The following is a 56,200-nucleotide window of genomic DNA, read 5'->3' as shown; positions in this document are numbered from 1 at the left end:
TTCACCGGCGCCGTGATCGTCACCGCCGTCCTGCTCAACAGCTTCAAATACGGCCGCCGCTGAGGACGCGGCGGCTGACTGGAACCGACCGCGACCGGGAGAGGTGGATCGATGATCGGCCTGGCAGCGGAAAGTATTGCCGATAATCGGCGCAACCGGGCTCAACAATGGGCCGGCCTCAACAAAGGGAGTGAGACCATGTTCAAAAAAGGTATGCGTGTACTCTTCGCAGCGACTGCCGCTCTGCCGCTGCTGTTCAGCACCGCCTGGGCCGAAGGCCTGATCACCGTCATCGTCAACGATCCGTCGAACCCCTACTGGTTCACGGAAGGCGAAGTCGCCAAGGCGACTGCCGAGAAGCTGGGCTACACGGCCAATGTCGGTGCCCACAAGGGTGACACCAACACGGAAAGCAACCTGATCGACACCGCGATCACCAACAAGTCGGTCGCGATCATCCTCGACCCGGCCAATGCCGATGGTTCGGTCGGTGCGGTCAAGAAGGCCGTTGCGGCCGGCATCCCGGTCATCCTCGTCAATGCCGAGATCAACCAGGAAGGCCTTGCCAAGGCGCAGCTCGTTTCGAACAATGCCCAGGGTGCCGCTCTCGGTGCGCAGCAGTGGGTCGAAGCGGTCGGCGACAAGGGCAAGTATGTCGAACTCTTCGGCGCACCGGCCGACAACAATGCGGCGACCCGTTCGAACGGCTACGAAACCGTCCTGACACAGTATCCGGATCTGGAAAAGGCCGGCCGCGAAGTGGCCGACTGGGACCGCACCAAGGGCCATGCCAAGATGCAGTCGCTGCTTCAGGCAAACCCGGACATCATCGGCGTGATCAGCGGCAACGACGAAATGGCGCTGGGCGCCATCGCCGCTCTCAAGGAAGCCGGCAAGCTGGAACAGGTGAAGGTCGGCGGTTTCGACGGTTCGCCGGACGCAGTCGCCGCCATCAAGGCTGGTGAACTGCAGTACACCGTGCTCCAGCCGGTCGCCATCTTCTCGGAAGAGGCCGTCAAGCAGGCCGACAACGTCATCAAGAACGGCAGCACGGGCGCTGCCAGTGAAAAGCAGCTCTTCGATTGCCTGCTGATCACCAAGGACAATGTCGACAAGTACACCGCTCCCTTCGTGCTCAGCGAATAATCAAGACCGGGGGGCGCCTTTCGGGGCGCTCCCATTTCGCACCCGGCCAATCCGGGGTCAGCTTGGCATTTTCCTTGCCGCCAGATACGAGATACGAAACGCTATCCTCGAAGCATGGCAGGGGTCTTCCCGTGAACAAGAAAGTCGACGTCAAGGATTTGCTTTCGGAGGAGCTGCCGAGCGACAGCCGCCATGCGCGCCAGCTCGTGCGCCGCCAGATGATCGCCGAGACGGTGATCGCCGAAGGCTCCATCCGCATCGAGGACCTGACCGAGCGTTTCGGCATCAGCCTGATGACGGCGCACCGCGATGTCGACGAGCTCGTCAGCCGCGGCCTTTTCCGCAAGACGCGCGGCATCGTTTCCGCAGCACCGACCAGCCTGATCGAATCCTCCGACGTCTACCGCGCGACCCGGCAGGGCAAGGAGAAGAAGGCGATCGCCAAGGCCGCCATGAGCTTCGTCGAGCCCGGCCAGGCGATCTTTCTCGACGACGCGACCACCGTGCATGAGATGACGGCGTTCCTGCCCGCAAAAGTGCCGCTGACGGTCATCACCAATTCGCTCGTGCTGATCAACGAATTGAAGGACGTCAACGACGTCAACCTGATCTGTCTCGGTGGCCAGTTCTACAATTGGTGCAACGCCTTCATGGGCCATATCACCACCAACGAAATCCGCCGCCTGCGGGCGGACACCGTCTTCATGTCGCTCTCGGCCATCGTCGACGATGTGGTCTATCACCAGTCGCCGGAGACGGTGGCGACCAAGCGGGCGATGTTCGAAAGCTCCGCCCGGCGCGTGCTGCTTGCCGATCACACCAAGTTCGAGCGGCGCGCGCTCCACCACTTCTCGACGCTTGAAGAGTTCGACGCGGTCATCGTCGACGAGGATATCCCGATTTCCCACCTGTCGCGCATGCGCGCCAAGGGCATCAACGTCATCGTGGCGGACGGCGAACGCTCCAACTGACACATCGCGGGTTTGCCCTTTTCTCCATGCGGCCGATGTTGCATCTTCGCGGCTCAATGGCAGGCAAGGAGCAGACCCATGACCAAGATCGTCGATGATCCGGAGACCTTCGCGTCCGCGGCCTTGGCAGGGTTTTCGCGCGTTTACGGGCGCTATGTCCGGCTGGTGAAGGGTGGTGTCGTGCGCTCCACCGCGGTGCCGCGCGGCAAGGTTTCGGTCATCGTCGGCGGCGGTTCCGGGCACTATCCGGCCTTTGCCGGTTATGTCGGCCCGGGCATGGCGGATGCGGCGGTGGCCGGCGAAATCTTCGCCTCGCCCTCCACGGCGGCGGTCGCGCGGGTCTGCCGCAACGCGGACTATGGCGGCGGCATCCTCCTCGGCTTCGGCAACTATGCCGGCGACGTGCTGAATTTCGGCGTTGCGGCGGAGCGTCTCAGGGCGGAAGGCATCGACGTGCGCATCGTCACGGTGACGGACGACGTGGCGAGCGCGCCGGCGGACAGCCATTTGCAGCGCCGCGGCATTGCCGGCGATTTCGTCGTCTTCAAGGTGGCAGGGGCGGCGGCCGAGGCGGGCCTCGCCATCGATGACGTGGAACGCGTGACGCGGCTTGCCAACGCCCGCACCTTCTCCTTTGGCGTCGCCTTCGGCGGCTGCACGCTGCCAGGCGCTACCGAGCCGCTCTTCACCGTGCCGAAGGGCATGATGGCGCTCGGCCTCGGCATCCACGGCGAGCCCGGCATCCGCGATGCGCGCATCGTGCCCGCGGGGGAACTGGCGAAACTGCTGGTGGAGACGGTGCTTGCCGAGCGACCCGCCGGTGCCCACCGCGCTGCCGTGCTTCTCAACGGCCTCGGCGCCACCAAATATGAGGAACTCTTCGTTCTCTGGGGCGCAGTGGAAAACCAGTTGCAGGCCGCCGATGTGGATCTCGTCGCGCCGGAGGCCGGCGAATATGTGACGAGCCTCGACATGCAGGGCTGCTCGCTCACCGTGATGTGGCTCGATGAGGAGCTGGAGCGCTACTGGCTGGCGCCCTGCGATACGCCCGTCTTCCGCCGCGGCGAGACGTTTGCGACCGAGCCTGCTGCGTTCAAGGCGGGGGTGGAGCACGAGGCGCCGACCTTCGGCCCGGCCTCCGGCGCCTCGCGCGACAGCGCCCGCTGCCTTGCCGGCATTCTCGATACGATGCTTTCCGTGCTCAGCGAGGCTGAGGCGGAATTGGGGCGGATCGACGCCTTTGCTGGCGATGGCGACCATGGACAGGGCATGCGGCGCGGGGCGAATGCTGCGCGCGACGTCATCAACCAGGCCGTCGCGAGTGGTGCCGGCGCGAAAAGCGCGCTCGCCGCGGCGGGTGATGCCTGGGCGGACCGTGCCGGCGGGACGTCGGGTGCGATCTGGGGCCTGCTGCTGCGGTCCTGGAGCTCCGCCTTCTCCGATGACAAGGCCGTCGGGGATGCGGATGTCGTGCGCGGCGCGCGTCTTGCGCTGGACGATGTCATGCGGCTCGGCGGCGCGCGGCCGGGCGACAAGACGCTCGTCGATGCCTTCGTTCCCTTCGTCGCGGCGCTGGAAACCGCGCGGAAGGATGGCCTCTCCCTGAAGGGGGCTTGGCAAAAGGCGAGCGACACCTGTGACGAGGCCGCTCAGGCAACCGCGCCGCTGACGCCGCGGCTCGGCCGCGCGCGCCCGCTCGCCGAGCGCAGCATCGGCCATCCCGATGCCGGCGCCGTCTCGCTGGCGCTCATCGCAAGGGCGATTGCCGCGCGCCTTTAAGCGCTTCCATCGATTGGTTGTGAAGGTGAGCCGAACGTTCCTGTAACGTTCGGCATCGCTTTCCCGTGGCTTGAATGTCACTTATTTTGAGATACAGTTATTGACATGTTATACCAGCTGAGAAATATAGGCTCACACCGGGCGACCGGGGAAGGAAATGCATTCAGGGAGGTCTTCGATGACATCGATCGCGCTGTTCGGTGCCGGTGGCAAAATGGGCTATCGGCTCGCCAAGAATCTGAAGGGTTCGCGCTTCGATGTTCGCCACATCGAGGTGAGCGACGCCGGCAAGGCGCGGCTTTCCGACGATCTCGGCCTCTCCTGCGTTTCCGCGGATGAAGGCCTTGCAGGCGCCGATGTCGTCATCCTCGCGGTTCCGGATACGGCGATCGGCAAGGTCGCGGCCGGCATCGCCGACAAGTTGAAGCCGGGCACGATGGTCGTGGCGCTCGACGCCGCCGCACCCTTTGCCGGCCATCTGCCGGAGCGCGCCGACCTCACCTATTTCGTCACGCATCCCTGCCATCCGCCGATCTTCAACGACGAGACGGACCCGTCCGCCAAGCGCGACTTCTTCGGCGGTGTTGCCGCCAAGCAGCACATCGTTTCCGCGCTGATGCAGGGGCCGGAAGAGGCCTATGCGCTCGGCGAGGAGATCGCCAAGGTCATCTGGGCGCCGGTCATGCGCTCGCACCGCGTTACCGTCGAGCAGATGGCGCTGCTGGAGCCGGGCCTGTCCGAAACGGTCTGCGCCTCGCTGCTCGTCGTGATGCGCGAGGCCATGGATGAATGCGTGCGCCGCGGCGTTGCCAAGGAGGCCGCCCGCGACTTCCTGCTCGGCCATATGAACGTGCTCGGCGCCGTGATCTTCGAGGAGACGCCGGGCGTGTTCTCCGATGCCTGCAACAAGGCGATCGAATTCGGCAAGCCGGTGCTGATGAAGGACGACTGGAAGCGGGTCTTCGAGCCCGCGGAAATCGCCGCCAGCATCCAGCGCATCACCTGATTTCCGGCGGGTTTTGCCCGCCGACGAAGACTTGCACCGGGGCGGCCATTTTCAATGGAGGGATGGCCGCTCGAGACCGGTGCCTAACCGGGAGGAGAAACATGAACATTACCCGCAGACTGATCACCGTCGGCTTTGCCGCCGTCATGGCCGCAAGCGTCGCCATGCCGTCCTTCGCCGCCGATCTCATCGCCATCATCACGCCGAGCCACGACAATCCGTTCTTCAAGGCGGAAGCGGTCGGTGCCGAAGCCAAGGCCAAGGAACTCGGCTACGAGACGCTGGTTCTGGTGCACGATGACGATGCCAACAAGCAGTCGCAGCTCATCGACACGGCGATCGGCCGCGGCGCCAAGGCGATCATCCTCGACAATGCCGGCTCGGAAGCATCGATCGCTGCCGTGCAGAAGGCGAAGGATGCGGGCATTCCCTCCTTCCTGATCGACCGCGAAATCAACGCCACGGGCGTTGCCGTTTCGCAGATCGTTTCGAACAACTACCAGGGCGCGCAGCTCGGTGCCGAAGAGTTCGTCAAGCTGATGGGCGAGAAGGGCAATTACGTCGAGCTGCTCGGCCGCGAAGCCGATCTCAACGCCGGCATCCGCTCCAAGGGCTATCACGACGTCATCGACGAATATCCGGACATGAAGATGGTCGCCCAGCAGTCGGCCAACTGGAGCCAGACGGAAGGCTACTCCAAGATGGAGACCATCCTTCAGGCGAACCCGGATATCCAGGGCGTGATCGCCGGCAATGACACGATGGCCATGGGCGCAATTGCAGCGCTTCAGGCTGCCGGTCGCAAGGATGTCATCGTCGTCGGCTTCGACGGCTCGAATGACGTTCGCGACTCGATCAAGGCAGGCGGCATCAAGGCGACCGTCATGCAGCCGGCCTATGCCCAGGCCCAGCTCGCCGTCACCCAGGCGCATGAATATATCACGACCGGCAAGGCGCCGGCCGAGGAAAAGCAGCTCATGGACTGCGTGCTCATCACCGCGGACAATGCCGGCAAGCTCGAAACCTTCGCGCTCACCGAATAATCCTCCCGCGATAGCGCGAGGCAGGGCGCGGTCCTGCCTCGCGTTTGCTGTTCATGACGGAGAATGGGAATGCCGAAATTTCAGGCTGCCTGTACGGTTCTGCTTGCCGGCGCGCTGGCGCTCGGCGGCTGCAAGTTCGTCAAGACGGAGGACGAGCAGAAGCAGGCGGCAGCCGGCGCCTTCAATCCGGACAAGCTGGTCGCCGACATCTGGGACACCAAGGTCGTTCCCTATCTCGAAGAACGCGCCGGGCCGTTCCAGGAGGTTTCCGCGCTCGCGGCAAGCGACCTGAATGCGGCGGCGGAAAAATATGGCCACAAGGAAAAGCAGGGCAATGCGCCCTGGACTTTTGCCGCCAAAATCGATGGTGTGATCGTCGGCGAGGAGACGAAGTCGCGTGCGGCTTACGTCGATGTGGACGTCGATGGCGACGCCAAGGCGGATGTGCGCGTCTCGATCGGCCCGGCCATCCGCGGCACGGCGCTGCGCGACAGCCTGACATTCGTGAATTTCAACGAGTTCAAGAACCAGATCGAATGGGCGCAGTACGGCAAGTCGTTCAACACCCATGTGAACGGCACGCTGCTGGAAAAGCTGTCGCGGGACGGCCTGACCGGCAAGACGATCAAGGCGACCGGCGCCTATCCGCTGCCGGCCAAGGGCCAGCTGCCGCAATTCGTGCCCGCCACCATCACGGTCGGAGGCTGAGCATGGCCGAACCCGATGACGCCATTCTTGAACTGAAGGACATCACCAAGGCCTATTCCGGCATCGTGGCGCTGAAGAAGGCGGACCTGAAGCTTCGCCGTGGCGCAGTGAATGTGCTCGTCGGCGAAAACGGCGCCGGCAAATCGACGATGATGCGCATCATCGCCGGCGTCGAGCGGCCGACGCTCGGCGAGATATGGATGGATGGTGAGCGCATCCATCTCAACAGCCCAGCGGACGCGGTGCGCCACGGCATCGGCATCGTGTTCCAGGAGCTGAACCTCTTCGGCAATCTCTCCGTCGCCGAAAACATCTTTGCCACCCGCGAGATCACCCGGGGCCTGCGCGGCATCGATCACAAGGCGCAGGTGGAAAAGGCCAACGAATTTTTGAACCGGCTCGAAGCCGGCATTTCTGCCGATACGCTTGCCGAAGACCTGCCGATCGGCCAGCAGCAGCTTGTCGAGATTGCCCGCGCGGTCTCGCTCGACACGCGCATCCTCATCATGGACGAACCGACATCTGCGCTCAGCGCCGCCGAGGTCGACGTGCTCTTCCGCGTCATCGCCGATCTCAAGGCGCGCGGTGTTGCCATCGTCTACATCTCGCACCGGCTGGAAGAGCTGATGCGCATCGGCGATTATATTACCGTCTTGAAGGACGGCCAGATCACCGGGCATGCCATGGTCAAGGACATCGACACACGCTGGATCGTGCGCTCGATGATCGGTTCGGATGCCAAGGATTTTGCCAAGCAGGTCGAGCATGAACCGGGCGAGGAAGTGTTTCGCACGGAAAACATCTGCCTGCCGCGCGCGCAGGGCGGCTATGCGGTAGACCATGTCTCGATCGGCGTGCGCAAGGGCGAGATCCTCGGCATCTACGGCCTGATGGGTGCGGGGCGCTCCGAGCTTTTCGAATGCATCATGGGCCGCCACGAGCACTCTACCGGCAAGATTTTCGTCGAGGGCGAGGAACTGAAGGGGCGTGACACGACCCGGCGTATCCGTGAAGGCCTGGCGCTGATCCCGGAGGATCGCCAGCGCGAAGGGCTGGTGCAGTCCATGTCGATTGCCGACAACCTGTCCATGGCGAGCCTCGGCCAGTTCCTGAAGGCCGGTTTTCACATCGATCTGAAGCTTGAGAAGCGCGCCATCATGGAGGCGATCCGCAATCTTTCGATCAAGGCGAAGAACCCGGATTTCGACGTGACCTCCATGTCCGGCGGCAACCAGCAGAAGGTGGTCATCGGCAAGGCACTGATGACGGGGCCGAAGGTGTTGCTGATGGACGAGCCGAGCCGCGGCATCGATGTCGGCGCCAAGGCGGATGTTTTTCGCACGATGCGGCGGTTGGCGGGCGAGGGGCTCGCCATCCTGTTCTCCACTTCAGACCTCGAAGAGGTCATGGCGCTGTCCGATCGCATCGCGGTGATGAGCAACGGCCGCCTCGTGACACTGGTGGATCGCAGGCAAGCCACCGAGGAGATGATCGTCTCGGCCTCCGCAGAGGGACATAAAACCAAAAGGATGCATGCGTGATGACGACAGCAACACAAACTGCCGCCACCGGCAACCATCTCTCGACCGGCGCAGCGCTGCTCACGCTGATGAAGCTCCGGACCTTCATCGCGCTCTTCGCAGTTATCGTCTTCTTCTCCATCTTCGCGCCGAACTTTTTGTCGACCGCGAACATGATCCTGATGTCGAAGCACGCCACGCAGAACGCGTTTCTCGCCATCGGCATGACCTTCGTCATCATCACCGGCGGCATCGACCTGTCCGTCGGCTCGATCGTCGGCCTCTGCGGCATGATCGCTGGCGGGCTCATCATGTATGGCGTAGCGCTGCCGCTCGGCTACACGGTCTATTTCAACGTGGTCGAAGTCGCGGTCATCGTCATGGTGGTCGGCATCCTGATCGGCGCGATCAATGGCCTGCTGATCACCCGCCTCAACGTCGCGCCCTTCATCGCGACGCTTGGCACGCTCTACGTCGCGCGCGGCATGGCGCTGCTCTATTCCGACGGCCAGACGCTACCCAATCTCACGGGCCGCGAAGACCTCGGCAACCAGGGTTTTTCCTATCTCGGCTCCGGCTCGATCCTCGGCCTGCCGGTCTCCGTCTGGATCCTCATCGTCGTCGCGCTGGGGGCCGCCTATTTCGCCCGCTTCGTGCCGCTTGGCCGGCATATCTTTGCGGTTGGGGGCAATGAGCGCGCGTCGCGCATGTCCGGCATCCGCGTCAACCGCGTCAAAATGTTCGTCTACATGTTCTCCGGCTTCTGCGCGGCGATCGTCGGCCTCGTCATTTCGTCGGAACTGATGGCCTCGCATCCCGCGACCGGCACCAACCTTGAGCTCAATGCCATTGCCGCGGCCGTTCTGGGTGGTACATCCATGTCGGGCGGGCGCGGTACGATCGGCGGCACGATCATCGGCGCCTTCGTGATCGGCATTCTCTCCGACGGATTGGTGATGATGGGCGTGAGTTCGTTCTGGCAGATGGTGATCAAGGGGCTGGTGATCATCGTCGCTGTGGTGGTCGATCAGGCGCAACGACGGTTGCAGCAGCGCGTGACCCTGATGCAGATGGCAAAGGCAGGCTGAGCATGGCGGCATACAAGGGTGCATTGATCGGCTGCGGCTTCTTCGCCGTCAACCAGATGCATGGCTGGCAGGACTTGGCCGACGTCGAGATCGTGGCGATCTGCGATCGTGATCCGGAGCGGCTGAAAATCGTCGGCGACCAGTTCGGCGTGACGCGGCGCTACCAGTCGGCGGATGCGATGTTTGCCGCTGGCGGTTTCGATTTCGTCGATATCGCCACGACGGTCGGCAGCCACCGGGCGCTGGTCGAGCTTGCCGCCAGCCACAAGGTGCCGGCGATCTGCCAAAAGCCCTTTGCGCCGACGCTGGAGGATGCCAAGGCCATGGTGGCGGCCACCGAAAGAGCCGGCATCCCGCTGATGATCCACGAGAATTTCCGCTGGCAGACGCCGATCCTCGCCGTCAAGGCGGTGCTGGAGAGCGGCGCGATCGGCACGCCCTTCTGGGGTCGCGTCTCCTTCCGCTCCGGCTTCGATGTATTCTCCGGCCAGCCCTATCTCGCGAAGGGCAAGCGTTTCATCATCGAGGATCTCGGCATCCATTCGCTGGATATCGCCCGTTTCCTCTTCGGTGATGCCAGCCGCATGACGGCGCGCACACGGCGCATCAATCCGGCCATTGCCGGCGAGGACGTGGCGACCATGCTGCTCGACCACGACAATGGCATCAACTCGATCGTCGATGTCAGCTATGCGACGAAACTGCCGGAGGAGCCATTTCCGCAAACCCTTGTCGAGATCGACGGCAGCGTGGGTACGCTGCGGCTCGGGAAGGATTACAGGCTTACCGTACACGGGCCGGGAGGCACGACGGAAAGCATCGTCGCACCGAACCTGCTGCCCTGGGCCTCGCGGCCGTGGCACAATATCCAGGAAAGCGTCGCCCTCATCCAGAAGCACTGGATCGAGCGGCTGGCTCTGGGGCAGGAGCCGGATACCTCCGGCCGAGACAATCTCAAGACGTTCGCGCTTGTCGAGGCCGCCTATCTCAGCGCTGCGCGTGGCGAGACGGTGACGCTGGCGGGCCTGCTTCGATGAGCGAGGACGTGCTGCATCTCTATGGCACGGACGAGCGTGAGCCGGAAAGCTGGTCTCTTGCCGCGGGCGCGCTCGGCGTCGTGCTTCAGGACGGCAATCTTCGCACCTTGCGTTTTCGCGGCCATGAGGTCCTGCGCGCCATCGCCTTTCTGGTGCGCGACAAGGATTGGGGCACATGCAGCGCGGCGATCGCCGACCTTTCCATCGAGGAGACCGAAGGCGGCTTTTCGGTCAGCTATCGCGCCCGCTTTACCGCGCCCTCCGGCGCGCATCTTGATTGCGATATTGGTATCTCGGGCACTGCCGAGGGGGTGAGCTTTTCGGCGGATTGCGTGAGCGATGCCGATTTCGAGACGGCGCGGGCCGGCTTCGTGGTGCTGCATCCGGTCGTCGGCCTGGCGGGACAGCCAGTCCAGGTTCAGCATGGCGATGGCAGCCTTGAACTGGCGCGCTGGCCCGAAGAGATCGAGCCCTGGCAGCCGTTCAAGGATATCGCCGCGATCACGCACGGCGTCGCGCCCGGCATCGAGGCGACGACGGAATTTGGCGGCGATACCTTCGAGATGGAAGACCAGCGCAACTGGACCGACGGGTCCTACAAGACCTATGTACGTCCGCTGGCGCTGCCTTGGCCCTATTTCGTGCCGGCGAACCAGCCGTTCGGCCAGCGGATATCCGTCGCAATCCATGCGGAGGAGGGCGCGGCCACCACCGTCGGCACGGAGGAGGTGATTTCGGTCGAGCTGAGGCCGACTTCGCTGCGTTTTCCCGAGCTCGGCATCGGTCTTCGGCCGGAATGTTTTGCGGAGGAGGTGGCCGCGCTCGGTCTCCTCGGGATGCTCGGCGCGCGGCACCTGATTGCGCATTTCGACCCCGGCGCGGGCCATGGCGAGGCGGCGCTGAAGGGCTACGCGGAGATTGCCGCTCGGTCCGGCCTCAAGGTGACGCTGGAACTCGCCGTGCCCTGCCTGCGGCCGCTCGACGAGGAGATGGCGGAATTTGCCGCTCTCGTTGGTAACTGCAATCTTACGCTCGACACGCTGTTCGTCTGCCCCTCGGTCGATCGCCAATCGACGCCGCCGGGGAGCGTCTGGCCGGACTGCCCGCCGCTGGAGGACCTTCATGCCGCCGCGCGCGCGGCCTTTCCCGGTATCCGGCTTGGCGGCGGCATGATGAGCTACTTCACGGAGCTGAACCGCAAGCGCGTGCCGGGCGATAACATCGATTATATCAGCCATTGCACGAACCCGATCGTGCATGCGGCCGACGATCTCTCGGTCATGCAGACCTTCGAGGCGCTGCGGCATGTGGTGCGCTCCGCCCGCGCCCTCTACGGCGACAAGCCCTACCGCATCGGCCCCTCAACGATCGCCATGCGGCAGAACCCCTATGGCAGCGCGACGAAGGAAAACCCGGCAGGCGCCCGTATCGCCATGGCCAATGTCGATCCGCGGCACAATGGCCAGTTCGGCGCGGCATGGACGCTGGCCTATGCCGCGACGGTGGCGTCTGCGGGGCTGGAGGTCCTGACGCTTTCGACGCTGGCAGGCCCTTTCGGGCTGGTGGCCGGCGATGGCGAGCCAACGACGAAGGACGCGCCGCGACCGCTCGCGCATGTGCTGGCGCGACTGGGCACTCTGGCGGGCGAGGCGCTGGTCGCCGTCGAGACGTCGCGGCCGGATGCGGTGCTGGGGTTGGCCTCCAAGGACCGGCTGCTTCTGGCCAACATCACGCCGGAAGCGAAGGCGATCGAACTCGCCGCGAAGCCGCGCAAGGTTCTGCAGATTGGCGCCGAAGCGACGGAACTGCCGGCAGAGGCGCAGATCACGCTGCCGCCCTATGGCTGCGTCGAGATCGTGCTGTGAGGCTTACGTTCGAGCCTTGAGGGCATAGAGCGCGCGGGACCGTTCCAGGTGCTTGATCATCGCCTTTTCCGCAAAATCGGCGTCGCCCTTCTCGATCGCGCGGATGATTTCCTCATGTTCGGCGAGCGTAAAATTCTCGCGGCCTGTCCAGATGAGCATTTCCGTATGATAGGATTTCAGCCATCCCAGCATGGCGCCGCTGACGGCGACGAAGATCGGATTGCCGGAAATCTGCGCGATCGCCTGGTGGAACTCCATGTCGGCATCGATGAAGGCGTTGGCATCGCCCAGGCTCTGTTTCTGCTTGTCGAGCAGCGCGCGCAGTTCGGCGATCTGCGCCGGGCTAGCCTTGGCGGCGGCCTCGCGGATCATGCCGCGCTCGAAGAAGATGCGCGCGCTCTTCAGATGCTCCAACGAATCGGAGGAGCCGGAGAGCATCAGCTTGGCCGGCAGGTCGACCTGGCGGATGATGGATTCGGCGGTGATGCGCAGCACCTTGGCGCGCTCGCCCTGCGAAATCTCGACGAGGCCCTTGCCGGCGAGCGCCTGCATCGCCTCTCGGATAGCCGGGCGGCCGACGCCGTAGCGTTCCATAAGTTCGCGCTCGGAGGGCATGTCGTCGCCGGCCTTCAGCTCGCCGGTCTCGATCATCAGCTTCAGGCGCGCGAAAACCTCGTCGGAGAGTTTTTTGCGGTGGATCGGTTCGGAAACGACGTTCATGAGTCACCTGGTTTCGACAGGTTTGAATATGCACCAAGTTCCATCGCTGCAACAGGTTTCGCAATGGTCGGCTTGCAATAACATAAATACTCATTATACCAGCTGATGGGTTTTAACAAGCAGGCCATGGGAGGAGAAAGCGTGATCCGTCTGACCTATCGGATAGAGACGCCCGGTTCGGTGGAGGCGATGGCCACAAAAATCGCCAGCGACCAGTCGACCGGCACCTTCGTGGCGCTGCCGGGGGAGACGGAAGAGCTGAAGGCACGCGTGGCTGCCCGCGTCGTGGCCATCCGCCCCCTGCCGCCCACCGACCGTGCGTCCTTTCCCGACGAGGCCGGCGGCGCGACGCTCTTCAACCGGGCGGATGTCGATATCGATTTCCCGATGGATGCGATCGGCACCGATCTTTCCGCGCTGATGACCATCGCGATTGGCGGCGTGTTCTCCATCAAGGGCATGACGGGTATCCGCATCGTCGGCATGCGGCTGCCGCAGGAATTTGCCGTCGCGCATCCGGGGCCGCAGTTCGGCGTGGCGGGCAGTTTCGCGCTGACCGGCGTGAAGGACCGCCCGATCATCGGCACCATCGTCAAGCCGGCGCTCGGTCTCAGGCCGCATGAGACGGCGGAGATGGTCGGCGAGCTGATCGCGGCCGATGTCGATTTCATCAAGGACGATGAGAAGCTGATGAGCCCGGCCTATTCGCCGCTTAAGGATCGCGTGGCGGCGATCATGCCGAAAATCCTCGATCACGAGCAGAAGACCGGCAAGAAGGTGATGTATGCCTTCGGCATCAGCCATGCCGATCCCGACGAGATGATGCGCAACCACGATCTGGTGCTTGCGGCCGGCGGCAATTGCGCCGTCGTCAACATCAATTCGATCGGCTTCGGCGGCATCAGCTTCCTGCGCAAGCGCTCCGGCCTCGTGCTGCATGCCCACCGCAACGGCTGGGATATTTTCACGCGCCATGCGGGCCTCGGCTTCGAGTTTTCCGTCTGGCAGCAATTCTGGCGCCTCCTCGGCATCGACCAGTTCCAGATCAACGGTATCCGCGTCAAATACTGGGAGCCGGACGAGAGCTTCGTGCGCTCCTACAAGGCGGTCACGACACCGCTGTTTTTCGAAGGCGATGTGGCGCTGCCGGTTATCGGCTCCGGCCAGTGGGGCGGGCAGGCGCCGGATACGATCGCGGCGACGGGCGGATCGACGGACCTGCTCTATCTCTGCGGCGGCGGCATCGTCAGCCATCCGGGCGGGCCGGGCGCCGGCGTGAAGGCGGTCCGGCAGGCCTGGGAGGCGGCGGTCGCGGGCGTGCCGCTCGAAACCTATGCGAAGGACCACCCGGAACTCGCACAATCCATCGCAAAATTTGCCGATGGAAAGGCAGCCTGACCCATGACGCGACCGCTGATCAGCTATTATGGCGATGACTTTACCGGCTCGACCGATGTCATGGAGGCGCTCGCCTCGAACGGCATCGAAACCGTGCTGTTCCTGAAAGTGCCGGATGCGGACCTGCTATCACGCTTTGCCAGTGCGCGCGCTTTCGGGCTTGCCGGCACCAGCCGCAGCGAGACGCCGGACTGGATGGACGTGCATCTGCGCGAAGCCTTCCACTGGCTGAAGACGCTCGACGCCGAACTCTGCCACTACAAGGTCTGCTCGACCTTCGATTCCGCGCCGCAGGTCGGCAGCATCGGTCGGGCGATCGAGATCGGCCGCGGGGTTTTTGGCGAAGCGACGGTGCCGCTCATCGTCGGCGCGCCGCAGATCCGGCGCTATACCGCGTTCGGCGAGCTCTTCGCCGCCTATCAGGGCCGCAACTACCGCATCGACCGCCACCCGGTCATGTCGCGCCACCCCGTCACGCCGATGGATGAGGCCAATCTGCTGATGCATCTCGCCCGACAGACGACGCTGTCGTCAGCGCTCGTCGACAATGTCGCGCTTCTTGCAGCGTCCGCGCCGGAAGCGGCCGATATCCTGCTCATCGACGTGCTCGATGTGGCGACACAGGCCGCCGCTGGCGCGTTGCTCTGGAGCCTGCGCCAGAAAAGCCGCTTCGCCTGTGGCTCCTCCGGCGTCGAATATGCCCTGATTCCGGCCTGGCGGACCGAGGGTCTGATCGGGGAGAAACCGGTCTTTGCCGATGCCGGTCCGGTGGATCGCATCGCCGTCGTCTCCGGCAGCGTTTCGCCCACCACCGAGCGGCAGATCCGCCATGCGCTGGCAAACGGTTTTGCGGGCGTCACGCTCGATCCGCTCGCCCTTGCCGGCGATGATGGCGGGCCGGCGATTGCCGCGGCGATCGAGGCCGGGCTTAAGGTGCTGGAAAGCGGAAACAGCGTGGTGCTCTACACGGCGCTCGGGCCTGCGGCGGACCGCGGCGGTGACCTCGACGGCGGTGCGCGCCAGCGTCTCGGCCGCGCGCTCGGCCGCGTCCAGTCGGCGCTCGTCGCGCGTGCCGGGCTTTCCCGTGCGGTGGTGGCGGGCGGTGACACGTCGAGCCATGCGCTCGGCGAAATGGGCATTTCGGCGCTGACGCTGAAGATGCCGCTGCCGCAGACGCCGGGCTCGCCGCTCTGCATCGTCCATGGCGGCGCGGCGGATGGCTTGCAGATTGCACTGAAAGGCGGTCAGGTCGGCGGCGACGACTATTTTTCCATGATCCGCGCCGGCCGGGCGTAAGCTGTCTTCTAGCTCGGGAACTGGCGGTAACATTCCTCGGCGATCTTCTGGAGCAGGTCGCGGGAAATGTCGCCGGTCACGGCGTAGCCGAGGTCGCCGTCGATCCAGTAGAAGGTCTCGATGCCGTTGGCGGAGGCGAAACGGAAGCTTGTCGTCTTGTTCTCGCCGTTGCGGCCGACAAGCACCGTGACGCGCCGGCCGGCATCGTCCTCGTACATGAACATCGCGCCCGGTTTGTCCGCCACGGGCAGCAGGCGGCCGCCGACCAGCTTGAAGCCGATGGTTTGCAGGTTCGGCACCTTCAAGTCGGTGATGGCGAGGCGTTTGCCGAGCCAGGTCGCCAGATGCGCCTCCTGGTCGGCAAAGACCTCGACGGGATGGCGCACCTCGCTGGCATAGATCAGATAGGCGTTGCGCGCCTCGTTCGGCAGCGCATCCATGGCCGTCATCACCGGGGTCTTTTCGAAGAGCATCGGCCCGAAATGGCCGGCGAGACCGCCGAGCATGAAGACGACGGCTGCCGCCGCGGCCATGGTTAGACGGGATGGTGCCGTCGCCCTGGATGCGGTCGAGCCCGCCGAGAGCAGCGCGAGATCGGCCGGCCGCGACGTCGCATAGGGCGCGAAGGCGCCCCGGAGTTCGTCGTTCTGGGCCTGCCAGTCGGCCACCATCTGGGCGGCTTCCGGGTTTTCGGCAAGGTGGCTTTCCACGCGCTGGCGCTCGGCCTCGCCGAGGAAGCCGTCGGCATAGGCGTGCAGGTCCGTTTCGGAGACGGGGCGGCTCTCGCTCATCTGGGGCTCCGCAAGTGAATGACGTTTTCCTCCTGCAATTTCTGCCGCAGCATCTGCCGCGCACGCGACAGGCGCGACATGACGGTGCCGACCGGGATCGCCAGCATGTCGGCGACCTCCTGGTAGGAATGACCCTCGACGGCGACCAGCATCAGCACGGCGCGCGCCTCCTTCGGCAGGATTTCCAGCGCCTGGACGAGCCGGTTGCGCGCCAGCGGATCCGAGGGCAGGGCGCTTGCGGCCACGGTTTCTGCCTCCTCGATGCTGACGGAGGGACGCCGCGCGATGGCCCGGCGCGCGTTGAGGTGCAGGTTGGTCATGATCTTGTAGGCCCAGGCGCGGATATTGGCGCCCTGCCATTGCGCGCGATGCGTCAGCGCCTTCTCGACGCAATCCTGCAACAGGTCCTCGCTCTCCGCATCCGAGCGCGTCAGGCTGCGCGAATAGCGCCGAAGCTGCGGCAGGAGGGCCAGAATTTGGGCGTCGAAGGACGGGGGCGGGGAGGCTATGCCCTCCCGCCCACTATCGCCCGGAGCGTCGTTCGGGTCAGGGCTTTGCGACATCCCAGACTTCGTTCACGCCGTCGCCGGTGGTGTCGCCTTCCTTGGTGTCCTTGATCCAGTAGTAGAGCGGCATGCCGTCCTTGGCCCATTGTTTGGCCCCGTCCTTGCGGGTGACGAGCGAATATGCACCCTCCGCCACCGCATCGGAAGCGGCGATCGCCGGCGGCCAGTTGGTCGCGCATTTGTCGTAGCAGTAGGATTCGCCGGCCGTGTCCTTCTTGAAGGTGTAGAGCGTCATGCCCTTGTCGCCGGCAAGGACGTCGCCCTTGTCGGTCTTCACGGTCTTGAAGGGTTCGGCGGCGAAGGCGCTGCCCGCCAGGGCGGCAACGGCGAAAGGCACGAGGATTAAGAGCTTCATGGTCGTCTCCCATCGTTAAGCGACTTTCATGAGCCGCCAATGCCAAGACACCGGCCCCCGCGGGATTATTCCATCGAGGCTGAAAAATTCTGGCGCCTTTATCTTTTCCTTACGTCGCGCTCGCGCCTTCCCAATCGAAACCTGACCCGCTCCGCGCCTATTTTGCGCTTCTCATAAACAGGAGAACGGACATGTCCGATTTCATCTTTCTCGCGCTTGGCTGCGGCACCTTCATCGTCTTTGCCGCCTATGCCCGCGCGCTCGACCGACTGTGAGGAGAGACCCGTGCTCGAACCTCTTTTCGGCCTTTTCGTTGCGCTTGCGCTTGGCGCCTATCTCGTGGTCACGCTTCTGCGGCCCGAACGCTTCTGAGCCTCCAGGAGAATCTTGATGACTGCTATCGGGTGGCTACAGATCGCCCTCTTCTTCCTTGCGGTGCTTGTCACCATCAAGCCGCTCGGACTTTACATGGCCCGCGTCTTTGCCGGCGAGCGCACCGCGCTTTCGCCGGTTCTGGGACGTCTCGAGGCCGATCTCTATCGCGTCTCGGGCATTTCGCCGCAAAAAGAGCAGGGATGGCTCGCCTATACGGTGTCGATGCTGGCCTTTTCCGTCGCCGGCTTCGTCCTGCTCTACGCGATGCTGCGATTTCAAGCTTATTTGCCGCTCAACCCGCAGGGTTTTGCCGGTATGGCGCCGGACCTCGCCTTCAACACTGCGGTCTCCTTCGTGACCAACACCAACTGGCAGAACTATGGCGGCGAGACCACGCTCAGCCATTTCAGCCAGATGGCTGGCCTGACGGTGCAGAACTTCCTCTCCGCCGCAACCGGCATGGCGCTGGCCGTCGCGCTGACCCGGGCGCTTGCCCGCTCCAAGGTCTCGACGCTCGGCAACTTTTGGGTCGACATGACGCGGGCGACGCTCCACGTGCTCCTGCCGATGGCGCTCGTGATCGCGCTCGCCTTCGTCGCCATGGGCCTGCCGCAGACGCTGGACGGCTCCATCACGGCCACCACGCTTGAAGGCGCCAGCCAGACGATCTCGCTTGGCCCCGTCGCGAGCCAGGAAGCCATCAAGCAGCTCGGCACCAATGGCGGCGGTTTCTTCAACGTCAATGCCGCGCACCCCTTCGAGAACCCGACGGCTTTCGCCAACTATCTCAACATCTTCGCCATGCTGTCGATCTCGGCGGCCCTGGTCTACTCATTCGGCCAGCTCGTCGGCAATCGCCGGCAGGGCCGGGCGCTGATCAGCGCCATGGCCATCCTTCTGATCGCCGGCGTCGCCGTCGTCTACTGGGCGGAAGCGCAGGGCAACCCGATCCTGACCGCGCTTGGCGTCGATGCGTCTGCCGGCAACATGGAGGGCAAGGAAGTCCGCTTCGGCCAGGCGATGACGGCGCTTTATGCCGCCGTCACCACCGGCCTTTCGGATGGCGGCGTCAACGGCATGCACGGTTCCTTCACCGGGCTCGGCGGCCTCGTGCCGATGTTCCTGATGCAGCTTGGCGAAGTTCTGCCGGGCGGTGTCGGCTCCGGGCTTTACGGCATGCTGGTCTTCGCGCTGCTCGCCGTCTTCGTCTCCGGCCTGATGGTCGGGCGCACGCCGGAATTCCTCGGCAAGAAGATCGAGGGCCGCGAGATGAAATATGCCATGCTCGCCGTGCTCGTCCTGCCGCTCGCCATTCTCGGCTTCACCGCGGTCTCCGCCGTGCTGCCCTTCGCGGTGGCCAGCGTCGGCACCGCCGGTCCGCACGGGCTTTCGGAAATCCTCTATGCCTATACGTCGGCGGCCGCCAACAACGGCTCGGCCTTCGGCGGGCTGACGGGCAATACCGCCTGGTACAACACGACGCTCGGTATCGCGATGCTGCTCGGCCGCTTCGCCTATGTCGTGCCGGTCATGGCGATTGCCGGTTCGCTGGCCGCGAAGGTCAAGGTTCCGCCGTCGCCGGGCACCATGCCCACGGATGGACCGCTCTTCGTCGGCCTTCTCGTCGGCATCATCCTCATCCTCGGCGGCCTGCAGTTCTTTCCAGCGCTCGCCCTTGGCCCCATCGTCGAACATTTCGCGATGCTCGCCGGCCAGACCTTCTAAAGGAACATTCCATGTCAAAGGACCACCAAGCGCCGGGCCTTTTCGACCCCGCCATCGTGCTGCCGGCCGCCCGCGACGCCTTCGTGAAACTCGATCCGCGCCAATTGCTGCGCAATCCGGTCATCTTCGTCACCGAAGTCGTCGCCGCCGTCGTGACGATCCTCTTCCTGCGTGACCTCGTCGCCGGCAACGGTCAGGCCGGCTTTTCCGGCCAGATCGCTGCCTGGCTCTGGTTCACCGTGCTCTTCGCGACCTTCGCGGAGGCCGTCGCCGAAGGCCGCGGCCGCGCCCAGGCCGATAGCCTGAAGCGCACCAAGTCCGAGCTCGTCGCCCGGCGCCTGACGGCGTCCGGCGCGACCGAGACGGTTCCCGCCACCAGTCTCACCGTCGGCGATGTCGTGCTCGTCGCGGCCGGCGAGTTGATCCCCGGCGACGGCGAGGTGATCGAAGGCGTCGCCTCGGTCAACGAAAGCGCCATCACCGGCGAATCCGCCCCAGTGATCCGCGAATCCGGCGGCGACCGCTCGGCCGTCACCGGCGGCACGCAGGTGCTGTCCGACGAGATCAGGGTGAAGATCACGGTGGCGCCCGGCTCCTCCTTCGTCGATCGCATGATCGCGCTGATCGAGGGCGCGCAGCGGCAGAAGACGCCGAACGAGATCGCCCTGTCGATCCTGCTTTCCGGCCTGACGCTGATCTTCCTCTTCGTCTGCGTCGCCATCTGGGGCCTTGCCGGCTATTCCGGCACGGTGCTGACCGTCACGGTTCTCGCAGCCCTGCTCGTCACGCTCATCCCGACGACGATCGGCGGCCTGTTGTCGGCCATCGGCATTGCCGGCATGGACCGCCTCGTGCGCTTCAACGTCATCGCCACCTCGGGCCGCGCGGTGGAGGCAGCCGGCGACGTCGATACGCTGCTGCTCGACAAGACCGGCACCATCACCTTCGGCAACCGCATGGCGAGCGATTTCGCGCCGGCGCCGGGCGTGACGCAGTCGGAGCTTGCGGAAGCCGCGCTGGTCGCCAGCCTCTCCGACGAAACGCCGGAAGGCCGTTCCGTGGTGGCGCTTGCCACCGGCGAGTTCGGCGTGGCCATGCCGCAGGCGCACTTCGATGCGATCATCGAGTTCACCGCCGAGACCCGCCTGTCCGGCGTGGATATCGGCGGCCGGCGGCTGCGCAAGGGGGCGGTCGACGCCGTGCTGCGGTTTGCCGGCCTCGAGGAGGGCGATGCGCCGGCCGAATTCCGCAGCGCCGTCGAGACGATCGCGCGCAGCGGCGGCACGCCGCTGGCCGTTGCCGATGGTGAGCGCCTGCTCGGCGTCATCCACCTCAAGGACATCGTCAAGCCCGGTATCAAGGAGCGTTTTGCGGCCCTTCGTGCCATGGGCATCCGCACCGTCATGGTGACGGGCGACAATCCGGTCACCGCCGCGGCCATCGCGTCCGAAGCCGGTGTCGACGATTTCCTCGCCCAGGCGACGCCGGAGGACAAGCTCGCCTATATCCGCCGCGAGCAGCAGGGCGGCCGCCTCATCGCCATGTGCGGCGACGGCACCAATGACGCGCCGGCGCTCGCCCAGGCCGATGTCGGCGTGGCGATGCAGACCGGCACGCAGGCGGCGCGCGAGGCGGCCAACATGGTGGACCTCGATTCGAGCCCGACGAAACTCATCGAGATCGTCGAGATCGGCAAGCAGCTCCTGATGACGCGCGGCTCGCTGACCACCTTCTCCATCGCCAACGACGTGGCAAAATACTTTGCCATCATCCCGGCGCTCTTCGTCGCGACCTATCCGGCGCTGAACGCGCTCAACATCATGGACCTCGCCTCGCCGCAGTCGGCCATCCTCTCGGCGGTCATCTTCAATGCGCTGATCATCGTGGCGCTGATCCCGCTCGCACTGCGCGGCGTCGCCTATCGTCCGGCCGGTGCCGCCGCCCTGCTTCGTCGCAACCTTCTCGTCTATGGCGTCGGCGGTCTCCTTCTGCCTTTTGCAGGCATCAAGGCTATCGACCTTGCCGTCAGCGCCCTACATCTGGTGTAATCATGCTGAACCATCTTCGCCCGGCCCTCACGCTTCTCTTCGCCCTGACCCTTTTAACGGGGCTTGCCTATCCGCTTGCCGTCACCGGCCTCGCGCAGGCCGTCATGCCGGCCGCCGCCAACGGCTCGCTGATCGAAAGGAACGGCGCCGTCGTCGGCTCCGCCCTGATCGGCCAGGCCTTCGCCACGGACCGTTATTTCTGGCCGCGGCCCTCGGCGACCGGTCCGGAGGCCTATAATGCGGCCGCCTCGTCGGGCTCGAACCTCGGCACGACGTCGATCAAGCTCCGGGATCGCGTGCAGGCGGATATAGATCGGCTGAAGGCGACGGGGATCGTCACGCCCATTCCCGGCGATGCCGTGACGACGTCGGGCTCCGGTCTCGACCCGCACATTTCCCCCGAATTCGCCCGTGCGCAGGTCGCCCGTGTCGCGAAGGCGAGGGGGGTGCCGGAAACGGCCATTGCGGACCTCGTCGCGCAGCAGATAGAAGACCGTCTTTTCGGTGTCATCGGTGAGCCGCGGGTGAACGTGTTACAGCTTAATCTGGCGCTCGACGCGCGGGGATCATGAGAGGACGAATGGCGGACGACGACCGCGGCGATAATCGCAGGCCCGATCCCGATGCATTGCTTGCCCTGGCGGAGAAAGACCGCCGGGGCAAATTGACTGTTTTCCTGGGGGCCGCACCCGGCGTGGGAAAGACCTATGCGATGCTCGCGCGCGCCGGGCGGCTGAAGGCGGAGGGTGCCGATATCGTCGTCGGCCTCGCCGAAACCCATGGGCGGAGTGAAACGGCGGCCTTGCTCGATGGCCTGGAGGTGCTGCCGCGCACGCGCGTCGCCCATCGCGGCCGCGTGCTCGAGGAATTCGACCTCGACGGCGCGCTTGCCCGCCGCCCGCGCATCGTGCTGGTCGACGAGCTTGCCCATTCCAATCCCGAGGGCAGCCGGCATCCGAAGCGTCACCAGGATATCGAGGAACTGATCGCGGCCGGCATCGACGTCTGGACGGCGCTCAACATCCAGCATCTCGAAAGCCTGGCCGACCTCGTCGCGCAGATCACCGGCGTGACCGTGCGCGAGCGCGTGCCGGATGTCGTCCTCAAGAAAGCCGACGAGGTGGTGCTCGTCGACCTGCCGCCGACGGAGCTGATCGAGCGGCTGAAGGAGGGCAAGGTCTACCTGCCGGAAAGCGCCAGCCGCGCCGTCGACCGCTTCTTCCGCCTCGGCAACCTGACGGCCTTGCGCGAACTCGCGTTGCGCCGCACCGCCGACCGCGTCGACGACCAGATGGTCGATTATCTCAAGCAGCACGCCATCGAAGGCCCCTGGGCGACCGGCGAGCGCCTGCTCGTCTGCATCGGGCCGGACGATCTGTCCGAAAAGGTCGTGCGCGTGGCGGGGCGCCTCGCATCCGGTCTCAACGCGCCGTGGATCGTCGTGTCGATCGAGCGGGCAGACCGCGACATGGAGACGACGGAGCGCCTGCAGCGCATGGAGGCGCTGTTCCGCCTCGCCGAACAGCTTGGCGCTGAAACGCGCCGGGTGGTCGGCAACGATTTCGTCGAGGAGATCCTGAAGCTGGCGCGGCGCGAGCACGCGACGCAGATCGTCATCGGCGCAAGGCGGCGTCGCGGTTGGCAGCGGTTCGTCTCGCCGTCCCTGCCGGATGCGCTGTCGCGCAATGCGGCGGGTCTCGGCGTCTATTTCGTCACGCCGGACAGGAAAGAGAAACTGCCGGCGCCGCCGCGGCTTTCGCTGCCCCGTGCCGCCTCGCTCCGGCAATCGGCGCTGATTGCGGCCGCCTTCGTCGCCGTCACGGCGGCGGTGGGCAAGGTCGTCTATCTTTTCGCGGAACTGCCCAATATCTCGCTGCTCTTCCTGCTTGCCGTGCTGGGTGCTGCCGTTCTGGGCGGGTACGCCTCTGCCTTCATCGCGGCGCTGCTGTCGGCGCTCGCCTACAATTTCCTCTTCATCGATCCCCTGCACACCTTCACGATAACGGCGCCGCACGAGGTTTTTGCGTTGATCGTCTTCCTGTCGGTGGCGATGATCGCCGGCGGTTTTGCCTCGCGCATCAAGGAACAGGCGGAGGTCGCCCGTGTGCGTGCGACGGCGCTGCAATCGCTCTATGATTTCTCGCGCAAACTCTCGACGACGGCGAAGGCCGACGATGCGATCTGGGTGGCGGTCTCGCATCTCCAGGCGAGTTTGAAGCGCAACATCGTGCTGCTCCTGCCCGACAAGAGCGACCTCAAGGTCGCCGCCGTCTGGCCGCCGGATACGGAGCTGGACGTCACCGATTTCACGGCGGCGCGCTGGACGCGCGACAAGCAGGAACAGGCGGGCTTCGGCACGGGCACCTTGCCGAACAGCCGCTTCGAGTTCCGTCCGCTGATGGGCCCGCACGGCCTCGTCGGCGTCTGCGGCATCCAGCAGACGGATCTGCGCCTCGACATCAACGCGGAACGGGCGGTGAGCGCCATCCTCGACCAGACGGCGATCGCGCTCGACCGGGCGCGGCTTTCGGAGGCGAGCGTGGAGCAGGCGGCGCGGCTGGAGGGCGAACGCTACCGCGAGGCGCTGCTCTCGTCGATCTCGCACGACCTCAGGACCCCGCTCGCCACCATCATGGGCGCCGTCACCAGCCTTCGCCAACTCGGCGACAAGATGACGCCCGAGAGCCGCGACGACCTGCTCCAGTCGATCGAGGAGGAGGGCAGCCGCATGAGCCGCTTCGTTGCCAACCTGCTCGACATGACGCGCATCGAGGCCGGCACGCTGAAGCCGAAGAGCGACTGGGTCGCTGTCTCGGATGTCGTGCAGTCCGCGGTCGAGCGGACGCGGAAATACTTCCCCGGCCGGCTGATCGAGACCGGCATCGCGCCCGACCTGCCGCTCATCGAAGGCGACAGCGTGCTGCTCGGCCAGGTGCTGTTCAACCTGCTCGACAATGCGGTGAAATATGGCGGCGACGAGCCGGTCAACGTCTATGCCCGGCGCGACGGGGCGGATGTGCTGATCTCCGTTACCGATCTCGGCAAGGGCATTCCGCCCGCCGAGATCGATCGCGTCTTCGAAAAATTCTATCGCCGGGGCAAGCCGGACGGGCGTTCGCCCGGCACGGGGCTCGGCCTGTCCATCGCCCGCGGCTTCGTCGAGGCGATGGGCGGGAAGATCCACGCGGAAAGCCCGGCGGTGAAGAAGAAGGGCACGCGCATCGTCATCCGCTTCCCCGCGGCGGACAAAACGAGGGCTGAAAAGACGCCATGATGAACGAACGCATTCTCGTGGTTGATGACGAGCCGCAGATCCAGCGGTTCCTGCGGCCGGCCCTCAAGGCGGCCGGCTACGACGTCGTCGAGGCGACGACCGGCGGCGAGGCGCTGAAGGCGGTGGCGACCGCCGCGCCCGATCTCGTCATTCTCGATCTCGGCCTGCCGGATATGGACGGCAAGGACGTCATCACCAGCCTGCGCGGCTGGACGGCGATCCCGATCATCATCCTGTCGGCCCGCGAGCGGGAAAGCGAGAAAATCGCGGCCCTCGATCTCGGTGCCGACGACTATATCGAAAAACCCTTCGGCATCGGCGAGCTGACGGCCCGCATCCGCAACGCACTGCGCCATCGCGAGCGGTCGGAGGCGGCACCCGCAACCCTTTCCACCGACGGGCTGGTGATCGATACCGTGCGGCGGCTGGTGTCGCGCGATGACGAGCCGGTGCGTCTGACCCCGAAGGAATACGACCTCCTGACGCTGCTTGCCCGCCATGCCGGCCGGGTCGTCACGCACAAGACGCTGCTCACCTCCGTCTGGGGGCCGGCACATGGCGAGGACCTGCACTACCTGCGTGTCTTCATCGGCCAGCTCCGCCAGAAGATCGAGCGCGATCCGACGCATCCCGCCATCGTGCGCACCGAACCCGGCGTCGGATACCGGATCGTCGTCGATCAGGAATGATGCCTCTTCGTCCGCCGCAGGTAAAAAAAGCCGCTTGACATGGATCTTGGGTCAAAGGTATTGGGTAATCGATCACCCAAGGAGGTTGGCGACGATCGTGGCCATATCGCTTTCTGACATTGCGGAACGGGCAGGCGTCTCGGTGAAGACGGTTTCCGGCGCGTTGCATGGCGGCTCCGCCCGCATGTCGGACGATACGCGGCAGAAGATCAAGGGCATCGCCGAGGAACTCGGCTACGTGACCAATCTTGCGGCGCGCGGCGTGCGCCAGGGCTGGCTGCCGCTGGTCGGCGTCGTGTCGGACGGCCTCATCACCTCGCCCTTTGCGACCGAAATCGTGCGCGGGCTGGATGGCGCGGCGCGCGCTGCCGGCATGGCGGTCTTCGCGGTCAACCATAGCAGCGGGCAGGCGATCGGCTCGGTGCTCGACGAGGTCCAGCAGTTTCGGCCGCGCGCCATCGCCTACGCCGCGATGTACCACAAAGAGGTCGCCGTGCCGGACAGGCTTGTCGGCACCGTCGGCGTCATGATCAATTGCCGCGAAGCGACAGGTCGCGTCACCTCGCTGGTGCCGGACGAAGAAGGTGGCGCGTGGGAGATCGTGCGCTATCTGCTGGCTGCCGGCCGCCGCCGCATCGCCTTCATCAACCTGCCGGGCATCATGGCCGGCCGGTTGCGCGAGAAGGGGTTTCGTGAGGCACTGGGCGACGCCGGCGTTGCGCCGCTCGGCATCTTTCCGGCGGTGCGCCGCAGCGTCTACAGCGACCGCGCGCCGAGCCTCGTGGCGTCCCATGTGGAGAATCTCCTGAATTCCGGCGATCGGCCGGATGCCGTCCTGTGCGGCAACGACCGCGTGGCGATGGAAGTCTATGCAGCACTTGCCCGCGCCGGGCTTTGCATACCGGACGATATTGCGGTGGCGAGTTTCGACAACCAAGTCGAAATCGCCTCGCGGCTGGATCCGCCATTGACCACGATGGCCCTGCCGCACCGCGCGATGGGCCGTCTTGCCATGGAGATCCTCCTGGCGGTCGAGCCGCAACAGCCGCATCTGCGGAAACTGCCGTTCCATCTGGTCGAACGCGCATCGGTCTGAAAATTATCGCGTTACAATCGCATCCAACAGGAGGAGAACTGACATGAGACTGTTAATGGGTAATCGATTACTTTCCCTGCTTCTGGCCACGGTCGCCGTTGCAGCCACCGCCGGCCTGGCGGAAGCGAAAACCGTCATCCACGTCATGCACCAGGGCGATCCCGGCTGGGTGAAGGCCTATGGCGATGTCGCGCGGCGCTTCAAGGAGGCCAATCCCGATGTCGATATCGAATTGATCCACACGCCGCACGACGCCTACAACGAAAAGTTCAGCGCCGCCGTCATGTCCAAGCGATTGCCTGACGTCATGGAGCTCGACGCGCCGTTCCTGGCGAACTACGTCTGGTCCGGCTACCTGCAGCCGATCAAGCCGCTCGTCGACGCGGACCTCATCGCCGACATGACGGAATCGAACATTTCGCAGGGCACCTATCCGATCGACAAGGAGCTCTACGCCCTCGGCCTCACCGATTCCTCGGTCGTGCTCTACGGCAACAAGAAATATCTCGAAGCGATCGGCGCGCGCATCCCGACATCCGTCGACGATGCCTGGACGCGCGAGGAATTCGAGGACTATCTCGAAAAGCTCTCCAAGCTGGAAGGCGTGAAGTGGCCGATCGACACGTTCCGCGGCTACGGCATCAAGACCGAGTGGATCACTTATGCCTATGGCCCGCTGCTCGAAAGCGCCGGCTGCGACCTGATCGACCGCAAGACCTGGACGGCCAGCGGCACGCTCGACGGCGAGGCCTGCGTCAAGGCGCTGAGCATGATGCAGGCCTGGGTGAACAATGGCTGGGTCGTGCCGACCTCGTCGGGCACCAACCAGTTCTACGCCGAAGGCCAGCCGGCGGCGCTCGCCATGGGCGGCCACTGGTTCTATGCGGAAGCGGCGGCCGCGATGAAGGACAATATCGTCGTCCTGCCGCTGCCGAAGATCGGCGAGAAGGGCGTCAGCCCGAACGGCACCTGGATCTGGGCGATCTCCGCGACGTCGGAAAACCCTGAAATCGCCGGCAAATTCCTGAGCTTCCTGCTGAAGGACCAGGGCTACCGCGACTATGCCAAGACGCAGTCGGCTTATCCGGGGCTGAAGAGCTTTGCCGCCGATTCTCCGCTCTATGCGGAAGGGGGCCCGCTCGCGGTCGCCTTCGAGCAGGCGTCGAAGACGGCGATGGCCCGCCCGCCGCATCCCGCCTATCCGACGATCACCTCGGCCTTCATGCAGGCCGTCGACAAGATCTTCAATGGCGGCGACGTGCAGGGGGCGCTGACGGCGGCGGCCAAGAAGATCGACGAGGATATCGAGGACAATGCCGGCTACCCGCCCTTCGACGAGCAGCAGTAAGGCGTTTTCGCGGGGCCGGTTCGTCTGCCGGCCCTGCCCATCCCGGGAGGATGACCGATGAGGAGGAGATCATGACTTTGCAACAGACTGCACCCGGCCTGCCGCGTCCCGGCCGCCGGCGCGATCGGCAGAGGCTCGTGCAGGAAATCGCGATGATCGCGCCCGCCGTGCTGCTTCTTGCCGCGTTCCTGATCACGCCGTTCCTGCTGTCCTTCTGGACGGCGATGACCAACCAGCCGCTGGTGCCGCGCCCGACGCCGGTGCGCTTCGTCGGCCTGTTGAATTTTCAGCGCGTTTTCAGCGATCCGCTGTTCTGGACGTCGCTGTGGAATGTCACGCGCTTCACCATCTGGGTGCTGCCGGTGCAGTGCGGCCTCGCCTTCCTGACGGCGCTGCTGCTGCATCAGAAACTGCCGATGCAGAACCTGCTGCGCGGCCTGTTCTTCCTGCCGGCGATCACGTCCATGGTGGTGGTCTGCGTGATCTGGGGCACGCTGTTCCAGTATCCGAGCGGGCCGCTCAACCAGATCGTCGGCTTCCTGTCCGGCGGCATGATCCAGCCGATCGACTGGCTCGGCAATCCCGACTGGGCGATGTTTTCCATCGTGCTGCTGTCGGCCTGGCAGGCCTATGGCTTCCAGATGATCATCTACCTCGCCGGCCTGCAGGGCATTCCGGACGAACTTTACGACGCCGCCCGCATCGACGGGGCAAGTGCGCTGCGCCGCTTCTGGCACGTCACCATGCCGGGCTTGCGTCCCACCCACGTCTTCGTGCTGGTCATCACGACGATCCAGGCCTTCAAGCTCTACACGCAGGTGGCGATCCTCACCCAGGGCGGTCCGCGGGAAAGCACGGAAACCGTGGTGCACTATATGGTGCGGGCCGGGTTCGAGGAACAGAAGCTCGGTTACGCCTCGGCCGTTTCCGTCATCCTCTTCGTCATCGTACTCCTGATCGCGCTGCTCCAGCGCAAACTCCTGAGGCGCTTCGATGTCTGATCTCGTCTTGAGCCAGGCCGCCCCGCTGGCAATATCCCGGGGCAACAGCAAGACGGGCCTGCGCATCGTCCAGTCCGTCTGCATCCTCATCATCGCGCTGGTGATGATCTCGCCACTCTTCATGCTGTTGATCGCGAGCCTGAAGGACGACCGCTTCCGCATCCTTGCCGACATGGGCAGTTTCCGCGCCTTCTGGGTCAGCGAGCCGACGCTTTCCAACTATAGGGAGATCGCCAATTTCTCCGGCGAACTCGCCTATGGTCGTTACCTCTTCAATTCGCTGGTGATCCTCGCCGTCACGGTGATCTCCGGCCTCGTCGTCAATTCCATGGCGGGTTTCGTTCTGGCCTGGGGGTCGCTGCGCGGCAAGGCCATCCTGCTTGCGCTTGTCGTGGCGCTCTACGTCATCCCGCAGGAAAGCATCATCATGCCGCTCGTCGTCATGATGTCGCGGGCGGGGCTGACGGATACGTTTGCCGTGCAGATCCTGCCCTGGGTGGCAAGCCCGCTCTATGTCTTCCTGTTCTACCAGTTCTTCGCGCAGTTGCCGAAGGAACTCTATGAAGCGGCGGAAATGGACGGGGCATCCGCCTTCCGCATCTACCGGTCGATCTATATGCCGCTCAGCCTGCCGGCGCTCGCCACGGTCTCCATCCTCATGGGCATCGAGAGCTGGAACCAGTATCTCTGGCCGACGCTCGTCACCCAGACCGATTATGCAAGGCCGATCGCCGTCGCCATCGCCACCTTCTTCGGACAGGACAGCATCTACTGGGACCGCGCCATGGCCGCCTCCGTCCTGATGATGATCCCCGTCCTCATCCTCTACCTCGCCTTCCAGCGCTGGTTCGTAAGCTCGTTCGTCGGCTCCGCCGTGAAAGGTTGACTATGACATTGCATGCACAATCCGCAGCCCCCACGCTCCAGACCATCGAGGCCGATCTTCCCGCCGGCACGGTGCTGCATCTCTGGCTGAAGGCGCGCACCAGCGGCGAGGAGGCACGGCTCTTCGTCACCGTCGACCGCAGCGACGTGGCGGACCCGTCCACCCGCCGGTCGGAAGAGTTCGCGTTCTTTGCGGTGACGCTTGCGGCCGGCGGGCGCACGGTGCTCGCCTATGACGCCGCCACGACGGCGCTCTCCATCGCCTATGCCTTCCAGCCGGAGACAGTGCTGGGGGAGGGCATCCATGTGCTCCACCACGGCGCCCGCACCGCGCCGCCGCAGACGCCGGCCGGCTACCATTTCCGCCCGCCCTTCGGCTGGATGAACGATCCGAACGGTTTCGGCCGCTTCGGCGGCAATGCCCATCTGTTCTACCAGCACTATCCGCACGGTCTGCGCTGGAACACCATGCATTGGGGCCATGCCGTCTCGAAGGATTTGATCCGCTGGACGCACCTGCCGATGTTCCTCTTTCCGGCAGATCATCTCTCGGAAAGCGACGACGGCCGCGGTGGCGCCTTCTCAGGCTCGGCCATTCCGGTTTCCGGTCTCGAGGGTGAGGAAATCCGCGTCTTCTACACCGAGCATGTTCGCGACCGGCAGCCGGAAGAGCAGATCCAGCTCTCTGCCGTCAGCCGAGACGGCATCGTCGCCGGCTCATCCGAGACCGTGCTGCCGCTGCGCCCGGACGGGCTGAACCTCACCGTCGACTTCCGCGATCCCTATGTCTTCAAGGGGCCGGACGGGCTGTGGAAGATGCTGCTCGGCAGCCGTGACAGGACGGGCGGCGTGGTGCTGCTCTACGAGACGGCCGATCCGCTGGGTGCGGACGGCTGGACCTTCCTTGGCATCGTCCACCGCGAGGACGGTTTCGGCATGACGGCGGCGGAGTGCCCCTGCATGGTCCCGCTCGGCGGCAAAGTGGACGACCCGAACACCCGCTGGGCGCTGATCTTCGGCCTGTTGACGAGCCGCGACGTCGCCACCGGTCGGCGCAACCTCACCTCCGTTACCGTCGGTCGCTTCGATGGCCGGCGCTTCGAGCCGGAATTCGAGCAGGAGCTGGATTTCGGCTCCGACGCCTATGCCTTCCAGGCCTTCGTCGACGGCGATGAGCCGGTGGGTATTGCCTGGCTTGCCAACTGGACGGACTTCTCCAGGAAGGACGATTTCCCGACCGCCATGACCCTGCCGCGCCGCGTGCTGCTCGATGGCGATGCCGTGCTGACGCCGCCGGTCGCGGCCGCCGAAAGCCTGCGCCAGACACTCCTCGACGACACTGCGCTCGCCGCCGGCGAGAGGGTGGCGCTTGGCAACGGGGCGGTCGAAATCCTTCTCGACCTGTCCGCGGCGGGCGCCGCGTTCGACCTCGTCTTCGATCATCCCGACGTCACGCTCGGCGTGCGGCTCGATGGTGAGGGGCTGGCGATCGTCTTCGACGACGGCACCGGCAAGGTGCCGCCGCGTTATCTCGCCTCCGGCGCGCGTCCGTCGGAGCTGCGCATCTTCCTCGATGCCGGCTCCATCGAGGTGTTTGCCGACAACGGTCGCTGGACCGGCACGAAACGCATTCCGGGTTTTTCGGCTGCGCGTTCGGCCGTGCTGACCGGCGATATCGCCGCTGCAAAAATCTGGCAGCTGAAGCTTTGAGGGAGGACGAATAATGGCATCGGTAGCGATCGACAGGGTACTCAAACGCTATGGCGCGGCATCGGTGATCCACGGCGTCTCCGTGGATATCGAGGATGGCGAGTTCGTCACGCTCGTTGGCCCGTCCGGCTGCGGCAAGTCCACGCTTTTGCGCATGCTGGCGGGGCTGGAGGATATCAGTGGCGGCGAGATCCGCATCGACGGGCGCGCCGTCAACGACGTGGCGCCGAAGGAGCGGGACATCGCCATGGTGTTCCAGAGCTACGCGCTCTACCCGCATATGACGGTCAAGGAGAACATGGGTTTTGCGCTCAAACTCCAGGGCCGCGACAGGACGACGATCGACAGGCTCGTCGGTGAAGCCGCGGGCATTCTCGCCCTCGAGCCGCTGCTCGACCGCCTGCCAAAGCAACTTTCAGGCGGTCAGCGCCAGCGTGTTGCGATGGGCAGGGCGATCGTGCGTCATCCGAAGGTGTTCCTCTTCGACGAGCCGCTTTCCAACCTCGACGCGAAACTCCGCGTCACCATGCGCAGCGAGATCAAGGAGCTGCACCAGCGCCTCGGCACCACCATCGTCTATGTCACGCACGATCAGATCGAGGCGATGACCATGGCGGACAAGATCGTCGTCATGCGCGCCGGCCGCATCGAGCAGATCGGCAAGCCGCTCGACCTCTACGACCGCCCGGACAATACCTTCGTCGCAACCTTCATCGGTTCGCCGTCGATGAACCTCTTCGAGGGCAAGGTCGGTGACGGCGGCTTCCGCATCGAGGGCGACGTCGCCCTGCCGATGCCGGCCGGCGCGGCCAAGGGCGAGGCGCACACCTGCGGCATCCGCCCGGAGGATTTGGACCTCGCCGAGGCGGGCATCCCGGCGACGGTGCTGACCGTCGAGCCGACGGGCGCGGAAACCCACCTCTCGGTGCGGGTCGGTACGCAGACGGCGGTGATCGTGCTGCACCGGCGGGTGGACCTCAAACCCGACCAGCCGATCCATCTCGCCCCGAAGCGAGACAAGATTCATCTCTTTTCCGTGGAGGGGACGCGGGTCAACTGACGAGCAGCGCGACAGGCTCGCTGTGGAAAAGCTCCGAGAGCGCCATCGTCCGGTCGAGGATTACCGTGCGGCCGTCGAGGACGGACCGGACGGTGCGGCCTTCGAAACCCGTGGGAACCGCCAGCGTAAGCCCGCGCATCGCGTCCTCCGTGAGGCGCAGGACGTCGGGCTGCGTCTTGCCGAAGGTCAGGCGCGGGACGATGGTCAGAGCAAAGGCCTGCGGCGTGCCGCGCAGGAAGGTCATCGCCTGCTTTCCGCCGTCGGACAGGTCCAGCGGAACGTAAGGTCCCGCGAATGTATCCGGTCTCTGCGCCCGCTCTGCAAGCACGGTCGCGACCAGCCATTGTTTGTAGTCCATGAAATGGGCGCGCGCGGGATGCGGTCTTTCCGGCACGGTGAGGGATGCGACGTCGAGCAGGGGCCGGTTGTCGGGGTCGACAAGCGAAAAGTCGGCGCGCTCGCTGCCTTGATAAATGTCCGGAATGCCGGGCGCCGTCAGCTTGAGCAGCGTCTGCGCCAGTGAATTCATCAGTCCCGCATCGATGAAGGGGGAAAGCGTCTCGTCGAAATCCTTGAGGAACGGCTCGTGTCCGAGCAGGTCGGTGACGAAACCCGCGACCTTTTCCTCATAGGCGACATCCGGTTCGCTCCAGTCGGAAGCGAGTTTTGCCTCGCGAAGCGCCTTTTCGATATAGCGGGTCATGCGCGCGCCAAGCGTCTGCATGGCGCCGCGATCCTTGAGGCCGCCGATCGGCCAGGCGCCGGCAAGCGCCTGATAGATCAGCCATTCCACATCTGGTTCCGGCACCGCCCTGCCATGCGTCCGGCGGAAGCGGGCGTTGAGCGTGACCCAGCGCTTCGTCGCCTCGATCCAGCAGTCCGGGGCTTCGCTCAGCGTGTAGAGCCGCGCCCTCGCATCTTCGCCGCGTTTCGTATCGTGCGTCGAGGTCGTCGACAGGCCGTGCGGCATGTTCTGTGCGCGGGCCGACATGGCGGCGTGGAATCCTTCGGGACCGCCGGTCGGCCCGCCGGGATCGCCGCCGACCTCGTTCAAGGCGACGAAGGCGTTTTCCCGGTAGAACAGTGTGTCTTCCAGCGCCTTCGCCATGATCGGGCCGCTCAGTTGCTGGAGGCGGGTGCGGAATTCGACGCAATCCGGCAGCACCTTGCATGTCTCGTCGTCGACGAGCAGTTCAAAGATGAAATCGATCGCCTCGCGAACCTCCGGGCGCGCCGTGTCCAGCGCCTGCTGGCGGGCGGTCGACAGGAGAAGACGGTCGCGCTCGTCTCCGCCGGCGGCCGTCGTGTAGGTTCGATAGACGGGTAGCGCGATGATCAGGCCGCGGATCGCTTCGACGAGGGTCGTGCGCGAGAGGTCCGCGTGGGACCTGTCGGCCAGCGTCTTCGCCAGCATGGCGGTGCGCTTGACCTCGCCCTCGAAGTTCTCCGAAAGCATCTGCCGCTTGCTCGCCTGCATTTCCTCGGCATAGCTGCCGGCATGGCCCTCACGCCGGAGCGGCGCGAAGGTTTTTGCAAGCGCGCCAACCCCCCGCTCGTCGACCAGCGCATCCGCAAGCGAGGCGATGAATTCGTAGCCTGTCGTGCCCTCGACGGGCCAGGTCGTGGCGAAGGGCTCGTGCTTTTCCAGGATCTTTTCGACGAAGACGGGGAGGTCCGGGCCGACGGCGCTGCGCAACCGTTCCAGATAGGCGGCCGGATCGGCAAGCCCGTCGATATGGTCGATGCGCAGGCCATCGACGGTGCCGTCGCGCACGAGATCGAGGACGAGGTGGTGGCTGTCGTCGAAGACCTGCGGATCTTCGACGCGCAGTCCCACGAGGCCGGCAATCTCGAAGAAGCGACGGTAGCTGAGATGTCGGCCCGCCGTCTTCCAGTCCGTCAGCTGCCAGGGCTGCGCCGCGTGAATGGCCGCGATCCGCGCCGGATTCCTGGAAACCTGCTCCAGGTCATCGAATCCCTCCAGCGCCTGACTGTGGGTTCCTGGATGCAGGGGATAGAAACTGTCGTGGTAGCGCAGCGCCAGCGTCTCGTGTGCGGGGTCGAAGGCGAGGCGGATGGTGCCGTCGGAAACCTCCTCCTCGAAAGCCTTGCCAAGGAAGGGAAGGGTCAGTCTTTCCGTCCAGTCGATATCGAAATGCCGGGAAAACGGGCTTTCCGCCCCGAAGGTCACGACGCTGCGCCACCAAGGGTTTTCGAGGTGCGCGGCCATGTGATTGGGCACGATGTCGAGGATGAGCCCGAGGCCGCGGGCATGCAGGTCATCGGCCAGACGGCGCAGGCCGTCGAGGCCGCCGAGTGCCGGGTCGATCTCGTTGGCGTCCGTGACGTCATAGCCGTGGGTCGATCCACCGACCGCCGTCATCACGGGCGAAGCGTAGAGGTGGCTGATGCCCAGTCGCTCCAGATAGGGCACAAGCCGTCGCGCGCCCGCGAAGTCCATGCCGTTGCGGAACTGGAGGCGATAGGTCGAGTGGGGGAGTGTCATGAGGCCCTGGGAGTGCGGTTTCAGCCGCCCAACAATGCATATCCTCCCGATTTGTTCCATCGCTCCTGTCAGACAGTGCGGCGGCGCTTGAAATCCGTTTGCGAAACGACGCCCACCAGACGCTCCTGACGGTCGAGCACGGCGAGGCGGCGCAGGTGGAGCGATTGCATATTGGCCAGCACGCCCTCCGGCGCCTCGTCGTCGTAACAATAGGTGATGTTGGTCGTCATGATGTCGCCGACCTTGGTGGTTTCCGCGTTGAGCCCGGGGGCGACGGCACGCAGGATGATGTCGCGGTCGGTCAGCGTGCCGACGAGGCCGCTCGAATCCGCCACGGGCAGGAAGGCGATGTCCCATTCGGCCATCTGGCTTGCGGCATATTGCAGGGTCTCCTCCGGCCGGACGAGATGGACATTGCGGGTCATGATATCGCCGATGGGCATGGGGACCTCTTGTGAACACTTTCTCTAAGAACAGACGAGGAGGGACGTTGGTTCCAACGGTCCTAGTTTCACGAGCGGTCGATGGCGACGATGATCGACGGGCCGGGCGTGGTCCCGGCGGCAAGCTCGAAGATCGCCTCGCCCGCGATCGCCGGCCACGGTTTGCGTTCCGGCGTGAAATTCGCACGGATGCCGAGCGTCGCCGCGTGAAAATGCCAGTCGATGGCGAGAATGCCGTCTTCGGCGGGAAGCACATGCGATTCTGGCGCCGCTCCCGCGAGCAGCGGCATGACATGCGTCTGCCGCAGCCGGATCAGTTCGCGAACGAAAGCGATCCGCCGCCGGCCATCGGGTGAGGCGGCACGGGACCAGTCGAGTTTCGAGCGTTGCAGCGTCTCCTCGGAAACCGGATCCGGAAGGTCGGCGATGGTCTGGCCCGGTTTCAGGCCGCCGAATTTTTCCGCCTCCTTCTTGCGGCCCTCCTGCACGGCCCGCGCCAGGTCGCCCTCGAAATCGGCGAAATACAGGAACGGTCGGTCCTCGCCATATTCTTCGCCCATGAAAATCATGGGCACCGGCGGGGCGAGAAGCAGGAGCGCGGTCATGACATTGAGGAGCGTCGGATCGGCAATCGTGGTGAGCCGGTCGCCGAAGGCGCGATTGCCGATCTGGTCGTGGTTCTGCAGGAAGTTGACGTTGACCTGCGGCGGCAGGCGATCCTGGGGCGCCGGCCCGACCCGGTCCCTCGTGCGGTCCGCGTGGATGAAACCGCGGGCGGTCGCCGCGCTCAGCGCCTCGTAGGGTTTTTCCCCGAAGACCGCATAATGGCCCTGCTTTTCACCCGTCACGATGACATGCAGGGCGTGATGGAACTCGTCGTTCCAGCCGGCCGTATAGTGATGCACGATGCCGCCGTCGCGGTTGAGCAGGCCCTTGCGGCTCAGCTGATCCTCGACGACGAGATGGATCTGGCGGTCCGGCGCGGCCTCGCGGATGGTTTGCGCCATTTCGAGCAGCATATGCCATTCGCTGTCGTCCTCGATCTCCTCGGTCGCATCGAGGCGCAGACCGTCGAACCGGTAGTCGACGATCCAGTACAGCGCGTTCTCGATGAAGTAGCGCCGCACGGCCTGCCGCTCGAAAGCGAGTGCCGCGCCCCAGGGCGTGTGGCGTTCGGGGTGGAAGAAGGGCGGGGCGATGTGCGGCAGCATATTCCCGGCCGGGCCGAAGTGATTGTAGACGACGTCGAGCAGCACCATCAGGCCATGGCCGTGCGCCGCATCGACCAGCGCCTTCAGGTCGTCCGGCGTGCCATAGGCGCTGTGCGGCGCATAATGCAGCACACCGTCATAACCCCAGCCGCGGCGTCCGGCGAAATGCGCGACGGGCATGATCTCGATGGCGGTGATGCCGATATCGCGAAGATGCGCCAGTTGCCCGATCGCCGCGCGAAACGTGCCTTCCGGCGTGAAGGCGCCGATATGCAGCTCGTAGACCACCGCCTCTTCCCACGGGCGACCCCTCCAGCCGGGGTTTTGCCAGGCATAGCTGCCATGGTCGATGATAATGGACGGTCCCTCGACACCGTCCTTTTGGGCGTGGGAGGCAGGGTCGGCTATTTCGCGACCGTCGTGAAGCCGGAACGTATAGGCGTCGCCGGGCCGGGCGCTGTCGGTTTCCACCGCATGCCAGCCGTCGTCCTCCGCCCGCATCGCGATCTCATGTCCGCCTACAAGCAGCGTCACGGCGTTTTCGGCCGGCGCCCAGAGGCGGAATTGCACCCTGCCATCCTTCAATACGCGCGGTCCCCAGGTTCTTTGCGTCGGTGATGGCTTGCTCATCCGCTTCCTCTTTGTTGCTTTGCAGCAAGACTGAACCGGGCGGCGGCGGAAAAGTTCCGGAACAATCCGCTTCTTTTCGCGTTGCACCATGGCTTTTCAGAACCTCGGCGGACGGATTTCGTCGCGCGAGGGCGATCAGGCATTTGCGACGGCGCCGCTCTCGGCGCCATCCGCATGTTCATCCAGGGGAGGCCAATGCTCGACCGAAGGGGACCCATCGCATGAGTTACTCATTTTCCGAACTCGATTTCATGAAGCCGGAGCTCGGCGCCGAATTCACCGGCGAAGGCACGCATTTCGCCGTGTTTTCCGCCCATGCGGAGCAGATGGAGCTTTGTCTGTTTTCCGAGGACGGCAAGGAGGAAACCGCCCGCCTGGCGCTGCCCAAGCGCGAAGGCGACATCTGGTCCGGCTATATTGCGGGGCTGAAACCCGGCACCGTCTATGGCTACCGCGCGCACGGGCCGTACGATCCGCAGAACGGCCACCGCTTCAACCCGAACAAGCTGCTGCTCGATCCTTACGCCAAGCAGATCGTCGGCGAAATCACCTGGGACGATGCGCTCTATGGCTATCGTATCGGTGACGCGGCGGGAGACCTTTCCTTCGACGAGCGCGACAGCGCGCCCTTCATGGTGAAGGGCATGGTGCAGGATACGAACTTCGACTGGGCGGGTGACGCCGCCATCCGCCGGCCCTGGACCGAGACGATCATCTACGAGGCGCATGTGCGCGGCTTGACGATGAGCCATCCGGGCGTGCCGGAGGCGTTGCGCGGCACCTTCATGGGCATGGCGAGCGATCCGATCATCGAACATCTGGTCGATCTCGGCATCTCTGCCATCGAACTCTTGCCGATCCAGTATTTCCCGGATGACCGCTACCTCTTGGAAAAGGGCCTGCGCAATTACTGGGGCTACCAGACGCTCGGCTTCTTCGCGCCGCAGCCGCGGTTCCTCTCCGGCCGCGCCGTCACCGAATTCAAGACCATGGTGAAACGCTTCCATGCCGCCGGCATCGAGGTCATCATGGATGTCGTCTACAACCACACGGCGGAAGGCTCGGAGCGCGGCCCGACGCTCAGCTTCCGCGGGCTCGACAATCTCAGCTATTACCGCCTCTCGCCCGACGACCTGCGCCACAGCTATGACACGACCGGCACCGGCAACACGGTCAACATCGCCCATCCGATGGTGCTGCGCATGGTGCTGGACAGTTTGCGCTATTGGGTCGGCGTCATGCATGTCGATGGTTTCCGCTTCGACCTTGCGAGCACCCTCGGCCGCACGCGCCACATCGAATTCGACCGCGACGGCACGTTCTTCGATGCGATCCGGCAGGACCCGGTCCTCTCCGGCGTAAAACTGATCGCCGAGCCTTGGGATGTCGGCGACGGGGGCTATCAGGTCGGCGGTTTCCCGCATCCGTTCCGCGAGTGGAACGACAAGTACCGTGACGACGTGCGTCGCTTCTGGAAGTGCGACGGTGGGCTCGTGTCCGGGCTCGCTTCGCGGCTCACAGGCTCCGCACCGCAGTTCAACCATTCCGACCGCGGCGCCACCTCCTCGATCAACCTGCTCAGCGCCCATGACGGTTTCACGCTGATGGACACCGTCTCCTATGACGGCAAGCACAACGAGGCGAATGGCGAGGACAACCGCGACGGCCATTCCGACAACCATTCGCACAATATGGGCGCGGAAGGCCCGACCGATGACCCTGGCATCCTTTCCGCCCGCGACCGCCGCCGGCGCAACATGATCGCGACGCTGATGCTTAGCCAGGGCGTGCCGATGTTGCTGGGCGGCGACGAGCTCGGCAACAGCCAAAACGGCAACAACAATGCCTATTGTCAGGACAATGCGGTCGGCTGGACCGATTGGGATGGCCTCGACGACCCGTTCCTGAACTTCTGCAAGAGCGCCATCGCCTTCCGCAAGGCCCATCCGGCACTGCGGCAGGAACGGTTCCTGACGGGCGACGCCGCCGAGGACGGCACGATCGAGATCGCCTGGTATCGCCCCGACGGCGCCTTCATGACCGATGCCGCCTGGAAGGACGGCAATCTGAGGGCGCTCGGCCTGTTCCTCTCGAAGCCGGCGACCGACGAGGCGCCGGACCAGCTCTTCCTCGTCCTGAATGCCGGCGGGGATTGCCAGGTTAAGCTGCCGCAGGTGAACGGCATCAAGGCGTGGAAGCGCGTGCTCGATACGGGGGCGGAAGGCGATGCCTCTGCGGAGCACCCGGCACCAAGCCCGGCGATGGTCTACGGTGCTAGCGTCGCCGTCTTCGAACCGGCGGGATGAGCCCCAAAACATGGCGCCGGACAACCTCAAAGAGACCGGTCTCGTCTATGTCTCCGACAGCGAGCCCGGCATCCGGCGCCAGCGTGCCGGTCGCGGCTTTTGTTATCGCCTGCCGGACGGTTCGCTGGTGCGCGATGCGGCGCTGAAGGCGCGCATCGCCGCGCTCGGCCTGCCGCCGGCCTATCAGAATGTCTGGATCTGCATCGACGAGCACGGCCACCTGCAGGCGACCGGTTTTGACGCGCGCGGGCGAAAACAATACCGATACCATCCCGACTGGCAGGCGCTGAAAAGTGGCGACAAGTTCGACCAGCTCATCGCCTTCGGCCGGGCGCTGCCGAAACTCAGGCGCGCGGTGCGGCGCGATCTCGACGGCGCGCCCGGTACGGTCGATACGATGCTGGCGGCCATCACCGTGCTGCTCGACGAGGCGCAGCTTCGGGTCGGCAACCGGGCCTATGCGGTGGAAAACAAGACCTATGGCGCAACGACCTTGCTCAAACGCCATGTCAGGCTTGCCGAGGGGCAGATCGAACTGCGCTTCAACGCCAAGGGCGGCAAGCGCGTGCAGCGAACGCTGAAACATCCCCGCCTCCAGCGTCTGCTGGAAGATTGCGCCGACCTGCCGGGCCGCCAGCTCTTCGTCTGGAAGGACGATGCCGATCTCGTGCGGCCGATCGATTCCGGCCGGCTCAACCTGTATCTCGCCGATATTTCCGGCATCGCCGTTTCCGCAAAGACCTTCCGTACCTGGGCCGGCAGCCTTGCGGCCTTTGCCCTGGCGCGCCATGCGGTCGAGGAAGGCGGGCACCCGACGATCAAGGGCATGGCGCAAGCCGCGGCGGACACGCTGCACAACACGCCGGCCATTGCCCGGTCGAGTTACATCCACCCGGATATCATCGCGCTTGCCGAGGCGCCCGATACCTTGCGCCTTGCAATGCGCCGCCCGTCGCTTGCCATTGCCGGATTGCGGGCGGAGGAAGAACGCCTGCTGCGCTTCCTCGAAAGCCGCCGGAATGCGCGGCGCCGGGCGCGCAAGAAAACGCCGGCCATGCAGGATGCATAGCCGGCGCTTTCAGGGTTCAGACGATGATCAGGCCGCGCGGCGTTCGTGGCGGCCTTCTTCGACTTCCTCGACGATCTTCGCGACGAAGGCATCGAGATCCTCCGGCGAGCGCGAGGTGACGATGCCCTTGTCGGTCACCACCTTCTCGTCGCGCCAGTCCGCACCGGCATTGATAAGGTCCGTGCGGATCGAGGCATAGGAGGTCGCCTTGCGGCCACGCAGCGCATCGGCCTCGATGAGCAGCCAGGGCGCATGGCAGATCGCCGCCACCACCTTGCCCGAAGCCAGGAAGTCCTTGACGACGCGCATCGCCTTCTCGTCGGCGCGCAGGAGATCCGGGTTGATCTGCCCGCCGGGCAGCACGAGCGCGTCGAAATCCTTCGAGGAGGCTTCCTCCGTCGTCAGGTCGACGTCGACCGTATCACCCCAGTCCTTCTTGTCCCAACTCTTGATCGGGCGCTTTTCCAGCGAGGCGATCTTCACCGCCGCGCCGCGTTTCTTCAGTTCATCCAGCGGCACGCGCAGTTCGGAGCGCTCGTAGCCGTCGGTGGCGAGAATGAGTATGCGTGCTTCCTTGATGGAGGGCATGGCTTATCCTTTCTCATGTGTAGTGCCCCGTCGGGGCTTGGTGGAGTGCTTTCGCCGGCCCGCCTCAGTGGTGGAGCGAAGCCTCCTCTTCGCTGTCTTCAGGCAGCGATTGGCGGGTCAGGTCGACGGCGGCGCGGGTTGCGTCGTCCGCCTCATGGGAATTGTGTCGGGCGGCATGTTCGGGCAGTGCGACCTTTTCGAGGTCTGCGCGCTCGCGCGCCGCCTGGTCCCAATGGTCTTCATCCCTGCCCTGCGGGCGGCCTTCCGCCTCCCACAAGCCATAGGCACGCTTGCTGATCCATTCCTGGCGTTCGTCGTTCACGATGATGTGTCCCTTCGACAAGTGGCAGCGGTCTATGCCGCCGTCCATGAGTTCACGCGGAAGCCCGCCTCCTTGGCGGCCTCGATAAAGGCCCGGCGCGCGAAGGCCGGGTCGTCGTCGCTTGTCAGCCCCTGCTCGCAGACGCTTTTCGCCGTCAATGCCGCAGGTCCGTCCTTGATCGGCCAATGGTTCTTGAGGCAGAGCAGGGCGTCGCGCGTGCTCTGTACGCGCAGAACCTGCCGGTCGCCCTCGAGCACGACCGCCTCGTCCCACAGCCGGTCGGTCGCAAAAATGGTCATTGCACACCCTCCGTGCTGGGTTTTTGGGCCGGTATATCGACAAGGCTGACGATGCCGACGACACGCCGGTCGTCGTTCACCACCACGAGACGGCGCACGCCGAGTTCGCGCATGCGGGCCGCCACCGTTTCCGTGTCGTCCTTCTCGTTACAGACCTCAGGCGACACGGTCATGAATTCCGCAATGGCGGTGGAGGTGGAATGTCCCCGCGCCAGAACCGACACGACGATATCGCGATCGGTGATGATGCCGACGATGGCGCCGACACCCGGCACTTCGACCGGAAGCGCCCCCACTTCGGTTTCAGCCATCAGCCGCGCGGCCGATTGCGCGGTGTCATTGGGGGAGACGGTCACGATCTGGGCGGACATCACGTCCTTCACAAGCATCTTGGTCAGTCCCTTCAAAGCCGTCCGTTGATGAGGCTGCGACCGTTCGGCGCGGCGGGCACGACCACCTCGTCCCTGTCCGACTGGCGGAGCGGCAGATCGACCTGCTGCGGCACGATGACCTGCGGCTCCCAGGAATTGCGGCGTTTGCGGGTGTTGCGAAGGTCGGCGTCCGGAGTGGCGGCGGGTTTGCGGGTCAGTGGCTTCTTCTTCTGGCGCACGGGTACACTCCTACGAACGGGCTTTGGCTTTCGAACAAACGCGAGTGCTGCGGCTTGGTTCCCAAAAAACCGGGGAACCGACTTGTCTTCCGGGCATTGTTGTCGAGCCGAACCGGCATCACGCGGAGGAAGTTGCCCATGCTGTTTGCAGGAAAGGTCGCCCTCGTCACCGGTGCTGGCTCCGGGATCGGCAAGGCCACGGCGCTCGCCTTCGCCCGTCATGGCGCAAGCGTCGGCGTGCTGAGCCGTACCGCGGAGGAGGTCGAGGCCGTCGCCAAGGAAATCCTGGCACTCGGCGGGGCGGGCTTGGCACTTGCGGCGGATGTGACGGACGAAGCCTCGATGCGCGGCGCCGTGGAGCAGCTCGTCGGCACCTTCGGCGGACTCGACGTCGTCGTGGCCAATGCCGGCATCAACGGCGTCTGGGCGCCGATCGACGATCTGAAGCCCGCCGAATGGGACGAGACGATCGCCGTCAACCTGCGTGGCACCTATCTGACGCTGCACCTGACCGTGCCCTTCCTGAAAAAGGCCGGCGAGGGCGCCATCGTCGTCGTCTCTTCGATCAACGGCACGCGCACCTTCTCCACGCCCGGCGCCACCGCCTATGCCGCGAGCAAGGCGGCGCAGCTTGCCATGGTACAGCAACTCGCGCTGGAACTCGGCAAGGCCCGCATCCGCGTCACCGCCGTCTGCCCCGGCGCGATCGAAACGAGCATCGACGAAAACACCAAGCAGCGCGGTGCCGGCGAAGCCGGCATTCCCGTCGTCTGGCCGGAGGGCGACATCCCGGTCTCCGACGGCAAGCCGGGAACCGCCGACGAAGTGGCCGACGCCATCCTGTTCCTCGCCTCCTCGAAGGCCCGCCACATTACCGGCATTCCGCTCTGGATCGACGGCGGGCAGGGCCTGCTGCGCTGACCCTCTGGCGTTCCCCGTCGACCTTGTGCAAGGTGCGGGAAAACAGTGCAGGAGGTCACCATGGGCAATCATCTTTTCGACGCGATCCGCGCCGCCGCAACGCCGGAGGCCCTCTTCATCGAGACCGCCGAGGGGCGGCGCTGGACCTATGGCGAGATGATCTCGTTTTCCGGCCGTCTGGCCGCGGCGCTCGTCGGCCTTGGCGTGCAGCCGGGCGACCGGGTCGCGGTGCAGGTGGAAAAGAGCCCCGAGGCGCTGATGCTCTACCTTGCCTGCGTGCGTGCGGGTGCGGTCTACCTGCCGCTCAACACGGCCTATACACTGGCGGAACTGGATTATTTCATCGGTGACGCGGAGCCACGGCTCGTGGTCGTCGACCCGAAATCCGCGGGCGGCGTCACGGCGGTGGCCGAAGCCCATGGCAGCACGGTCGAGACGCTGGATGCGATGGGCGGCGGCAGTCTCCTCCAGCGGGCCGGGAGCGAGGAGGCGGATTTTACCGATGCGGAGCGCGGGGCCGACGACCTTGCGGCGATCCTCTACACGTCCGGCACGACCGGCCGCTCGAAGGGCGCCATGCTGACGCATGACAATCTGCTTTCGAATGCGGTGACGCTCAGCGACCATTGGCGCTTCACCAGCGCCGACCGGCTGATCCATGCGCTGCCGATCTTCCACACGCACGGCCTGTTCGTCGCCACGAACGTCACGCTGCTCTCCGGCGCCTCGATGATCCTGCTGCCGAAATTCGATGCAGACGAGGTGCTCGGGCTGATGGAAAACGCCACGGTGATGATGGGCGTGCCGACCTTCTACGTCCGGCTCGTACAGCATGCCGGCCTGACGCGGGAGGCGACCGCCGGCATGCGGCTCTTCGTCTCCGGCTCTGCGCCGCTGCTTGCGGAAACCCATCGCAGCTTTTCGGAAAAAACCGGCCACGCCATCCTCGAGCGCTACGGCATGACCGAGACCAACATGAACACCTCCAACCCCTATGACGGCGATCGCGTCGCCGGCACGGTAGGCTTTGCGCTGCCCGGCATCTCGCTGCGCGTCACCGAGCCGGACACCGGAAAACCCCTGGCCGACGGCGAGACGGGCATGATCGAGGTGAAAGGGCCAAATGTCTTCAAGGGCTATTGGCGCATGCCGGATAAGACCGCCGCGGAATTCCGCACCGACGGCTTCTTCATCACCGGCGATCTCGGCAAGATCGACGAGCGCGGTTATGTGCACATCGTCGGGCGCGGCAAGGATCTCGTGATCTCCGGCGGCTACAACATCTATCCCAAGGAAGTGGAGACCGAGATCGACGGCATGCCGGGCGTCATCGAAAGTGCGGTCATCGGCGTGCTGCATCCGGATTTCGGCGAGGGCGTGACGGCCGTTGTGGTGCTGAAGAAGGGCGCGGCGCTTGACGAAAAGACGGTGCTCGACGGGCTGAAGGACCGGCTGGCGCGCTACAAGCAGCCGAAGCGGGTACTCTTCGTCGAGGACCTGCCGCGCAACACGATGGGCAAGGTGCAGAAGAATGTTCTGCGCGACACCTATGCGGACCTCTACAAGGCCTGACGCCGCTCCGGCGCGAAATGCCGCTTGAGGATATCGAGCACCTCATTGGCAAGTTCGCCGACGAGGCCGCCCCTTTCCCAGGAATAGAGCGAGGCCAGGACCGGCGGTTCCGGCGCGAAATCGGCGAGCGGCTTCACCCGCCATCCCTTTGCCGAATCGACTGGCAGCAGCGAGAGGCCGAGGCCCGCCTCGATCGCCATCAGCACGTTGCGCAGGCTGGCGGAGGTGAAGGCGACATACCAGCGCCGCCGCTCGCGCTCCATGCGCTCGAACATGGCGTCGCGATAGAGCCCGCCGGGCGGGAAGGTGACGAGCGGGGTGGGATCGGGCAGGTCGCTTGCCGCATCCAGCGCCGTGAACCAGGCGATCGGCTCTTCAAAACTCGCCCAGGCGTCGGAACTTGGCGTGTCCTCCTTGAGCACCACGATGTCGAGTTCACCGGAGCGGTAGCGACGTGTGAGGTCGGAACGAAGCCCCGTGGTGACGTCGAGGCGGGCCTCCTTGTGGCGCTTGGCGAAGGCCGCGAAGGCATGCGCCATTTCGGGCGTCGCGATATCGTCCGGCATGCCGATCCGGACCGAGGTGGTGCCGGAGGTTTCGGCGACCAGCGTCAGCGCCTCGGTCTGGAGCGCCAGGATGCGCCGGGCGTGGCCGAGCAGGCGCTCGCCCGTCACCGTCAGGCGCACTGGCCGCGCGGCGCGGTCGACGAGGTCGCGGCCGATCGCTTCCTCCAGCCGGGCGATCTGCTGGCTCATCGTCGACTGCGTCATGTGCAGGCGATCGGCGGCCGCCGTGAAACTGCCGGCATCGGCGATCGCCACGAAGGCCCGGAGCAAACGCGGATCGAGCACGACATCTCCATTGCAAAACGGAATAGTCGGTATCTAAACATCTAATTTGCGCATGATTCAAGCCGCTGCTGCCAATGGTCCTGATAGGGCTCAGCGCCTTGTTGCCCCCCGGGCTTCGGGTTAGCGGCGTGCGCCGAACGGGCGCAGCGTCATGTGGCGGTTGACGTCCTTGTAGAGCAGGTAGCGGAACGGGCCGGGGCCGCCGGCATAGCAGGCCTGCGGGCAGAAGGCGCGCAGCCACATGAAATCGCCGGCCTCCACTTCCACCCAATCCTGGTTGAGCCGGTAGACGGCCTTGCCCTCAAGCACGTAGAGGCCGTGCTCCATCACGTGTGTTTCCGCAAAGGGAATGACGGCGCCGGGCTGCAGCGTGACGATCGTCACATGCATGTCGTGGCGCAGGTCGTTGGGATCGACGAAACGCGTCGTCGCCCAACCGCCATTCGTGCCGGGCATTTCCGACGGCTTGATGTCTTTTTCGTTGAGGATCAGCGGTTCCGGATGATCGAGGCCGTCCACGGCCTCATAGGCCTTGCGGATCCAGTGGAAGCGGGCATGCGCGCCCGAGCGGTTGTGCAGCGACCATTTCAGGCCCGCCGGCAGGAAGGCGTAGCCACCCGGCTGGAGCGTGTGCTTGCCGGCGGGCAGCGTCAGTTCCACCTCGCCATCGACGACGAAGAGCACGCCTTCGGCGCCCGCATCCTGCTCCGGCCGGTCGCTGCCGCCGCCTGGCGCCACTTCCACGACATATTGCGAAAAGGTCTCGGCGAAGCCCGATAGCGGGCGGGCGATCACCCAGAGCCGCGTGTCGTTCCAGAAGGGCAGGAAGCTGGTGACGATATCCTGCATCACCCCCTTGGGGATCACCGCATAGGCCTCCGTGAACACGGCGCGGCCGGTCAGAAGGTCGCTCTGCGGCGGATGGCCGCCGAGGGAGGAATAGTAGCTGCGTTGCATCGTCTCAGGCCCTTTGTCTTGAGTGTTTCCGGTATTTCTCCGGCGACGGTCTGCGCCGCCACCTTGTTTTTTGCTCACGTTGCGCCCGGAGCGGCGTGACACCGTCATTGTCCGCTAGATCGAACTTGGCGCCGGCGGTGGCCTGCGGCACAGCAGGGCAAGTTTCAGCATGCGCTATTCCGTTGGTTTGTGAGGGTGAAATTAGCAGCGGGCGGAGCCATTAGAAAATTAAATGTGTAAATCCACATCATGCAGAAGATGGAATTTGTGCCGGCCGCCCGCTATAAGCGGAAAGACCCGGGCCGGCTGGCCTTCGAGAAGCACGGCTTCCTCTCCTACCGTGCCTATGTCGCCCGCGTCGGCGCGGCCGTCAGATCGAACTCTTCTTCATCGTGCCGGAGGAATTTCCGGCGAAGAAATTGCAGGAATGGGACGAAATCGGCACGGCGATCGGCGATGAAGGCCCGGACCGCTGGCTGACCATCGCCTTCACCACCGATCCCGAATGAGCGGGCTGAGCCGACCGCGATCGTGGGGGGAGGTTACAGCCCCAGCGCCGTGATGGCTGCATCCAGGCGCTCGCGGGCCTTTTTCGGCAGCTTGCCGGTCTTGACCGCATCGAGATTGGCCGGTGCGTCGCCGACGAGCACGAGGCCGACCATACCCATGCCGACATGCGGCATGCACTTGACGCCATAGGCGCCGGGCGTGTCGAAGGTCACCTTGTAGGTCTCGTTCATCTTGCTCCTGAAGGCGATGGCGCCGTCAGGGATCATGTCCTTGATCGTCTCGACATTGTGCCCCTTGTCCGTCGGGATGAAGGTGACGGTGTCGCCCGGCGCGACCTTCACGAAGGCCGGCTCGAACACCATGGCGCCGGCCGCACCCTTGTTCAGCATATGCACTTCGAAATCTGCCGCTGCCGCCGGAAGGGCGAGCGCCACGAGGATTGCCGCCGCACCGACGATGCTGGTTGCCATGATACGCACTGGAAGTCTCCTTGCTGCCGAACGTCTCTCGTTCATGGCCAAGGAGGTAGCCCCGTGGCGCGTCGCCTTCTTTGACGTTGATCAAACAACGCGGCGATGGCGCGTGGCGTGCTGTCGCAGGCCTCCGGCGCTTCGGCCTACCAGCGCAACCAGCGGCGGCCGAGCAGCGCGCCGGCGCCGGTGACGATGGCGATGGCGATCGTGTACCAGGCGGCGAGGAAGAGGGGGCTGTCGTCCGGGCAGTGCCAGGCATAGATGGCGGCGGCGATCGCGCCGGCCGCAAGCCCGGCTGAGGCGCCCGCCGCCGTCGGGTTTTCCGGTGCGCCCTGCTTCAGCGCCCAGAACAGGCCGGCAAGCGGCGCCAGCGACAGCACCGGGATGAAGAACAGGCAGAACAGCGCATTGCCGCCGACCATATTGGCCTTCCAGGCCGCCTGCGGCAGCACCGCGAGTTCGGCCGCGACAGCGGCACCAACCAGGAGCACCGGAAGGGCAAGCAGCAAGGTCGGCAGGCGCAGCGCCTCTCCCGGCCGGCCGATGCGCATGGCGAGCCGGGCGGCGAGCACGGCGAGCGCGATCGTCACGATGATCTTGAACAGCACGCGCGCCGTCTCGAAGACGCTTGTTATGTTGTGCCGCAGGCCGACGGTGACGACGAGCAGCACTGCGGAGACGGCCACGCCCGCGACGAGCGCGATGGCGAGCGCGCGGCCGTAGCGCAGGCCGACGGGCGCGTCTTGCGTCATCAGGGTGATCAGGTCGTCGGTCTTCATGTCAGTCGCTCCGATAGAGGGCGGCGAGCGATTTCAGCGCCCGGTGGAGGGAGACGCGCACCGCGCCCTCGGTCATCTTCAGCCGTGCCGCGGTTTCCCGGATCCCCGCCCCCTCGATCGAGATCGAGCGGACGATATCGCGTTGCGGATCCTTCAACTGCGCCAGCATCGTTTCCGTATCCAGCCGGTCGGCGGCCTCATGCGTTTCGTCGCCCGCCTCCAGGAAATCGGAGACGTCGTCGATCGGCACGCTGACCTGCCGGCCGCGGCGGCGCAGGCTGTCGACCAGCTTGTTGCGCACGATCGTCGTCAGCCAGGGGCCGAGCGGCCGGGCCGGATCCCAGGTACCGCGCTTCAGGTGGATGGCGAGCAGCACTTCCTGCACGACATCCTCCGCCTCGCTCGCCGGCGCACCATACTGGTCGCAGCGCCGGCGCGCCATGCGGCGCAGATGCGGTGTCACCGCAACGAGGAAGCGGTTATAGGCCTGCGCATCGCCCTTGATGGCGAGGCGCAGCCAGTCCGCCCATTCCTCTTCGCGCGCCGACTGATTCACTCGTCTGCATCCCCTACGTTGCGGAACACGATCTTGTTACCGCGCGATCGCAAAGAAATCCGTAACGCATCCAAACGCCTGATGCGCCGGGTCTTTTTCTTATGTCGCCGGCCTTTCGGCAAGGCCTTCGACAGAAAAAGCGACGCCGCGGCTGTAACGAAGCCGCACCTGCCTCCGTAGCCCCCAATGCAACAGCCAATCGCGGCTGGCCACAAACGGAGACAGACATGAAGACCACGATCGTTACCCTCGCCCTTGCCGGCTCGCTCGCTTCGGCGCTCGCAACCATCGCCATGCCGGCTGCCGCCGAAGAAGGCAAGGAAAAGTGCTACGGCATCGCGATGAAGGGCCAGAACGACTGCGCGGCAGGCCCGGGCACGACCTGCGCCGGCACCTCGAAGATCGATTACCAGCAGAACGCCTGGAAGCTGGTTCCGACCGGCACCTGCGTCTCGATGAAGACGCCGAACGGCCACGGCACGCTGGAACAGGGCATGGCACCGGCCTGAGGCCGTCGCTCCACCCATCAGGCGGCGCCGTTCCGGCGCCGTCGCTTCCCTTCGAAGAGGCCCGTCATGATCCCCTCCCGCCTTCCGCGCCGCGCCGGCGTCGGCTTCAAGCCCGAGCATTTTGCCGATATTCTTTCCACACCTGAGCCCATCGGCTTCTTCGAGGTCCATGCGGAAAACTATATGGGGGCGGGCGGCCCGCCGCATGCGCAGCTCGGCAAATTGCGCGAGGACCATGCGCTGTCGATCCACGGCGTCGGCCTGTCGATCGGCTCCATGCAGCCGCTCGACCGCGATCATCTCGCCCGACTGAAGGCGCTGTGCGACCGCTACCAGCCGGAAAGCTTTTCCGAGCACCTTGCCTGGTCGACGCATGACAGCGTCTTCCTCAACGATCTTCTGCCGCTTCCCTATACGGAGGAGACGCTTGTCCGCGTGGTCGAGCATGTCGACCAGGTGCAGGACGCATTGAAGCGCCAGATGCTGCTCGAAAACCCCGCCACCTATCTGCTCTTCGAGGAAAGCACGATCGAGGAAACCGCATTCCTTGCCGAAATCGCGAGGCGCACCGGCTGCGGCCTGCTGCTCGACGTCAACAATGTCTTCGTCGCCGCGACGAACCACAATCTCGACGCCGGCGACTACATCGCCCGCTTCCCGCTCGAAGCCGTGCGCGAAATCCACCTGAGCGGCCATTCTGAGACGGTGGACGATCTTGGCGCGGCCCTCTTGATCGACAGCCACGATACGCCGGTCAAAGACCCGGTCTGGGCGCTCTACGAGACGGTCATCGGCGGCATCGGGCCGGTCGCCAGCCTCGTCGAATGGGACAATGACGTGCCCGCCTGGTCCGTGTTGCGCGACGAGGCGATCTCGGCCCAGCGCATCCTCGACGCGGCCGCCCGCCAAAGGGCGGCGTGAACCATGTCCGCCACCACGCAGACCGCCTTCGCCGCCAGCCTGTTTACGGCCACGCCGCCGCCGGCCGGGTTGACCGCGTGGAATTCGCGCGCGCCCGAGCGCCGCTACGGCGTCTATCGTAACAATGTCTCTGCGAGCCTGACCGGCGCGCTGTCCTCCCGCTTTCCGGTGGCCGAGCGCATCGTCGGGACAGAGTTCTTCCAGGCGATGGCGCAGGCGTTCATCCGGCTCCATCCACCGCGTTCACCGCTGCTTCTCGCCTATGGCGATGACTTTCCGGATTTCGTCGCGGCCTTCGAGCCGGCGCGCGACATCGCCTATTTGCCCGACGTGATGCGCCTGGAGGTTGCCCGCGGCCGTGCCTATCACGCCGCCGATACGGCGCCGCTCGATCCGCAGGCGCTGGCGGCGGTCGATCCCGCCCGGCTCGGCGATCTCGTCTTCACGCCGCATCCCGCGCTGTCGATCTTCTCCTCGCCGTATCCGGCCGTGACGATCTGGGCGATGAATGCCGGCGAGCGTCCGCTCACGCCTCTCGACTGCTGGGAGCGCGAGGATGCGCTGGTGGTGCGCCCGCGGATGATCGTCGAGGTGACCCTGCTGCCGCCGGGCGGCGCGATGTTTTGCCGGCTGCTCGCCGCGGGCGAAACGCTCGGGCTGGCGGCCGAGGCCACGATGGCGGCGAATGCACGTTTCGACCTTTCGACAAACCTCGCGGTCGTGCTCCGCTCCGGAGCCTTCACCGCCATCAGACAGGACAACCCCGATGAACACCGACACGATGCCTGATGCCGCCCTCCCGCTGCCGCGCAGGCTCTACGACCAGGGCTTGCAGGTGCTGACCCGCATCCCGAACGATCTTATCGCCCTCGTTGCGCGCCTGTCGATCGCCGCCGTCTTCTGGCAGTCCGGCCAGACCAAGGTGCAGGGCTTCATGCTCTCGGACAGTGCGCTGTATCTCTTCGAAAACGAATACAAGCTGCCTCTTATCGATCCCTGGCTGGCAGCCCATCTCGCCGCCTTCGCCGAGCATTTTTTCCCGATCCTGCTGGTCATCGGCCTTGCAAGCCGCCTCTCCGCGCTGGCGCTGCTGGTGATGACGCTGGTCATCCAGGTCTTCGTCTATCCCGGCGCCTGGCCGACGCATGGCACCTGGGCCGCCTGCCTGCTGTTCATCGCGGCCCGCGGCCCTGGCCTGCTGTCCGTCGATGCCTGGCTCGCGCGCTCGCGGTGAGGCCGATCGGTTCGCGCGCATTGCACGGACCCGAAAAATCGAAGATAGAGGCAGGATGACGAACGGTGCGCCTCCCGACATGACGAATCCCGACGAAACGAAGCATCTGCCGCCGCGCGACCGCCGGCGGTCGCTGGCGATCGGCCTGCTCCGGGCGCGTGAGGCCGTGATGAGCCATTTCCGGCCGATCCTTGCCGATCACGACGTGACCGAGCAGCAATGGCGGGTCTTGCGCGCGCTTTCGGAAGCCGGCCTGCTCGATGCGACGGAAGTGGCGGAAAAGGCCTTCATTCTCGCACCTAGCCTCACCCGCATGCTGCGCGCGCTTGAAGAGCGCGGTCTCATCACCCGGCACAAGGACAAGGACGATGGCCGCCGCGTCCTGCTCAAGCTTGCGCCGGCCGGCCAGGCGATCATCGACGAGGTGATGCCGGACAGCCGCCGCGTCTACGCGGATATCGACGCCCGCTTCGGCGCCGGCCGCACCGAACAGCTTCTCGACATGCTGGAAGAACTCGCGGCCCTCAAGCTCGACGGCAAAGCGGGCGGCGAGGAATAGCGGGTCAGTAGACCTTGGCGTTCTGCGGGGCTTTTGCGGGGTCCGCAGCCTTGAAATCCGCGAGCAGCTTCGTCGTGGCATTGGCGAGCAGCGTCACGTCATTGCCGATCGCGACGAAGGTCGCGCCGAGGTCGAGGTAGCGTTTGGCAAGCCCGAGATCGCCGGTAAGGATGCCCGCCGCCTTGCCATGCGACTGGATTTTTTTGAATGCCTTCTCCACTTCGGCCTGCACTTCCGGCGCGCCCGGCCTGCCTAGAAAGCCCATATCGGCGGCAAGGTCGGCCGGGCCGATGAAGACGCCGTCGACGCCCTCCGTGCCCGCTATATCATCGAGCGCTTCGAGCCCCGCGCGGCTTTCGACCTGCAGCAGCAGGCAGACCTCGTCATTGGCTGTCTGCAGATAGTCCGTCGTGCGGTTGAAGGCGGAGGCGCGGGCGAGCGACGCGCCGACGCCGCGCACGCCGTGCGGCGGATAGCGCACGGCCTTCACCATGGTTTGCGCCATCGCCTTGCTGTCGACCATGGGGATCAACAGCGTCTGCGCGCCGATGTCGAGCAATTGCTTGACGATCCAGGTCTCGCCGATCGGCGGACGGATGACGGCGTGGCTCGCAGAACCCTTCATCGCCTGAAGCTGCGAGACGAGCAGCGGCACGTCGTTGGGCGCATGTTCTGCGTCGAGCAGCAGCCAGTCATAGCCCGCCTCGGCGCAGATCTCGACCGTGTAGGGATTGGCGAGCGCCTGCCAGAGGCCGATCTGCGCACGGCCTTCCTTCAGCGCCTGCTTGAAACGGTTTTTCGGAGCGGCCATGGCAAAATCCTTATGCGAAGAACAGGCTGACGGTGCCGTAGGGGCCGAAATCGGCGATGATCGTATCGCCGTGGCGCGCCTCGATCGGTCGGATAAACGAACCAGCGAGCACGATCTGTCCCGCCTCGATGCCATCGCCATATTGCGCCAGCCGGTTGGCGAGCCAGGCGACGCCGCGCGCCGGCTGGTTGAGCACGCCGGCGCCAAGGCCGGTTTCCTCGACCTCCGCATTGCGGCTGACGATGGCGCCCATCCAGCGCATGTCGATCTGGTCCGGCCGCACAGCCCGCCCGCCCGTGACGATGCCGGCATTGGCGGCATTGTCGGAGATCGTGTCGAAGATGGTGCGCGCCTTCTTCGTCTCGGGATCGACGCGCTGGATGCGCGTGTCGAGGATTTCGAGCGCCGGCGTCACGTAGTCGGTGGCGTTCAATACGTCGAAGACGGTCACGCCGGGACCCTTCAGCGGCGCCTTCATCACGAAGGCGATCTCCGCTTCGACACGCGGCTGGATGAAGCGATCCGCCGGCACGGTTGCTCCGTCCTCGAACACCATGTCGTCGAAGAGCACGCCGGAATCGGGAATGTCGATGTTCAGCGCATATTGCATGGCCTTGGAGGTGAGGCCGATCTTCCAGCCGATCACCCTGCGGCCGTCGGCGATCTTCTTCTTCACCCAGGCGCCCTGGATCGCATAGGCGTCGTCCATGTCGATCGCGGGGTGTTTGAGCGAGAGCAGGCCCATCTGGATGCGGGTGTGCTCGGCCTCGTCGAGGGCTTTCGCCGCCGTCTGGATGTCGTCAGGTGTCATCATGGTCAAAAAACCTCGTCGGCGATGGTGTTGCGCAGCATGCCGATGCCCTCGGCCTCCACCTCGACCACATCGCCCGGCTTCAGCCAGATCGGCGGATCGAAGCGGGCGCCCGCGCCCGTCGGCGTGCCGGTGACGATGATGTCGCCCGGTACGAGTGTGGTGAAAGTGGAGATGTAGTTGATGATTTTTCGGAAGGAGAAGATCATGCGGCCAGTGCGGTCGCTCTGGCGCACTTCGCCGTTGACGCGGGTTTCCAGCTTGATGTCGGCAAGCTGGCTTTCGTCCGTATAGGGCACCAGCCACGGGCCGATGGCGCCGGTTGCATCGAAATTCTTGCCCTGCGTGACGTTGAACTTGGCGTGCCGCACCCAGTCGCGGATCGTGCCCTCGTTGCAGAGCGAGAGGGCCGCGATATGGTCCAGTGCATCGGCCTCGGCGATGCGCCGCCCGCCCTTGCCGATGACGACGACGATCTCGCCCTCGTAGTCGAGCTGCGGGCTTTCCGGCGGGCGGATCAGCGGCCGGTCCTGGCCGGTGAAGGAGCGCGGGAAGCGGATGAAGAGCGAGGGGTTGGCGGGCGCGGACTGGCCGTCCTTGTACTCCTCGTTGCGATCGGGAAAGTTCACACCGACGCAGATGATCTTTTCCGGCGCCGGGATCGGGATTTCGTAGGTAATGTCAGCGAGCGCGTAATCGGTGGGCAGCGCCGAGGCTTCTTCCGCCAGTACGGCGAATGACCCCGCCTCGATCACTTCGCGCAGGCTCGGCCATCGTTCGCCATGGCGTGCCGAAAGATCCACGATGCCGTCATCCTTGACGAGGCCGTATTTCAAGGCACCCTGATGGGAAAAGCCGGCGAGGCGGGGCCGTTCGGTCACGATGGTCTCCTATGTCAATCTGCGGGCGATTTCGGTGATCACCGTGAAGGCGGTGTCGGCGTCGTCGCGGGTCATTTCGAACTGGCCGGCCTGGAAGCGGATGGCGATGCGGCCCTCGACGCGCGTCTGCGTCAGGTAGATGCGGCCATCGTCGTTGATGGCGTTGACCAGCGCGATATTGTGTTCATCGCCGCCGCCGTTGTGGCGGAAGGAGAAGAGCGAGAGCACCGGCTCGCTGACGATTTCGAAATCCGGTTCGGCGGCAAGCCGCGCGGCGAGTTCCACCGACCATTTTACGTGGTTGCGGATCATCGTGCGAAGACCTTCGAGCCCGTGATAGCGCATCAGGAACCACAGTTTCAGCGCCCGGAAACGACGGCCGAGCGGCACGGACCATTCGGAATAGTTGATGATGCCGTCATGGCCGTGCGTCTTCAGATATTCCGGCTGGATGGCGAGCGTGCGCACCTGATCTTCCGGGCTGCGGATGAACTGCACCGAACAATCGAAATTGGCGCCGAGCCATTTGTGCGGGTTGAAGACGATGGAATCCGCCGCCTCGACGCCCTCCCAGAGCGTACGGAACTCAGGGCAGATCATGGCGGAGCCGGCCCAAGCGGCATCCACATGCAGGTAGAGCCCATGTGCTTTGACGACATCAGCCACCGCGCGGATCGGATCACAGGCGCCGATGGAGGTGCCGCCGGTGCAGGCGATCACACCGGCCGGGATGTGGCCCGCGGCAAGATCGGCCGTGATCGCGGCGTCGAGCGCTTCCGGGTCCATGCCGTTGAGGGGCCCCTTAGTGGGGATGCGCACGAGGTTCGCCTCGCCGATGCCGGAAATCCAGATCGCCCGGTCGATGGAGGTGTGCACCTGTTTCGAGGCGTAGACGCGCACGGCCTTGTGCACTGACAACCCCTCGCTGTTGCCCTTCCAGCCGAGCGCCTTTTCGCGCATGACCAGCACGGCGGCGAGCGTCGCGGTCGAGGCGGAATCCTGGATGACGCCGGCAAAACCATCCGGCAGGCCGAGGGCCTGGCGCAGCCAGTCGACCACGCGGGTTTCGAGCTCGGTTGCGGCCGGAGAGGTCTGCCAGAGCATGCATTGCGCGGCGACAGAGGTGACGAGATAATCCGCGATCACCGAAACCGGCGCGGCATTGGCCGGGAAATAGGCGAAGAAGCGCGGATGCTGCCAATGCGTCAGGCCGTCGGGAATGATGCGCTCGAAATCCGCGAAAATCGCCTCCATCGTCTCGCCCGCTTCCGGGGCGGCGGCATCGATTTGCCGGGCGATGTCGCCGGGCTTCGTCTGCGCCCGAACGGGCCGCTCCCGCAGGCCTGCGCGGTAATCGGCGCCCCAATCGGC

At 65.1% G+C, this 56,200-nt stretch carries 55 protein-coding genes and 1 pseudogene (2 of these 56 cut by a window edge); 35 read left to right on the top strand and 21 right to left on the bottom strand.

The features are described 5' to 3' along the window. From VGN93_RS20155 to apnL, 11 genes are all read left to right on the top strand, one after another. Positions 1 to 63, top strand: partial view of an ABC transporter permease gene (locus tag VGN93_RS20155; RefSeq protein WP_327508825.1) — the 3' end only. It extends 978 nt beyond the left edge of the window; only the last 63 of its 1,041 coding nucleotides appear in the window; its start codon lies off the left edge, out of view; its stop codon occupies positions 61 to 63. 135 nt (positions 64 to 198) lie between these two features. After that, positions 199 to 1,146, top strand: a complete 948-nt coding sequence (locus VGN93_RS20150; protein ID WP_319319975.1) for a D-ribose ABC transporter substrate-binding protein — start codon at positions 199 to 201, stop codon at positions 1,144 to 1,146. Positions 1,147 to 1,277: 131 nt separating this feature from the next. After that, a complete protein-coding gene (locus VGN93_RS20145) occupies positions 1,278 to 2,117 on the top strand; it encodes a DeoR/GlpR family DNA-binding transcription regulator (protein ID WP_414714119.1) in 840 nt (279 codons plus the stop codon). 78 nt (positions 2,118 to 2,195) lie between these two features. After that, entirely contained in the window at positions 2,196 to 3,896 is a 1,701-nt protein-coding gene (locus VGN93_RS20140; protein ID WP_327508824.1) for a dihydroxyacetone kinase family protein, read from the top strand. 178 nt (positions 3,897 to 4,074) lie between these two features. Then, complete coding sequence (locus VGN93_RS20135; protein WP_327508823.1) at positions 4,075 to 4,902, top strand: phosphogluconate dehydrogenase C-terminal domain-containing protein; 828 nt, start codon at positions 4,075 to 4,077, stop codon at positions 4,900 to 4,902. Between the two features lie 101 nt (positions 4,903 to 5,003). Further along, entirely contained in the window at positions 5,004 to 5,945 is a 942-nt protein-coding gene (locus VGN93_RS20130) for a D-ribose ABC transporter substrate-binding protein (RefSeq protein WP_256119687.1), read from the top strand. 69 nt (positions 5,946 to 6,014) lie between these two features. Continuing rightward, complete coding sequence (locus VGN93_RS20125; protein ID WP_319319964.1) at positions 6,015 to 6,653, top strand: DUF2291 family protein; 639 nt, start codon at positions 6,015 to 6,017, stop codon at positions 6,651 to 6,653. 2 nt (positions 6,654 to 6,655) lie between these two features. Then, on the top strand, positions 6,656 to 8,194 hold the full coding sequence (locus VGN93_RS20120) for a sugar ABC transporter ATP-binding protein (protein WP_327508822.1): 1,539 nt from the start codon (positions 6,656 to 6,658) through the stop codon (positions 8,192 to 8,194). Further along, positions 8,194 to 9,261: an ABC transporter permease gene (locus tag VGN93_RS20115; RefSeq protein WP_319319958.1), complete on the top strand. Its 1,068-nt coding sequence runs from the start codon at positions 8,194 to 8,196 to the stop codon at positions 9,259 to 9,261. Before VGN93_RS20120 ends, VGN93_RS20115 begins: the two co-directional genes overlap by 1 nt. A gap of 2 nt (positions 9,262 to 9,263) precedes the next feature. Further along, entirely contained in the window at positions 9,264 to 10,298 is a 1,035-nt protein-coding gene (locus VGN93_RS20110) for a Gfo/Idh/MocA family oxidoreductase (RefSeq protein ID WP_327508821.1), read from the top strand. After that, a complete protein-coding gene (gene apnL / locus VGN93_RS20105) occupies positions 10,295 to 12,163 on the top strand; it encodes a D-apionate lactonase (RefSeq protein ID WP_327508820.1) in 1,869 nt (622 codons plus the stop codon). Before VGN93_RS20110 ends, apnL begins: the two co-directional genes overlap by 4 nt. A gap of 3 nt (positions 12,164 to 12,166) precedes the next feature. Here the strand turns inward: apnL and VGN93_RS20100 are convergent, their stop codons facing one another. Beyond that, positions 12,167 to 12,883, bottom strand: coding sequence for a transcriptional regulator NanR (locus VGN93_RS20100; RefSeq protein WP_256119693.1), 717 nt, complete (start codon positions 12,881 to 12,883; stop codon positions 12,167 to 12,169). Between the two features lie 141 nt (positions 12,884 to 13,024). Between VGN93_RS20100 and oiaX the strand changes: the two genes are divergently transcribed. Beyond that, positions 13,025 to 14,281 (top strand): 3-oxo-isoapionate-4-phosphate decarboxylase OiaX, encoded by a 1,257-nt coding sequence (gene oiaX, locus VGN93_RS20095; protein ID WP_327508819.1) that lies wholly within the window; start codon positions 13,025 to 13,027, stop codon positions 14,279 to 14,281. Between the two features lie 3 nt (positions 14,282 to 14,284). Then, a complete protein-coding gene (locus VGN93_RS20090; protein WP_327508818.1) occupies positions 14,285 to 15,577 on the top strand; it encodes a four-carbon acid sugar kinase family protein in 1,293 nt (430 codons plus the stop codon). Positions 15,578 to 15,585: 8 nt separating this feature from the next. Here the strand turns inward: VGN93_RS20090 and VGN93_RS20085 are convergent, their stop codons facing one another. Genes VGN93_RS20085 through VGN93_RS20075 form a run of 3 tightly spaced genes read right to left on the bottom strand, consistent with a single transcriptional unit; the run spans position 15,586 to position 17,289 of the window. Then, positions 15,586 to 16,368 (bottom strand): anti-sigma factor, encoded by a 783-nt coding sequence (locus VGN93_RS20085; RefSeq protein WP_327508817.1) that lies wholly within the window; start codon positions 16,366 to 16,368, stop codon positions 15,586 to 15,588. Beyond that, positions 16,365 to 16,931 carry an RNA polymerase sigma factor gene (locus tag VGN93_RS20080; RefSeq protein WP_327508816.1) on the bottom strand — a complete coding sequence of 189 codons (567 nt, stop codon included), beginning with the start codon at positions 16,929 to 16,931 and terminating at the stop codon, positions 16,365 to 16,367. The genes VGN93_RS20085 and VGN93_RS20080 overlap by 4 nt, the downstream gene beginning before the upstream one ends. Continuing rightward, a complete protein-coding gene (locus VGN93_RS20075; protein ID WP_327508815.1) occupies positions 16,915 to 17,289 on the bottom strand; it encodes a hypothetical protein in 375 nt (124 codons plus the stop codon). The genes VGN93_RS20080 and VGN93_RS20075 overlap by 17 nt, the downstream gene beginning before the upstream one ends. Before the next feature lie 249 nt (positions 17,290 to 17,538). On the opposite strand from VGN93_RS20075, the gene kdpF reads away from it, so the two are divergent. The 12 genes from kdpF (at position 17,539) to VGN93_RS20020 (ending at position 32,500) form a co-directional block, all read left to right on the top strand. Next, positions 17,539 to 17,661 (top strand): K(+)-transporting ATPase subunit F, encoded by a 123-nt coding sequence (gene kdpF / locus VGN93_RS31340; protein ID WP_369431707.1) that lies wholly within the window; start codon positions 17,539 to 17,541, stop codon positions 17,659 to 17,661. 18 nt (positions 17,662 to 17,679) lie between these two features. Beyond that, positions 17,680 to 19,389: a potassium-transporting ATPase subunit KdpA gene (gene kdpA, locus VGN93_RS20070; protein WP_327508814.1), complete on the top strand. Its 1,710-nt coding sequence runs from the start codon at positions 17,680 to 17,682 to the stop codon at positions 19,387 to 19,389. 11 nt (positions 19,390 to 19,400) lie between these two features. Next, on the top strand, positions 19,401 to 21,437 hold the full coding sequence (gene kdpB, locus VGN93_RS20065) for a potassium-transporting ATPase subunit KdpB (protein WP_327508813.1): 2,037 nt from the start codon (positions 19,401 to 19,403) through the stop codon (positions 21,435 to 21,437). A 2-nt stretch (positions 21,438 to 21,439) separates the two neighbouring features. Beyond that, a complete protein-coding gene (gene kdpC, locus VGN93_RS20060; RefSeq protein WP_327508812.1) occupies positions 21,440 to 22,009 on the top strand; it encodes a potassium-transporting ATPase subunit KdpC in 570 nt (189 codons plus the stop codon). Positions 22,010 to 22,017: 8 nt separating this feature from the next. Further along, positions 22,018 to 24,711: a sensor histidine kinase KdpD gene (locus tag VGN93_RS20055; RefSeq protein WP_327508811.1), complete on the top strand. Its 2,694-nt coding sequence runs from the start codon at positions 22,018 to 22,020 to the stop codon at positions 24,709 to 24,711. Further along, on the top strand, positions 24,708 to 25,400 hold the full coding sequence (locus VGN93_RS20050; RefSeq protein ID WP_327508810.1) for a response regulator: 693 nt from the start codon (positions 24,708 to 24,710) through the stop codon (positions 25,398 to 25,400). Before VGN93_RS20055 ends, VGN93_RS20050 begins: the two co-directional genes overlap by 4 nt. An 85-nt stretch (positions 25,401 to 25,485) precedes the next feature. Beyond that, a complete protein-coding gene (locus tag VGN93_RS20045; RefSeq protein WP_327508809.1) occupies positions 25,486 to 26,496 on the top strand; it encodes a LacI family DNA-binding transcriptional regulator in 1,011 nt (336 codons plus the stop codon). A gap of 55 nt (positions 26,497 to 26,551) precedes the next feature. Beyond that, a complete protein-coding gene (locus tag VGN93_RS20040; RefSeq protein WP_327508918.1) occupies positions 26,552 to 27,844 on the top strand; it encodes a sugar ABC transporter substrate-binding protein in 1,293 nt (430 codons plus the stop codon). 71 nt (positions 27,845 to 27,915) lie between these two features. Beyond that, a complete protein-coding gene (locus VGN93_RS20035; protein ID WP_319319915.1) occupies positions 27,916 to 28,845 on the top strand; it encodes a sugar ABC transporter permease in 930 nt (309 codons plus the stop codon). Further along, complete coding sequence (locus tag VGN93_RS20030; protein ID WP_327508808.1) at positions 28,838 to 29,731, top strand: carbohydrate ABC transporter permease; 894 nt, start codon at positions 28,838 to 28,840, stop codon at positions 29,729 to 29,731. Before VGN93_RS20035 ends, VGN93_RS20030 begins: the two co-directional genes overlap by 8 nt. A gap of 2 nt (positions 29,732 to 29,733) precedes the next feature. Further along, positions 29,734 to 31,440 (top strand): GH32 C-terminal domain-containing protein, encoded by a 1,707-nt coding sequence (locus VGN93_RS20025; RefSeq protein ID WP_327508807.1) that lies wholly within the window; start codon positions 29,734 to 29,736, stop codon positions 31,438 to 31,440. A gap of 13 nt (positions 31,441 to 31,453) precedes the next feature. Beyond that, a complete protein-coding gene (locus tag VGN93_RS20020; protein ID WP_327508806.1) occupies positions 31,454 to 32,500 on the top strand; it encodes a sn-glycerol-3-phosphate ABC transporter ATP-binding protein UgpC in 1,047 nt (348 codons plus the stop codon). Here the strand turns inward: VGN93_RS20020 and treY are convergent. The 3 genes from treY to treZ form a co-directional block, all read right to left on the bottom strand. Continuing rightward, positions 32,493 to 35,006 carry a malto-oligosyltrehalose synthase gene (treY, locus tag VGN93_RS20015; RefSeq protein ID WP_327508805.1) on the bottom strand — a complete coding sequence of 838 codons (2,514 nt, stop codon included), beginning with the start codon at positions 35,004 to 35,006 and terminating at the stop codon, positions 32,493 to 32,495. The two genes, VGN93_RS20020 and treY, sit on opposite strands and share 8 nt — an antisense overlap. Positions 35,007 to 35,074: 68 nt before the next feature. After that, positions 35,075 to 35,449 carry a CBS domain-containing protein gene (locus VGN93_RS20010; protein ID WP_327508804.1) on the bottom strand — a complete coding sequence of 125 codons (375 nt, stop codon included), beginning with the start codon at positions 35,447 to 35,449 and terminating at the stop codon, positions 35,075 to 35,077. 68 nt (positions 35,450 to 35,517) lie between these two features. Then, positions 35,518 to 37,290, bottom strand: a complete 1,773-nt coding sequence (gene treZ, locus VGN93_RS20005) for a malto-oligosyltrehalose trehalohydrolase (protein ID WP_414714117.1) — start codon at positions 37,288 to 37,290, stop codon at positions 35,518 to 35,520. A gap of 221 nt (positions 37,291 to 37,511) precedes the next feature. Here treZ and glgX point away from each other — a divergent pair, with 221 nt between their 5' ends. Next, positions 37,512 to 39,596 (top strand): glycogen debranching protein GlgX, encoded by a 2,085-nt coding sequence (glgX, locus tag VGN93_RS20000; RefSeq protein WP_327508802.1) that lies wholly within the window; start codon positions 37,512 to 37,514, stop codon positions 39,594 to 39,596. Beyond that, on the top strand, positions 39,517 to 40,665 hold the full coding sequence (locus VGN93_RS19995; protein ID WP_414714116.1) for a DNA topoisomerase IB: 1,149 nt from the start codon (positions 39,517 to 39,519) through the stop codon (positions 40,663 to 40,665). Before glgX ends, VGN93_RS19995 begins: the two co-directional genes overlap by 80 nt. 27 nt (positions 40,666 to 40,692) lie before the next feature. Here VGN93_RS19995 and VGN93_RS19990 read toward each other — a convergent pair whose 3' ends face one another. From VGN93_RS19990 to VGN93_RS19970, 5 genes are all read right to left on the bottom strand, one after another. Beyond that, positions 40,693 to 41,253 (bottom strand): type 1 glutamine amidotransferase domain-containing protein, encoded by a 561-nt coding sequence (locus VGN93_RS19990; RefSeq protein WP_319319894.1) that lies wholly within the window; start codon positions 41,251 to 41,253, stop codon positions 40,693 to 40,695. A 64-nt stretch (positions 41,254 to 41,317) separates the two neighbouring features. After that, the gene (locus VGN93_RS19985) at positions 41,318 to 41,575 is read right to left on the bottom strand and encodes a DUF2934 domain-containing protein (RefSeq protein WP_327508800.1); all 258 of its coding nucleotides are present in this window, start codon (positions 41,573 to 41,575) and stop codon (positions 41,318 to 41,320) included. Positions 41,576 to 41,607: 32 nt separating this feature from the next. Beyond that, positions 41,608 to 41,868: a DUF982 domain-containing protein gene (locus tag VGN93_RS19980; RefSeq protein ID WP_319320266.1), complete on the bottom strand. Its 261-nt coding sequence runs from the start codon at positions 41,866 to 41,868 to the stop codon at positions 41,608 to 41,610. Between the two features lie 2 nt (positions 41,869 to 41,870). Continuing rightward, complete coding sequence (locus tag VGN93_RS19975) at positions 41,871 to 42,263, bottom strand: CBS domain-containing protein (RefSeq protein ID WP_319319888.1); 393 nt, start codon at positions 42,261 to 42,263, stop codon at positions 41,871 to 41,873. A 14-nt stretch (positions 42,264 to 42,277) separates the two neighbouring features. Beyond that, entirely contained in the window at positions 42,278 to 42,484 is a 207-nt protein-coding gene (locus tag VGN93_RS19970) for a hypothetical protein (RefSeq protein ID WP_327508799.1), read from the bottom strand. A gap of 138 nt (positions 42,485 to 42,622) precedes the next feature. Between VGN93_RS19970 and VGN93_RS19965 the strand changes: the two genes are divergently transcribed. Next, positions 42,623 to 43,405, top strand: a complete 783-nt coding sequence (locus VGN93_RS19965) for an SDR family NAD(P)-dependent oxidoreductase (protein WP_327508798.1) — start codon at positions 42,623 to 42,625, stop codon at positions 43,403 to 43,405. 60 nt (positions 43,406 to 43,465) lie between these two features. Further along, complete coding sequence (locus VGN93_RS19960; protein ID WP_327508797.1) at positions 43,466 to 44,977, top strand: malonyl-CoA synthase; 1,512 nt, start codon at positions 43,466 to 43,468, stop codon at positions 44,975 to 44,977. Here VGN93_RS19960 and VGN93_RS19955 read toward each other — a convergent pair. Both VGN93_RS19955 and VGN93_RS19950 read right to left on the bottom strand, forming a co-directional pair. After that, on the bottom strand, positions 44,965 to 45,828 hold the full coding sequence (locus VGN93_RS19955; RefSeq protein ID WP_327508796.1) for a LysR family transcriptional regulator: 864 nt from the start codon (positions 45,826 to 45,828) through the stop codon (positions 44,965 to 44,967). The genes VGN93_RS19960 and VGN93_RS19955 overlap by 13 nt on opposite strands. Before the next feature lie 120 nt (positions 45,829 to 45,948). Beyond that, on the bottom strand, positions 45,949 to 46,785 hold the full coding sequence (locus VGN93_RS19950) for a bifunctional allantoicase/(S)-ureidoglycine aminohydrolase (RefSeq protein ID WP_327508795.1): 837 nt from the start codon (positions 46,783 to 46,785) through the stop codon (positions 45,949 to 45,951). Positions 46,786 to 47,100: 315 nt separating this feature from the next. On the opposite strand from VGN93_RS19950, the pseudogene VGN93_RS19945 reads away from it, so the two are divergent. Continuing rightward, positions 47,101 to 47,294: pseudogene (locus tag VGN93_RS19945) on the top strand (cation transporter); the annotation flags it as partial. 33 nt (positions 47,295 to 47,327) lie between these two features. Here VGN93_RS19945 and VGN93_RS19940 read toward each other — a convergent pair. The 3 genes from VGN93_RS19940 to VGN93_RS19930 all read right to left on the bottom strand — a co-directional run bounded on the left by VGN93_RS19940 (position 47,328) and on the right by VGN93_RS19930 (position 49,103). Further along, entirely contained in the window at positions 47,328 to 47,765 is a 438-nt protein-coding gene (locus VGN93_RS19940; protein WP_414714132.1) for a pseudoazurin, read from the bottom strand. A 146-nt stretch (positions 47,766 to 47,911) separates the two neighbouring features. Further along, complete coding sequence (locus tag VGN93_RS19935) at positions 47,912 to 48,547, bottom strand: NrsF family protein (protein WP_327508793.1); 636 nt, start codon at positions 48,545 to 48,547, stop codon at positions 47,912 to 47,914. Between the two features lies 1 nt (position 48,548). Continuing rightward, positions 48,549 to 49,103, bottom strand: coding sequence for a sigma-70 family RNA polymerase sigma factor (locus VGN93_RS19930; protein ID WP_319319869.1), 555 nt, complete (start codon positions 49,101 to 49,103; stop codon positions 48,549 to 48,551). 227 nt (positions 49,104 to 49,330) lie between these two features. Here VGN93_RS19930 and VGN93_RS19925 point away from each other — a divergent pair, with 227 nt between their 5' ends. The 5 genes from VGN93_RS19925 (at position 49,331) to hpaR (ending at position 52,326) form a co-directional block, all read left to right on the top strand. Beyond that, a complete protein-coding gene (locus tag VGN93_RS19925; protein ID WP_319319867.1) occupies positions 49,331 to 49,612 on the top strand; it encodes a DUF2282 domain-containing protein in 282 nt (93 codons plus the stop codon). Positions 49,613 to 49,678: 66 nt separating this feature from the next. Next, entirely contained in the window at positions 49,679 to 50,533 is an 855-nt protein-coding gene (locus VGN93_RS19920) for a DUF692 domain-containing protein (protein ID WP_327508792.1), read from the top strand. 3 nt (positions 50,534 to 50,536) lie between these two features. Further along, positions 50,537 to 51,322, top strand: a complete 786-nt coding sequence (locus tag VGN93_RS19915; protein WP_327508791.1) for a DNA-binding domain-containing protein — start codon at positions 50,537 to 50,539, stop codon at positions 51,320 to 51,322. Then, entirely contained in the window at positions 51,300 to 51,767 is a 468-nt protein-coding gene (locus tag VGN93_RS19910; RefSeq protein ID WP_327508790.1) for a DoxX family protein, read from the top strand. The genes VGN93_RS19915 and VGN93_RS19910 overlap by 23 nt, the downstream gene beginning before the upstream one ends. A 79-nt stretch (positions 51,768 to 51,846) precedes the next feature. Further along, entirely contained in the window at positions 51,847 to 52,326 is a 480-nt protein-coding gene (gene hpaR / locus VGN93_RS19905) for a homoprotocatechuate degradation operon regulator HpaR (protein ID WP_327508789.1), read from the top strand. Between the two features lie 4 nt (positions 52,327 to 52,330). Here hpaR and hpaI read toward each other — a convergent pair whose 3' ends face one another. The 4 genes in view from hpaI to VGN93_RS19885 are tightly spaced (at most 10 nt apart) and all read right to left on the bottom strand, a layout consistent with a single transcriptional unit that may run on beyond the window. Then, positions 52,331 to 53,137, bottom strand: coding sequence for a 4-hydroxy-2-oxoheptanedioate aldolase (gene hpaI / locus VGN93_RS19900; RefSeq protein ID WP_327508788.1), 807 nt, complete (start codon positions 53,135 to 53,137; stop codon positions 52,331 to 52,333). Between the two features lie 10 nt (positions 53,138 to 53,147). Then, positions 53,148 to 53,951, bottom strand: coding sequence for a 2-oxo-hept-4-ene-1,7-dioate hydratase (gene hpaH / locus VGN93_RS19895; RefSeq protein ID WP_327508787.1), 804 nt, complete (start codon positions 53,949 to 53,951; stop codon positions 53,148 to 53,150). A gap of 2 nt (positions 53,952 to 53,953) precedes the next feature. Then, positions 53,954 to 54,829, bottom strand: a complete 876-nt coding sequence (locus VGN93_RS19890) for a fumarylacetoacetate hydrolase family protein (protein WP_327508786.1) — start codon at positions 54,827 to 54,829, stop codon at positions 53,954 to 53,956. Between the two features lie 9 nt (positions 54,830 to 54,838). After that, positions 54,839 to 56,200: the 3' portion of a pyridoxal phosphate-dependent decarboxylase family protein gene (locus VGN93_RS19885; protein WP_327508785.1), read on the bottom strand. 39 nt of this gene lie beyond the right edge of the window; the window shows 1,362 of its 1,401 coding nt (coding positions 40-1,401); the start codon falls outside the window, past its right edge; its stop codon occupies positions 54,839 to 54,841.

The sequence above is a fragment of the Shinella sp. genome (assembly GCF_035998705.1).
Taxonomy (GTDB): Bacteria; Pseudomonadota; Alphaproteobacteria; order Rhizobiales; family Rhizobiaceae; genus Shinella.
Note: the sequence above shows the minus strand (reverse complement) of the source record. Positions and strands in the feature narration are given on the sequence as shown.

Bases quoted from the DNA above. Each gene is read 5' to 3' on its own strand.
- VGN93_RS20150 (WP_319319975.1), top strand. From the start codon at position 199: ATGTTCAAAAAAGGTATGCGTGTACTCTTCGCAGCGACTGCCGCTCTG.
- VGN93_RS20140 (WP_327508824.1), top strand. From the start codon at position 2,196: ATGACCAAGATCGTCGATGATCCGGAGACCTTCGCGTCCGCGGCCTTG.
- VGN93_RS20135 (WP_327508823.1), top strand. From the start codon at position 4,075: ATGACATCGATCGCGCTGTTCGGTGCCGGTGGCAAAATGGGCTATCGG.
- VGN93_RS20130 (WP_256119687.1), top strand. From the start codon at position 5,004: ATGAACATTACCCGCAGACTGATCACCGTCGGCTTTGCCGCCGTCATG.
- VGN93_RS20125 (WP_319319964.1), top strand. From the start codon at position 6,015: ATGCCGAAATTTCAGGCTGCCTGTACGGTTCTGCTTGCCGGCGCGCTG.
- VGN93_RS20120 (WP_327508822.1), top strand. From the start codon at position 6,656: ATGGCCGAACCCGATGACGCCATTCTTGAACTGAAGGACATCACCAAG.
- VGN93_RS20115 (WP_319319958.1), top strand. From the start codon at position 8,194: ATGACGACAGCAACACAAACTGCCGCCACCGGCAACCATCTCTCGACC.
- VGN93_RS20110 (WP_327508821.1), top strand. From the start codon at position 9,264: ATGGCGGCATACAAGGGTGCATTGATCGGCTGCGGCTTCTTCGCCGTC.
- apnL (WP_327508820.1), top strand. From the start codon at position 10,295: ATGAGCGAGGACGTGCTGCATCTCTATGGCACGGACGAGCGTGAGCCG.
- VGN93_RS20100 (WP_256119693.1), bottom strand. From the start codon at position 12,883: ATGAACGTCGTTTCCGAACCGATCCACCGCAAAAAACTCTCCGACGAG.
- VGN93_RS20090 (WP_327508818.1), top strand. From the start codon at position 14,285: ATGACGCGACCGCTGATCAGCTATTATGGCGATGACTTTACCGGCTCG.
- VGN93_RS20085 (WP_327508817.1), bottom strand. From the start codon at position 16,368: ATGAGCGAGAGCCGCCCCGTCTCCGAAACGGACCTGCACGCCTATGCC.
- VGN93_RS20080 (WP_327508816.1), bottom strand. From the start codon at position 16,931: ATGTCGCAAAGCCCTGACCCGAACGACGCTCCGGGCGATAGTGGGCGG.
- VGN93_RS20075 (WP_327508815.1), bottom strand. From the start codon at position 17,289: ATGAAGCTCTTAATCCTCGTGCCTTTCGCCGTTGCCGCCCTGGCGGGC.
- kdpF (WP_369431707.1), top strand. From the start codon at position 17,539: ATGCCCGCGCGCTCGACCGACTGTGAGGAGAGACCCGTGCTCGAACCT.
- kdpA (WP_327508814.1), top strand. From the start codon at position 17,680: ATGACTGCTATCGGGTGGCTACAGATCGCCCTCTTCTTCCTTGCGGTG.
- kdpB (WP_327508813.1), top strand. From the start codon at position 19,401: ATGTCAAAGGACCACCAAGCGCCGGGCCTTTTCGACCCCGCCATCGTG.
- kdpC (WP_327508812.1), top strand. From the start codon at position 21,440: ATGCTGAACCATCTTCGCCCGGCCCTCACGCTTCTCTTCGCCCTGACC.
- VGN93_RS20055 (WP_327508811.1), top strand. From the start codon at position 22,018: ATGGCGGACGACGACCGCGGCGATAATCGCAGGCCCGATCCCGATGCA.
- VGN93_RS20050 (WP_327508810.1), top strand. From the start codon at position 24,708: ATGATGAACGAACGCATTCTCGTGGTTGATGACGAGCCGCAGATCCAG.
- VGN93_RS20040 (WP_327508918.1), top strand. From the start codon at position 26,552: ATGGGTAATCGATTACTTTCCCTGCTTCTGGCCACGGTCGCCGTTGCA.
- VGN93_RS20035 (WP_319319915.1), top strand. From the start codon at position 27,916: ATGACTTTGCAACAGACTGCACCCGGCCTGCCGCGTCCCGGCCGCCGG.
- VGN93_RS20030 (WP_327508808.1), top strand. From the start codon at position 28,838: ATGTCTGATCTCGTCTTGAGCCAGGCCGCCCCGCTGGCAATATCCCGG.
- VGN93_RS20025 (WP_327508807.1), top strand. From the start codon at position 29,734: ATGACATTGCATGCACAATCCGCAGCCCCCACGCTCCAGACCATCGAG.
- VGN93_RS20020 (WP_327508806.1), top strand. From the start codon at position 31,454: ATGGCATCGGTAGCGATCGACAGGGTACTCAAACGCTATGGCGCGGCA.
- treY (WP_327508805.1), bottom strand. From the start codon at position 35,006: ATGACACTCCCCCACTCGACCTATCGCCTCCAGTTCCGCAACGGCATG.
- VGN93_RS20010 (WP_327508804.1), bottom strand. From the start codon at position 35,449: ATGCCCATCGGCGATATCATGACCCGCAATGTCCATCTCGTCCGGCCG.
- treZ (WP_414714117.1), bottom strand. From the start codon at position 37,290: ATGAGCAAGCCATCACCGACGCAAAGAACCTGGGGACCGCGCGTATTG.
- glgX (WP_327508802.1), top strand. From the start codon at position 37,512: ATGAGTTACTCATTTTCCGAACTCGATTTCATGAAGCCGGAGCTCGGC.
- VGN93_RS19995 (WP_414714116.1), top strand. From the start codon at position 39,517: ATGCCTCTGCGGAGCACCCGGCACCAAGCCCGGCGATGGTCTACGGTG.
- VGN93_RS19990 (WP_319319894.1), bottom strand. From the start codon at position 41,253: ATGCCCTCCATCAAGGAAGCACGCATACTCATTCTCGCCACCGACGGC.
- VGN93_RS19975 (WP_319319888.1), bottom strand. From the start codon at position 42,263: ATGCTTGTGAAGGACGTGATGTCCGCCCAGATCGTGACCGTCTCCCCC.
- VGN93_RS19965 (WP_327508798.1), top strand. From the start codon at position 42,623: ATGCTGTTTGCAGGAAAGGTCGCCCTCGTCACCGGTGCTGGCTCCGGG.
- VGN93_RS19960 (WP_327508797.1), top strand. From the start codon at position 43,466: ATGGGCAATCATCTTTTCGACGCGATCCGCGCCGCCGCAACGCCGGAG.
- VGN93_RS19950 (WP_327508795.1), bottom strand. From the start codon at position 46,785: ATGCAACGCAGCTACTATTCCTCCCTCGGCGGCCATCCGCCGCAGAGC.
- VGN93_RS19940 (WP_414714132.1), bottom strand. From the start codon at position 47,765: ATGGCAACCAGCATCGTCGGTGCGGCGGCAATCCTCGTGGCGCTCGCC.
- VGN93_RS19935 (WP_327508793.1), bottom strand. From the start codon at position 48,547: ATGAAGACCGACGACCTGATCACCCTGATGACGCAAGACGCGCCCGTC.
- VGN93_RS19925 (WP_319319867.1), top strand. From the start codon at position 49,331: ATGAAGACCACGATCGTTACCCTCGCCCTTGCCGGCTCGCTCGCTTCG.
- VGN93_RS19920 (WP_327508792.1), top strand. From the start codon at position 49,679: ATGATCCCCTCCCGCCTTCCGCGCCGCGCCGGCGTCGGCTTCAAGCCC.
- VGN93_RS19915 (WP_327508791.1), top strand. From the start codon at position 50,537: ATGTCCGCCACCACGCAGACCGCCTTCGCCGCCAGCCTGTTTACGGCC.
- VGN93_RS19910 (WP_327508790.1), top strand. From the start codon at position 51,300: ATGAACACCGACACGATGCCTGATGCCGCCCTCCCGCTGCCGCGCAGG.
- hpaR (WP_327508789.1), top strand. From the start codon at position 51,847: ATGACGAATCCCGACGAAACGAAGCATCTGCCGCCGCGCGACCGCCGG.
- hpaI (WP_327508788.1), bottom strand. From the start codon at position 53,137: ATGGCCGCTCCGAAAAACCGTTTCAAGCAGGCGCTGAAGGAAGGCCGT.
- hpaH (WP_327508787.1), bottom strand. From the start codon at position 53,951: ATGATGACACCTGACGACATCCAGACGGCGGCGAAAGCCCTCGACGAG.